This window comes from Pelagicoccus mobilis, assembly GCF_016595505.1.
In the GTDB taxonomy this organism is placed as follows: domain Bacteria; phylum Verrucomicrobiota; class Verrucomicrobiia; order Opitutales; family Opitutaceae; genus Pelagicoccus; species Pelagicoccus mobilis.
The window spans coordinates 1-53,569 of record NZ_JAENIL010000051.1 but is presented as its reverse complement, the minus strand read 5'-3'; the positions used below and the strand labels follow the sequence as shown (position 1 = coordinate 53,569).

Genomic DNA, 53,569 nt, shown 5'->3' with positions numbered 1-53,569 from the left:
CCCTAACGGCCACCCCTCTGTTCAAATGGCCGTTGGGACAACGGCCGCTATCTCACCTACCCCTGGTACGAATCGCTCAGCATCTTGTAGTTCTGTGCCGAATACCCTTTGCCAGTCGGTCCGCCATCGGGAAGCAGCACAGGCACGATCATTCCTGGGAGCACTGAGGAGACATCATCCCAAGCGTCCGGGCCGCCCATATCGGTGCGGATCCAACCGGGATCAACATAATTGACCGTGATACCGTCGTCCTTCAAGGCGACTGAGAGATCGCGAGTGAACTTGTCTACCGCCGCTTTAGAAACACTGTAAGCCGCCAAGTCCGGCTGGTCCGCAATCCCGGAACTCACGTTGACGATACGCCCCCACTTCTTCTTTTGCATGCCTGGAGCAAAGGCCTGACAGAGGCGGATCAAGGCATGTACGTTCACCTGAAACACCTTATCCCAAAGCTCACGGGATTGTTCGAGAACGGGCTGGGCCTCTTGAGAAATCGCGGCGTTGTTGAAAAGGATATCGATGTCCCCGACCTTCTCTCGGATCTGCTGAATCACCGACTCAACTCCTTCTACCGAACTGAGCTCACCAGCCACCACCTCTACACTGACCGACAATTCGCTGAGCACGGCACAAGTCTCCGCAGCAGCTTCAGCACTCCGACCATGCACAATTACATTCGCCCCTTGGCGAGCTAAGCCAATCGCCACTTGGCGACCAATTCCGCGAGTCGAGCCAGTGACGAGCGCCCATTTACCTGAAATAGATGTCTTCATTTCCCCAAGACAAAACAAAGGGCGAGCTCCTGTCCAACGACAATGAGCTCGCCCAAATGTATAAAAGATACCGCAGTATCTAGCGGTGCGCTGCCATGCGACGCTCCCGAGCAGTTCGGTTCATCGCGGATTTGATCCGCGCCAAACGCTCCTTCTGAGCTTCGGTCAATTTCGGCTTGGTCGCTTGAGGCTCTTCTGTTTCCAAAACGGCAGCCTTCGATTCCGGATACGACTTTGCGAACTGTGTATTCATGGGTGGAGACTTTTAACGGAGGTTACTCGTAGTCGTCGCCGACGGTTGAACGGTACCAGCCTTCGGGGCAGTAAGGCCAATGTACGAAGCGCGCCGACGAGAAGTATGTTTAACGAAAACGCCTTCTGAAGGCGGCAGGGCCAACCCCACACTAGGGATTGGGTCAGATCGCTGCCGATGCAGATGCCCAGATGCAACTAGATGCCAAAACGAGCAAGTCCAAAGGCCCGGCGATCGAGCCTATAGACTATTCAATGTCACAGAAAGGTAAAGTCGACGCACCAATTTCGTAGTGAAAATGATCCGTTCTAGCGCTTCAACTTAAGCGCTGGTTCTTAGAAAAACAGCGTTTCCATCTCCTAGGAGGGCAATGCTCCGTCATTGCCGCAGCGGTTTGAATGAGCTCCAAGGCAACGACAGAGCCCTCCAACTGCTAGAGCACTTTCAACTCGAGGAAAAGCGCATCCCGGTCGTCAGTCTCGTTGGATACCTCGATTTCGTATTCACCCGGTTCCAGCCAACCACGGATGCTCCCGTCACTAAGCCCCTCGATCACCTGTCCAGCCTCCGCAAAAGCCATCTCCCCCGACTGTCCCACCAAACTCAAACCGTAGCCCGTCGTGCCAGAGCTTGGCGTAAACGAAGAGCCTAGTGCGTTGATTTGAATCTGGATTGGACCGCCTCCCTCAATGCGGTAACTAGCGACAACTCCATTGGATTCATCAAACTCGTAATCGAAAATCCTCACTTCGCTAGGCGTCCCCGTCAGATCCTCGTAGCCTTGTAGAGAAGCCTGTAGCGCGGGTCCTCCCCGAAAGCTCGACCAGCCTAGAGAAGCTAGCTTGTCGCCACCTTCCAATGCGTAGAGCGTCCCATTGTTGTTTCCAACAAGCAAGGTACCATCAGGAGCGAGGACGGGCGACGAATCAATGAAACCGCTAAACTCAGTCTCTCCAATTAGCGCCCCATTTGAAGACAGCACTTTCAACACACCTTCGGAGCCACTGTTCAACGCTCCCGCATAGATTCGTCCCATCCCATCTACGCAGGGCGTCGAATAGTAGTTTGCTCCAATAAAAGTCCGCCAATTCAAATCGCCGTCCCACGAAAACGAATACAGGTATCCATCTCGACCAGAAATCAAGCAGCTCCGTCCCATTCCCTCTACAAATGATCCTTCGATGATTCCGCCTGTCTCATGTTTCCACTCGAGAGAACCGTCAGTCGCATCCAAAGCGTACACGAAATAGTTTTGGCAACCTACAAATACCAACCCCGTCGAAGTGATCATCGGACTGCTGCTGATCCCATCATCGCGCGATCCCGCTCCAATCTCGGCGGGCACCTCCCATGTCCAAAGTTCCTGCCCATTCGAATCGATAGCAGTAACCGCACCTGCAACTGATCCCACATAGACGTTCCCCGCGGAGTCAACAGCAGGAGAGGAATCGAGCTCGCCCCCCACTTCAAAGTCCCATTTTAGAGATCCATCCGGATTGATGGCATAGAAAAACCCATCGCTCCCTCCGACATAGATCGTGCCATCTTCCGCAACCGCTGGCGACGCATAGACAAGACTCGGCATGGCGAACTCCCAAACAAGCGTCCCATTACTCGTATTCAGAGCTAAGATACGATCATCCCAGGTTCCAATGTAGAGCACGCTGTCGTCATTGCTCAAGGTCGGACTCGACTCGATCCAGTCTGTGGTCTGAAAGCGCCATCTCTGTTGGCCGTTGGCATCCAGCGAATAGACGTATTTATCAGTCGAACCAAAATAGACATTCCCTACGGAATCGATCGTAGGCGAGCTAACGACTGGCTCACCCGTTGCAAACTCCCAGACAACCTCGCCCAGTTCCGCGGATCGAAGGCTCGCTCCGACCGCTAGACTGACACACACACCAATAACAAATTTGAACATACTATTTCCTTAAACAATTACTAGACGCGACACGATTCTCACTCCTAACGCCAGCGTATACCCAATAATACAGTTCGCGTCTCAAAACTCGCGAATGACTCATTCGAGCTTTCCTCTTCCGTGCTCAGATTCAAAAACGCGCTCCACGATTCGCTCAGCTTTCGCTCCATCTCCAGTTCCCAGTACCAGGAGTCGCTCGCCTTCAGATCCCCACCGTCCCCAAACTGATGATCGTATTGATACTCCGTATACGTTCCCGATAGATCAAAATCAATTCCCCACGCGGAGGTCCTCCATTCGATATCAGCACTCAAACGCGAGCGGTCATAGTAACCCGTCACTAAATCCTCTCGTTCCCGGTAGGCAGCGGTTAGCTCCAGAATGTTAACCGTATCAAAAATAATCGGAGTAAACCTGAGGCCCGTCTCAGCACCGACCATCTCCGTTTCAAGCAAGGTATCCGCCAATGGGATACCTGAAAGCGAACGAGCGGATTTCTCGTCGTATTGACGACGCCATCCCTCAAGCTCGCTCTTCCAAGTTAAGGCATCAAGCAAAGGACGCTCAAACTCTACCTCCACACTGAAGCTATCGTAATCGTTCGACATATCCTTAAACGCCATGTGTCCCGCACTCAGTTCGATGTCATATTCGAATTCGCCGAGCATCGATTCGTACCCGACATAGAACTCCGGTTCGCTGCCTTCGACAATGAAATCGACGCGTTCCAACTCGTCGAAGGTCGCGTCAAAAACTTGGGTTAGATCTAGGTAGCGAGCTCCAACTCTCCCTTTAGAAATTAGCCCCACATAGGATTCCAATTCCGTTTGCAAAAGGTAGATCGCGTGCACAGGCACCCCATCCAACTTGTCATAGGTCCTGACATCGGCGTACGCGAGCGAACTCCAAGTAAATTGGTCTCCCCAGAAACTCTTGTTGGCGACACCTTCCAACCCGAAATACGCAAATGCAGAGTCTAGTTGTACCACCTCTCCTAACAATACGTTCTCCGTATAGCCCACTCCTGCGGCTACTGAGGTTTGGGTGGAGAATTCCGAGAACTCGGAATACAAATCATCGCCCGTGTATCCCCAAACGGTAAGGGAAGCGGCAATGATTCCAGCTGAAAAGACTCGTGACATAGGCGTTTGTTTAAAAGCCGCGCCAGAACCCTTTCTGACGCGACCCAGTTAAACTAGATTAGTACCAACAGATACGTATCGTTTAGCCCTCTGGAGTAGACTCTTCTACTTCCTCTTCAACCGCTTCACGGTTGGCACGGCGTTCTTCGCGTAGCGTACGGCGATCTTCCTTCAGAGCCTGGAATTGGTCCTTGTAAGTCAAACGAACTTCCTTGGCCGCTTCCTTGATGTCTTCCTTGGTAGCGTCTTCACCGAGCCCTTCGACTACTTCCTTAACTTCAGCGCGTACAGCTTGCTGGAGTTCGAGTACCGCGAGGCGGTGTTGCAAAGCAGCAGCCTTACCTTCGGCGAGATCGTCACCCTTTTCTTCGATAACGGCGTTGATGCGGTCGATCTGCTTTTGCAGGTCACGACCCTTTCTCTCAGGAGCAGCAGTGAGGATTGAAGCAGTAGCCGCGAAGGCGATGATGAATGTGACTAGTTTCTTCATAAGTATTCCTTTTATTGATTTGGCGACGTCAGCCGTGTGCTGCGTCGGGAAACACTATTGCACACACCGTGCCAGCCTACCCAATCCAACGTTTCACACTCACCAACAGCAACTTACAAAACGAGCAACAAAATCACTTCTTTCGTTCAATTCTCGCTTCGGGGAATATTCCCAACAAACACAGCCCTCCCCCAAGCCCACATTGGGAAATGCCCCCAAATGACCTGACCTTCATACCTTGAAGTTCAGACAACAGGAGCTAAGTAACACCAAAAACCAATCCCTAGATCGCAAAACAAGGAATCGCTTGAACGGGGCGAACAGCACCACAGCCCCGAACAAGCGACCCTAGTTTTTCCCATAGTTATTGCGTCACATACAATTAATTCAGTGAGGATGTAAGTTCCGTAACGACTCGATTCGTCGGCTTCACTTCCGAGAGCAGGGGCACGCGTCTCTGAGATGTCGTACCCGCCGCCGAATCCTTCAACTTAGGCGTATCCAAAATTCCAGCAAAACTCTGCAACTCCTGCACTTGCGTTTCCAACTGCTTCGCAAGGCGGGTCATTTCGAGCGCCGCAGAAGCCGATTCCTCGGCGCCCGACGCATTGGCCTGCACCGTCTGGTCCATCAGCATGAGCGAGTGATTGATTTGGTCGATCCCCTCAGCCTGGTCTCCAGAACAATTAACGACCTCCTCCACAAGAGCCCTCACCTCCGTGCTGGTCCGCAGCACTTTTTCAAAACTCTCCGAGCAAACCTGTACGCACTCGTTACTCTCGCTAATCCGGACCACAGAATCATCGATCATCTGCCCCGTCTCCTTAGCTGATGCAGCCGCTCTCATAGCCAGGGCCCTTACCTCTTCTGCGACTACGGCAAACCCAGAACCAGCCTCGCCTGCTCTCGCCGCTTCCACAGATGCGTTAAGGGCCAGCAAATTCGTCTGAAACGCGATTTCATCGATTGTCTGTACAACATTCTGAATACGCTTACTGCTATCAAACAAGTCGCTGATCTTGCCTGTCAGTTCCGAGAGACTTTGATTGGTAGCTTCAATCGCCTCGATCGTCTCAGCAGTGAATTTTCCCGTCTGTTCAGTTTTTTCCGTATTCGTCACTGTCTGAGCGGAAATCTCTTCCATCGCGGCCGCGGTCTCCTCCAAGGTCGACGCCTGTTCAGACGAAGCATCCGCCACGGATTCACTACCTTTTTGTACCTGTATCGCTGCAGAGGATACAGCCGAAGAAGCTCGAGCAATCGAACGAGAAGAATTCACGACCATACGCTTGGTTCTCAAAATAACGAACCCCGCCGCCGCCACGCTAGCAACAATACCAACCGCGACACAGATGATGATCAGCAAACGCTGGGAGCTTGCTTCCGACAAGAGCTTCTCATCCGTAACAGCATGGTGCGAAATCTCCTCTCGCAAACGCCCGAGCAATCCTCTCAATTCCTCAAGGGCTGGAATTGACTGCGAAGAATAGATTGCCGCCGCAAGATTCGAGGCTTCGAGACCTTCTCCTTCGCGATTGATTTCAGAGCGAAGCGTCGTGTGCAATTTCTTGGAGTATTCACGGTAAGGGTCCTCAAGCTTCTTTTCAGCGACCTCGATCCGTCCTCGGTTTAGTTCCGAAAGCACGGACTCTACCGCATACCTCCAGCGCGTCAAAGTGCTCTCGATCTCCTTTTGAGTCGCATCTCCCTCCCCCGCACCGGAACCAGCCTGTGTATTAGTTTTTTCAGCACACTCTTCTATCTTTCCCCAGAGGGCTTTATCCAGTCCCTCTACCCTTTGCCCGCCATGAGCGGCGATAAGCTGCTGATCGACGAAAGCGCTCACATCCAACACCCGAAGCTCAAGATCAATCAACGCCCCCAAGCGCTTGGGGTTTCCTTCAGTATAAATAGAATCAATCTCCTGAGCCGAACGATGCAAAGCCTCATGCCATGGAATGATTTCCTCCAGAATCTCCGTCGCTTGTGGATAAGTCTGCTCCAGCATTACCCGATCCTCGGAGGACAACCATCGCCCCATGTGACACTGTGTCGGATCAGTCTCCACCGTAACGTTCTTAACCGACGCATTAGTGAACAAGTAGCTAAGCTCCTGAGCCCACTTCAAGTGGTCCGCTTCCAGGCGAGCGATCGACAAGTCATCCCTATTCGCTTCAACGAGATCTTCCGTCGTCGAGAGCAGTTGGTTGATTCCACTCAAGCTCGTAAAAGACAAAACCAAGACAATCAGCAGAATCGCTCCAAAACTGATTCCGAGCATTTTACCGATGCTCAAACGTGTCTTGCCAGATTTGGCATAAGGTCGGGGTAGGCGTTTCATATGCACAAGCGAGTTGGTAGTTGTACCATTGATCGGCCAGGGGACTTCGCATTTAACGGTATTCTACCAAAATGAAACAACTCAGCCGAAACTAAGGACTCCACATTCCCCACTGGGGGCTATTCAAGGATGACCAATAAGGCAAACTCCCCAGAGAACTACCTATAAACGCAAAAAGCTCCCCTACGGGTTGTACCGCAAGGGAGCTCTAAACAAACAAGCTGAATTGACCTTATTCGGAAATATCTAGTTTAGGGAGGCCAGAGTTGGACTCGCCGCTCGCCCTCTCACGGGGTAATCATCGAACGCTACAGGAGCGGCCGCAGACAATTCGACCTTCGGCGTTCTTGCTTGGGCTGATTCCCCTGCGAAACGCTGCAAACGATGAACCTGCATCTCCAACTCTCCGGCCAATCGCGCCATCTCCACTGCGGCAGAAGCGGATTCTTCAGCCCCAGAGGCGTTTGATTGGACCACCTTGTCCATTTGCACCAGAGAAACGTTAATCTGGCCAATCCCCTGGGACTGCTCCTCGGAAGCGACAACCACTTGGTCCACCAAAGAGCGTACCGAAGTACTCGTCTGCAGGACATGATCAAAGCTCTCCGAGCAGCGCTGCACAAACTCGTTACTCTCACCGATCTTCACAACCGACTCGTCGATCATCTCCCCTGTCTCCTTAGCCGATGACGCAGCTCGCTGCGCCAAAGCACGTACTTCATCCGCAACTACAGAAAATCCAGCTCCAGCCTCCCCGGCGCGAGCCGCCTCTACAGAGGCGTTCAAAGCAAGCAAGTTCGTCTGAAACGCGATCTCATCGATCGTTTGCACAACCTTCTGGATCTCCTTGCTGCTATCAAAAAGCCCGGTGATCTTCTCTTTCAATTCAGCTAGGCTCTGGTTCGTTTCATCGATCGCGCCAATAGTGTCCGTCGTATAAGCCCCCGTTTTCTGAGCCTTCTCTAAGTTAGACGAAGTCTGTGAAGATACTTCCTCCATGGCGGCAGCGGTCTCTTCCAAGGTCGACGCTTGCTCCGAAGAGGACTCCGCCACGGAACGACTCCCCTTCTCTACCTGCTGCGCCGCCGAGGCAACTGCTTCCGACGCTTGAGCAATAGAACGCGATGTAGAAACCAGCATCTTCTTCACTTTCGACGTAACCAAGAATGCGATACAAACACTTGCCACAACGCACACCGACACAAACACCACAATGAGAGCCCTCTGCTCTCCCGCTTCAGCAACAAGCTTCTCATCTGTCACGGAGTGTTTAGCCACATCCTCTCGGATGTCCTGCAACAAGCCCTGCAGATTCCTGAGAGCCGGAATGCTCTTCTTTGAAAAGATCGCTTTGGCTTCTTCAGAGTTTGCCTCCCCAGCCTTGCAATGGTGATCAATCTCCACCGCTGATTGGTGCAAACGTTCGTGCCAAGGCACCATCCTTGCAATCATACCTGAGGTGTTGGGATGCCCCGCTTCCAAGCGTTCACGCTCTTCCGAGACGAGCCACTTGCCCAAGTTACAAAGCGTGGGATCTTTCTGCACCGTCACCTCATTCACCGCCGAATCCGTAAAAACAAAACTCAGATTCTGGGCCCACAAGAGATGGTCGACCTCAAGCTGCGCCATTGCGGCATCCGTCTCATTCGCCACGATCAACTCCTCGGACGTCGAAAGCAAAGTTGAGACACCATTAAAGCTCGATAGCGATAGAACGGCTACGATGAGAAGGACAGACGCGAAGCTAAATCCGAGCATCTTTCCGACACTCCAACCTCGGCCACTAGCGGGAACAGCATGTTTGGTCATAATTATAAGCGGTTTGGATTACTCACTATTCGACTTCCTTAGAGACCTCTTAGACAAAATCCCCTAGTTCTCGTTAGATATAAGAAAAGCAGCCCACCTGCATTAGAATCTACAACACAAGAGGGCTTCCCAAATTCCCAATCTTCCCCATGCTTTGCTCCGAATGACGATCCAGGACGCCATCGAGTTTATCAACGCCTCCCTGGCCCCCGCCGTACTCCTCACCGGAGTCGGTCTGCTGCTAGCTGGCCTGCAATCAAAATACAGCACCATCGCCGCGGTGATTCGCCAGCTTAACGCTGAAAAGCGAGAATCCTCCGTGCCAGAGACGACTCAGCGACTGAGCGACCAAATCGCTTCGCTCATGGTAAGAGCAAAACTGATACGCAACGCCATCTTCTGCTTCTACCTTTCCGTCTTCTTCGTAGTCAGCTCCTCCATCGCACTCGGTTTCAGCGCCCTCGCAATATTCACCGCATCCACTCCCATCTTCGCCCTTTTCGGAGTCGCCCTCTTCCTGCTCTTTCTCGGTTTATGGTACGCAAGCCGCGAAGCTCTGCTCTCCTACCGTATCGTTCAATTGGAGACATGCGATGACTGATCTCTTCGACAGCAACCTAAGCAACTACCAGGCCGTCATCGCCCCCTTTGTGATGATGACCTCCTGCGCCACCCTCGTCTGGGCCTTGCAAACACGCTTTAGCCGCGTCGTACAAGCCATCCGCAGCCTCACCTCCGAGGGCAAACGCGACAACATCGACTACTCCCACTCCCTCGAAATCCAAATCACCTGGCTCAAAAACCGAGGCCGCCTACTGCGCAACAGCATCGCTGGCTTCTACCTCGCCATGGTCTGCTTCCTTCTGTCCGCCATGGTCCTAGCCGCGTCGCTCGTCAGCCAGACGGACCTAGCGGAAGCAGTGGTCGCCCTCTTCCTGAGCGGACTCGCCCTCATGTGCTTCGCGCTCGTATCCATTCTCACGGAGACAAGTCGCAGCTACGGCTCGCTCGCAGAAGAAACCCGAAACCGCTAGAGCACTTTTCTTTCGAACAGTCGCAGTTCCCTTCAAGCATCTTAAAGTGGGAAGCGGCCTTGTGCCGCGATTCTCAGCGCCTAAACAAAAGAAAAAACCGCTAGTTCCGCAGCTTCTCGACCGCTTTGATCATCGACAGCGCCTCCGCAGGCTTGTCGAAAAAACCGTCCGCCCCAACGCGTTCCGCCGCATTGCGCAACCCAGGGTCCACACACCCCGTCAGCATAAAGACCGGAGCATCGGATCGAGCCTTCAACTCCCGAATCACTTCCACACCTTCGGTTCCGTCCATTCGCTGGTCGACCACCGCAAACTCGTATTCGATCGGCCGCAAGGTCTCGATCACCACATCCCCATTGTCCACAGCCAGCACATCCCAGCCGTAGTGGTTAAAAAGCAACTCCAGCGACTCCAACACCATGGGGTCATCATCCACAATCAGCACGCGCTTCCTTTGGCCCGTATCCGGTAAATCGGCTAACATCTTCTACTACTCTCCCAACAACTTCTTCTCCCAAGCCCGTTCCGCTTCCATCACTCGCTGTAAGAAAGCTTCCTCGCCCAAGCTCGCCGGAATCGCCGACGGATCAAGCGGCAGCCAAATATCGAAACGCACGCCCCCCATCTCGGAACGGTCCGCCTCGATGGAACCCGAGTGGTGATGAATCAAGAAAAAGGCCGCCAAGAGGTTGATCCCATATTGGTCCGGTTTTCCCGAGCGGGTAAAAAACGGATCGAAGAGGCACTGCAAGTTGTCCTTGTTCAGCCCAGGACCATCGTCCTCGATCAAAACCCGCACCCCCTCAATGCCGGCCTCGGAAGCAGCGGTTGAGAGAGAGATTTTCATCTTCCCATTCTCCTTCGCATTCTCCGACTCGTCTCTCAAAAGCAAGTCGAACAAACGATCCACCATCACGCGGCTAGCGGAGATCTTCGGCAGCTCCACCGGCGTAAAGTCCACTTCGATCGATCGGCGGGCCAACGCGCCCTGCTCCCTCTCCAACGCATCTGAGACTACCGCGCTCAAATCGATATCGTCCCCATCCGGCACGCACGGAGGCTCCGGGATTTCCTGCACCTCCTTCAAAAGATCCAGAACTTTGGTGATCGACTCCTGAGCGGTAGAATAAAAGTGGTTCCAGTAGTTCGGATTGCGCAAATGCTCCAAGTCCACGTTTTCGCTCTGCAACTTGATCGGAGTCAGATCCAGGAAAGTCTTCACCGCGGTCAGTCCGTTGCGCATATGGTGGTTCAAGCCAGCCGCGAAAATCCCCAAGCTGATCAAGCGATCCGTCATCATCAGCCGCTGCAGAGCCGACAGCTTCTCGCGCATCAGCAAATCGCGCTCACGCTGGATGAGAAAGAACTCCATGGCTCGCATGATGTGCATCTCCAGCTCCGGCGTCTCTACCGGCTTGGTGATGTACTTGTAGATCGCCCCTACATTTACAGCCGCGATCGCCGCATCGATGTCCGCATAAGCCGTGCAAAGCACTCTGATCGTGCGCGGCCGCAGATTGCGAATCTTCTCCAGCAAGTCCGTCCCCTGATCGCCCGGCATTCGTTGGTCCGTTACGATAACGGCAAAAGAGTCAGGATCTGCCTCGAATTTCTCCCAAGCGGACTCCGCGTCGTAAGCGGTGACAACGTCGAACGTATCCAAAAGATACTCACCTACCAGATCTGTGGTCTGCTCTTCATCATCCACGAAAAGAACGCGGAATTGCTTGTAATCGTATTGGCCTGTCATTTCTAGACGGATACAGGAGATTTCTCTCTCGAATAGCTCGGGAAGCTCATGGAAAAGCGACACCAGGAATCGACTTCACTCTCCACAGACACCACCCCTTTGTGCTGCTGAATTATTCTGTGACAAATACTTAGGCCGAGTCCTACTCCTTGTCCAACCTTCTTCGTCGTAAAAAAAGCGTCGAAAATTCGCTCCAACTCATCCTCCGGAATCCCCTTCCCGTTATCCTCAAAAACCAGCCGTACCTGATCGCCCACCACCGAGCAGTCGATCCGGATCTCCAGCCCGTCCCCGCCCTTTTCCCGCAGGCTGTCGACCGAGTTCTGTAACAGATTGATGAAAAGATGCACCAGCTGGTTCTGATTCCCGCGAACCGCCGCCCCTTCTTCCACTGATAGCGTAAGCGTAATCTCCGCCGCCGGGATTTGCACGAAACGCACCGCGGTTGAGAGAGTCTCATCGAGCTCGACTCGCTCGAACATCGTCGTATCCGGATGCGTAAACTCTCGCAGACTCGACACGATCGAAGACACACGGCGGATTCCATCATGCAGATCCGTCAACGGCTTCTCCAACAACTCCGGCTCCGGATGCGGAGAACGCGTCAGACGCTTCTTGATAAGATGAATCGAGGTCGTCGCGAAATTGAGCGGATTGTTCACCTCATGCAGCAAGCCCGCGCTCAACTGCCCAAGCGAAGCCATCTTCGCCTGCTGCACCATCTGAGTCTCCGTCTGCTTGATCTGGTCCAAAGCCTCTTCCAAACGCACCGTCTTCTCCTCGATCTGCTGCTGCATCTCGAACACCGAAGCCAAGTTCCGACAACGGGCCAGCAGCTCGGTCGAGGAAAACGGCTTCGTCAAAAAGTCAGTCGCCCCCGCATCCAACGCTTGGAACTTGGACTCCTCATCCGCCCGGGCCGTCAGGATCACGATCGGAACTCCCTTATGCGAATCCAACTCCCTCAGTCTACGCGTCGCTTCGATCCCATCGACCTTCGGCATCATGTAGTCGAGCAACACCAGATGATGGCGACGCTTCTTCGCATAGCGCAAGGCCTGCTCCCCATCGTGAGCCTCGTCGATCCGATAGCGGGCTTTCAGTTGCGACTTAAGAAAACGCATCATCTCCGGCTCGTCATCAGCGATGAGGATCGCCGGACGCCGATCTTCGCTCGCCTCCTCATCAGCCGCATCTCCGCTCGCCTTCTGCTCATGCACATGCGACGGGAAAAACTCGGCTCGGCGATACAACTGCTCCAGCCACTTCGTATCCACCGCCTTCTTGTCCTCCACCACCTCCAGCTTGATCGGCTCCACCGGCAAAGTGACATCCAGCTCAACGCTCATCGTCGTCCCTACGTCTAGCTCGCTGGTGGCGGATACGCTGCCGCCATGCAGTTTCGCCAGATCACGTACCAACGATAGACCAATCCCCACCCCTTGGAAGCGGCGATTCGAAGAGGACTCAGACTGCCAGAAACGATCGAATACACTTTCGAGCTCCTCCGGCGATATCCCCTGCCCCGTATCTGCGATGTCAATACCGAGCACGTGCCCCCTACGTTTCGCAGTTAAAGTGATACTCCCGCCAGGCGGCGTGAACTTGATAGCATTGAACAACAAGTTGAGCAGCACCTTCTCCACCTTTTCCCGGTCGAGATGCACCTTCGAATCCCCCCCCTCGTCAATCTGCCAAGAAAACTCCAAATCGCGCTCCTGAGCCATCGGGTGAAAAGAGCGGCAAACCCCTTCCAAATACGGCCTCAACTCGATCTCACTCGGACGCAACTTCAAGGACCCCGCATCCAGTCGCACCAGATTGAGCAGGTCGTTGATCAACCGCATCAGACGCATCGCGTTCTGCTGCATGATATCGATTAGCTCGTCATGCTCCTCCGTCCCTATCCGCCCCTCCGGCCGCCGCAAGCGATCGAGCGGTCCAATCAAAAGCGTCAACGGCGTGCGCAGCTCATGGCTGATGTTGGCGAAGAAATTCGTCTTCGCCTTGTCCATTTCCACCAGCTTGAGATTAGAAGCCTCCAGCTCCTTCCGGTTCGCTTCCAATTGCTGCCCGACCGCGTACTCGCGAAAACGCAGCTTGTTCAAAAAATAGCTCCCCGTCACCACGATCATCCCCGTCACCAGAATGAAATAGTAGTTGTTCACCAACATACGCGTCGACTCGATCCCATCCGCATGGAAGTAGCAGGCCGCCCCATACATCAGCATAGTCATAAGCAGATACAGCAGACTATCCACCGCATCGACCCGTACCGCCCAAGACAAACCGATCAAGATCAGATTCAGCCCAGCGTAGTAGCCCGAATGAATCCCCTCCGTGTAGTAAATCATCAGGCAGATGAAAAACGACGGCAGGAAAAAAAGCAGAGTCTCGAAGGTCCGATGAAAACGCTTCCAAAATTCGAGAGCCAGCAAACCATAGAGCCCGAAAGCGATCGCCGAACACAAGAGTCGCAAAAAGAGGAAAAACGTCAGCTGCTCAGGATAGACCATATAGTCCAACGAGAAGCCGAATGGCATCAGCAACGCGACGAGCATGCTCCCGGTTCGCGTACCGGACACCCGATGGGACTTGTTGTACTCCCGATACCTAAGCCGAAGCGCTTCCTCGGCCTGCAGATCCATATCCGACATCTCAGCCCGGTTTACGAATCTCGAGAAAGATATTCACTCCTGTCTCGTCCTTGAGGACACGTACTCCATCCCTCGGCGCGTCCTTCGGAGCCAACTCCAAAAATCCCTCTTCGTCCCGGTAAATCAAATGCCACTCCATCACAAACTCCATCACCTTCTTGCAGGGGTTGCTAGAGTCAACATTTGTCGCGATCACCACTCCACCAGGAGCGACCATATTATAGAACGTTTCCAGCAGACGCGCGCAGACCCGGTCGGACAAATAGTCGAACAGCCCAGCGCAGTAGACCACGTCGTAAAGCACCTCGTTCTCCCCGTCATTTCCGATTTTCGCCCCCTCGCGTAAGATCTGGTTCACCGAACGCTGAATCATCCGCACCGGCGTCGAGCGCCTCAGCTTCGCCTTCAGCTCGCTCAACTCGCTCCCCGTCTGATCGATCGTCTCCTTGTTGAAATCCAGCAACGCGAAATTGGCCCGCTCGCAAAGGTCGTCATTGGTCAAAAACTCCCTCACCTCCATCGCCGGCCCGCAGCCGAGATTGAAGATGCGAGTCCCATGCCCCGCCTTCGCGCAGCGACGCGTCTCTGCAGACAAGGCCTTGGTGAGATACTTGATCCGATTACGGTGCGCTTCCGCCGGAGCAGTCGCCAAAAAAGCGCTGTTCACCACCTTCGCGAAAATCGACGCCCCCTCCACCGGGTTGCGCAAAATCATGTTCACCATCTCGAAGTCGCCCGCGTACCCAAGCGGCTTGTCGTAGGTACGATGGACAAAGGGCGAGCAAAGCACCAGCGGGTGAAGCTGACGCCGGCAATACGCTCGGTGAATCGAATTGGCCTCTTCCGAAACCGTGGATCCGAGAATCTCGAACTTCTTGAAAAGCTCGTCCACGATCGGCTCCACCAAGCCGTTGATCCGGCTAATGATCTCCAGCTCGCTCTGAACACGCGTCGGAGGAGGTGACGAACGAACCGCAATCTCAAGCTGCTCGGTCCAACGACGCAGATCCGTCAACAGGTTCTCCATGTCCGCGATGATCACCTTCATCTGCGGCGAGATCAGATCGAACTTCTGCCAATCCTTGATCAAACGATCGAACTCGTCAGCCAAGCCGCTGACCTGGTTCGAAGGCGAAAGCATTTCCACATCCAGCCAGCTCTCCTCGTCGAGCGAAGCCTCGCAAACAAGGACCAGCCCCGTGTTCACCATGTTGCTCACCACCGCCCTGCCGCTGTAGACCTTTCGAGAATTAATCAAAATCTCGAACTCCCCGAGGACCTCGGACAGCTGCAGAATGCTGTAAGGATTATAAACTTCAAACGTGACCAAATAACGCGTCATACGCATCAAAGTGGCCCGTATCCGAGTCCCCTGGCTATTGGTGCAAACGACGAGACTCTCGTTTTCTAGATCTTGGCTGGTGCTCATTTATCAGCTAACAGGTAGACGGACAGTAAACGCGCTGCCCCGCCCAGGACGGGAACAAACCGCGATCGCACCCTTCGCCGCCTCAACAATATGGCGAGCGATGAAAAGCCCCAATCCGCTACCCTTTTTCTTAGTGGTGTATCGTGCTTCGAAAATATGTTCCGTGATCTCGGACGGAATCCCCGCCCCGTTGTCTCGCACCACAAACTCGGCCATATCGCCGCGCACACGAGCTCTGAACTCCACACGGCCTTCCCCCCGAGCAACCGCCTCGATCGCGTTCTGCAGCAAGTTCACCAGTATCCGAGCTGTCGCATGCCGATTCAGCTTCGGCAGCAGATCGCTCTCCTCCGCCTCCAAGTCCACCTGCACAGCCTTGCTCTCCGCCCGCAACGCGACGAAACCAACCGCATCCTCAGCAATCTCAGCGAGAGTCGCAAAATCAGGTTTCAAAGTCTCCGGCTCCGAAAACGCCCGCCACTGGTCAACCAACGCGCCCAGATAGGCAACGTTCTGCCCGATCATCTTACCCAGTTTCTTGCAGGTGTCCGCATCATCGTTGTTCTCTCGAAGCAAAAGAGCCAGAGCCTGGAGACTGGTCAACGGATTCCCCACATCATGCAAAAAGGCAGACGAGACCAGCCCCACCTCCGCCTTCTCTACGTGGCCGCTCGCAGAAACCTCCGTTTCCCCATCCTCAGGAACCTCGTCATTCGCCAACTCCCGCAAGCGAGTCCGCAGCGAGCTCGCGTCAAACGGCTTGTGCAAGCAATCGCTCGCCCCCAAGCGCATCGACTCCTCAACCACTTCCAAAGTCGCAAAACCAGTCAAAATAACAACCCGAGCCGAACGATTAATCTTACGTATCGACCGGAGCGCATCAAGCCCATGCTGGTCCGGTAAATGCAGATCCAAGATCACCAAGTTCGGGCGCAAAGCATCAAACAAACGAACACCGTCACTCACCGTTCCCGCAGCATGCGTCTCGTACTCATCCTTAAGCAACATGAGCAAAGCAGCGCTCACAGAAGGATCATCGTCGATCAACAAAATCTTCTTTTTCGAGTGGGTCAAAACAGCGTTCTCCAAAAGCTACCAACCACTACTAGGTAGTGAGCCAAAACATACAAGCGCCAATCCAACTCAAACGACGAAAGATTTCAACCCCAGCCAAAATTAAAGTACTACGCTTTAACCAGTTAGGGAATAAATCTAGCGTATTATACCCATACCCACTCACCAATTCAGCCACACCAAACGAGGGACCCTGAGAAACACGATAGGGGTAGTAACGGACGTATCAAGACACTGAATATAGTGGTATCTACCCACCACAAACTCTCAGTACCGTATTCAATAACCGAAGACACTCAAATCCCGTATCCAAACCAACCTCAAAGAGCCCCCGCCCCTCTACAACATAGCCCTCCTCGCCAAACCGCAAAAACACAACAAACACCACTCAAACAAGCACACAACCAATCCAGCATCCAAAAACAGGATACAAAACAACAGCCCATTCGCGAGCGAGCTAGCCCCCATCGCCAACTCGCGTCACCAACAACATCAAGCAACCACGCACCACCCCACCCTCGAATAAAACAAAAGCCGCCTCTCAACAAAAACACCTCAAATGTAAAAACGCCCCCCCCAAAAAAATAACCTCCCCAAGCCATCCCACCTCCCCAAAGTCCCAAAGCCGCCTTGCGCAAAATCATGTCGAACGTTCGACATCATTCTGCGCAAACGCTCTTCCTCCCGCGGAAATGTCACTTTTCCTAAACAAGGTCTTGATCCCCGCCGGAGCTTCTACACCGTCATCGACTTTCCTTTCCACGCACAAATGCCAGGTCCCTCCAAGCTACCCAAAAAATCCATCAGACGAGTCAAAGACGGCGTACGCCGCTTCCTCGAGAATGTGGCGGGCGAACGTAGCGAGGAGGAGGACGAGGAACTTGAAGACAGCCAACCGCTTCCAGCGCCCGACACGAAAAACCTCCCCGACGATCTCGTACGCATCGCCGAGCTCGAGCACTCCATCATCGACGCCGAGCAGCGGCAAACAGAGAAATGGCGCTCCGAAATGGCCTCCATCCTCACGGACCGCGAAGAGCGCCAAACCTACTTTTCCGACCTCGCTACCGAACGCGAAGCTCGCTTTGAGAAAATGCTCGCGAGCGCCAAGGCCCAGCTAGCCGGCCTCCCCCCCATCGAGGAACCCGAGCCAGAAGAGGAACAAGAGCCCGAGGAAGAAGAGCCAATCGCCGAGATTATCCCTTCCGGCCCCTACGCCTTCCCGACACTCGAGCTTCTCGAAACCTCCGACATCGAAGAAGCCACCCTTGTCTCCCCCGATAAACTGGAGGAGCAAGAGCTCAAACTCCAAGGCACCCTCGATAGCTTCGCCGTCGACGCCATGGTCTACGACGCCGTGGTCGGCCCCCGCGTCACCCAATTCCGCGTCCGCCCCGGCATCGGCGTCCGTGTCGAAAAGATCAGCGGCCTGCAAAAGAACATCTCCCTCAATCTCGCCCAAACCAACGTACGCATCCAAGCCCCCATCCCGGGCGAGCCCTTCGTTGGCATCGAAATCGGCAACGGCAACACCCTCCCCATCCGCCTCCGCTCCGTCTTCGAGTCCCGAGCCTGGCAACGCGGTTCCGAAACCATCCCGCTCGCCATCGGCATGGACATCCAGGGCAAAATCGTCGTGGCCGACCTCGCCAAAGCGCCGCACCTCCTCATCGCCGGCGCCACCGGTAGCGGCAAGTCAGTCTGCATGAGCAACCTCATCGTCAGCCTGCTCTACAAATTCTCCCCAGAAGAACTTGAGCTCGTCCTCGTCGACCCCAAGCGCGTCGAATTCGGCCTCTTTCGCGAAATCCCCCACCTCATCCACCCAGTCGTCGGCGAAGCAGACAAAGCCGTCAAAGTCCTCAAGTGGGTGGTCCAGGAAATGGAGACCCGCTACGAGATTCTCGCCGAAAAGCAGGTCCGCAACATCGCCGGCTACAACGCCAAGGCCGAAGCCCAAGGTTTCGACAAGATGCCGTTCATGGTCGTCATCATCGACGAGCTCGCCGACCTCATGATGACCTCCAAAGGCGAAGCCGAAGCCTCCCTCGCCCGCATCGCCCAACTCTCCCGCGCCGTCGGCATCCACACCATCATCGCCACCCAGCGTCCATCGGTCAACGTCATCACAGGCGTCATCAAAGCCAACTATCCGACCCGCATCGCCTTCCAAGTCTCCTCGGTCGTCGACTCCCGTACCATCCTCGACAGCAAGGGAGCAGAGTCCCTCCTCGGCGCCGGCGACATGCTTTTCAACCCGCCTGGCTTCGCTCGCCTCGTCCGTATCCAAAGTCCAATGATCCAGGACGAGGAGATCTCTCAAGTCGTCACCCACGTAAAAGCCGACCAAAACGAACGCCACCGCGTCGACCTCTCCGCCTTCGAGCAAACCGCCGAAGGCACCGCTGAATCTCTGGCCGACGGCGTCGACGACCTCTACATGCAGGCCCTCGCCATCGTGGCCGAGACCCAAAAAGCCAGCACCAGCTACCTCCAACGCCGACTCCGCATCGGCTACAACCGAGCCGCCACCCTCATCGAGGAAATGGAAGACCGCTTCCACATCGGCCCACAAAACGGATCCACCCCTCGCGAGGTATTCGTCACAACGGAGGACCTCAACCAATGAGGTCAGCAACCAACAGGTGGGACAGCCGCTCCGCGGGTGTCCAAACAACCAAGGTAGGGCGGTCTGGCCCAGACCGCCGCATTGCAGGCTCCCCCTTACCCCACAACCCCCAACCGAGCACCCGCTAAATGGACATCCTATCCATCAACGATCTGCTCGACGCCCTTGAGGAGCACGGTGGCGAGAAAGTCATCAAGCTCACCCGCAAGCGCCCCATTTCCAGCTTCGCCCTCCGCAGCCTGTATTCAGACTACGCAGACAATCCCCACTACCTCCTCTTCCTCGCCCAATACCCACTCCTCCCTTCAGAGCTGGCCCAGTCCATTTCCTCCAATCTCAAACCAAAGCAGGTTGAAGTCGCCACCGCTCTCGCCAGCAATCCACGCTCCCCACAACAAACCCTCGCCCAACTTTCCCACAACAAGAACGTCAACGTTCGCATAGCAGTCGCCCAAAACCCGAACGCGAGCCCCAAGGAATGCCAAACGCTCGCCGAGGACGAAGCCCCCTTTGTACGCGCAGCCATTGCTGCCAATCCAGGCCTTCCCACTTTTCTCCAGTTCATCCTCGCAGGGGACGACGCGCCCGCAGTCAAGATCGCCCTCGCCGAACGCGAGAACCTCGACCACGACGTCGCCCACCACCTCAGCAAAGACAAGAGTAGCCTGGTCAAAACCGCCCTTCTCCAAAACAAGACACTCGACCCCGAAATTTTCCAGATGTGGGCCGACGGCGACGACGAGACACTCCAGAACCTCCTACTCCGCGAAGGCGACCGCTTCCCCGCATCCGTCCGCAATTCCCTCCGCTACTCGACGCACTCCAGCGTCCGCTTCGGAGCCCTCGACACCACTCCCCTTTCCCTTCCGGAAATGCTCTGGCTCGCCGAGTCAGATATGATCGAGGATCGCGCCTACCTCGCCCAGAAGCCCGACCTCCCTGCCGCAGTCCAACGTATCCTCGCCCAGGATACATCGCCAAAGGTCCGTCGCTACCTTGCTTCCAGCGGCAATCTCCAACAGGACATCGCCGAACGCATCGCAACCTCCCACGACCTCGAAGCCTGCATCACGCTCGCAAAAAATCCAAACGCGAGTCCCGAGCTCCTCAACGAACTCTGCCTTCACCCTGATCCACAAGTAGCCACCCTCGTCGCCTACCGCGATGATCTCACCGACGCACACTGGGACCTCCTTGTCAACAAACGCGAAGACGACACCGTAGCCGAACACATAGCCTTCCAGGCCGTCGACTACGTCAACATAGAAGCCGCCGTAGCCGAACGCTTCGCTACCAGCCTCAACCCTTCCCTTCGCGCCTTCGCCGCTGCCGCCTTCGAACTCCCGGCAACCAACCTCGCAACGCTCGCCCAAGACCACTGCGACAAAGTCCGCGAAGCCGTTGCCAGCAACCCAAACCTCCCCGAAGCCCAACTGCGTTCCCTCACCTACGATTCCAACAAGGACATCGCCAACATCGCAGAAAAAACGATTTCCCTCAGGATCCAAAACGTGAATACACCAGAAGAGCCAACGCCACGCCACGCTTTCAGCAGCCAAGTTGAAACCGGCTCCCGACGTAAAATTCTCAAAAACATACTAAGCTTCTTCAAAGAATAACCGCAAAAGGTAGCGGCCGCTGTCCCAGCGGCCACAAGCCCTAGCAGAAATCAAAATCATGGCAAAGAAACCAGCAAAACTCGTCCCCCTCACCTTCGCGGAAATCGTGCTCCGTGGTGATAGCGAAACAATCCGCCAAGCCCTCGAGGCTCGCACCAAGATCGACGATCTCCTCGAGGAACGCGAAGCCGCTTACAAGCGCATCGCCGAACTCGAAGGCCAAGTAGAGTCGATCGTAGGTGAAGAAGGCGTCTTCCCATTCCCAGAACCACCCGCGCCCGTAGCGGCATTCCCAACCGCTCCTGCGAAGAAGGCAGCCAAGAAGGCAGCTCCAAAGCCAGAGGCAACCGAGGAAGAAGCACCTTCCGAAGAAGAGCCAGCTCCCGAAGCAGCCGAGGAAGAAACACCAGAAGAAGAGAAGGAGTAACCCTCCCACTCAAGATCACTTAGCGTGATCTCATAGCACCTTAGTGTCACTTCGTGCCCTTCGTGGGCAACAATTCACACATGCCAGATAACATGTCCATAGACGAGCTCGTCGCGGTCAACTCTCTGCTCATCGAGCGAGAGACCTGCCTCGCTGACCTCAGTCATATCGAGCATACGATCTCGGACATACTTGGAGAAGCCTACCCCTTTGAAGATCCCAAGGTAGAGCTCCCCTCCCGCAAAAAGGGCAAACGCGCCAAAGCACCGAAGAAGCAAAAAGCCAAAGCGCCGCCCAAGATCCGCCGCCTCAAGCCCGGCGAATCAGGCTATCGAGTCACCCTGCTGGAAAACGGCGAAGTCCAAACGCACGACCTATTGGACTTCGCTCCCTTCCAGTCGCTCCTCGCCACCCCACTCCCCCATCATCGTATCCAAAAAGTGGAAATCCTCGACGACTCCTTCGAATCCGCCGACATCCTGTTCGAGTCACCCTAGGAGGGCTACGCTCCGTCGTAGCCACCACAACGGACATCCCATAAGCTTCCTCCCGCTTAACGTTGCCTTAGCGGTCTTTTTCCTTACCAAGAAGAACGTCCCCACACGTTCTCATGAAAAATACCCCTTCCCGAAGATCATTCCTACAAGCCGGAGCCCTAGGCGTCGCCGCAGCGGCAACCGGCTGCTCAGCTCAGCACACAACCCCAATGCCTTCCTTCAAATTCTGCCTCAACATGAGCACCATCCGGGAGGCCAAACTCGATATCGAACAACAGATCGATATCGCAGCTCAAGCAGGCTACTCCGCGATCGAGCCATGGATGGCTCCACTTCATGAATACAAAGAAAAAGGCGGAAACCTCTCGGATCTAAAAAAGAAGCTCGAAGACAAAGGCCTCACCGTGGAGAGCGCCATCGGGTTCGCCCAGTGGATCATCGACGATCCCAAAGAACGCGCGAACCAGCTTGAAGCATTAAAACGAGACATGGACGTGCTTCAGCAGATAGGCGGCACGCGGATCGCAGCCCCACCCTCCGGAGCTCAAAAAAGCGAAAGCATTCCATTGGACGATGTCGCCGAACGCTACCACGCCGCTCTCGAAGTAGGCCGCCAAAGCGGAGTCCTCCCGCTCCTCGAAGTCTGGGGGTTCTCAACGAATCTATACAAAGCCTCACAAGTGATGTACGTCGCCGCCGCCGCGAACCATCCAGACGCCTGCTTGCTCCTTGATATCTACCATCTTTGGAAAGGCGGATCCGGCTTCGAATCACTATCCCTTCTCAATGCTGACGCACTCCCAGTCATGCACGTCAACGACTACCCATCGAACATCCCCTTGGCGGAGCTTAGCGACAAGGATCGCGTGATGCCCGGAGACGGCGACGCGCCGCTTGCCAAGATCGTCCCCATGCTTCGCAAGATAAATCCGTCCATGACTCTATCGCTCGAGCTCTTCAATCCCGATGTCTGGAAGATGCCGCCTCTCGAAGCCGCAAAACTTGGCTTGAGAAAACTAAAGGCCATGGCCCAGCTTTGATCTAAAAAAGAGAGCCGCTACCCTCGAGCCCTTCCAGCGAGATTGCGCTGGATAGCCGCCTCTAGATCCGCCTTTTTCAACGGCTTGGTAAGATAGTCATCCATCCCAACCTCTATTGAACGAGATCGGTCCCCCTCCAGCACATTAGCCGTAAGGGCTACGATCGGGACGCGTGTCCGTTCCCCCTCTATCTCACGGATTTTTTCGGTGGCTGCATAACCATCCATCACCGGCATCTGACAATCCATCAACACCAGGGAACAGCCCTCGTTCTGATAGATAGCAACCGCCTCCTCTCCATTCTCCGCAACCAGGGTCTCAAAGCCCATCTTGTGCAGAAACCGAGTCGTGATCTTGAGGTTAATCTTGTTGTCATCCACCACGAGGACTCGCCCTTTCGGTGGAGCTGGCGAGTCCGCGCAAAGATCCCCATCCTCCGGCGGCCTAGGAGCAACACTCTGTGCTGGTCTTTCAACTACAGCATTCAAAGCACCTAAGAGCTGGGACTGACGAATCGGGTATCGCAAAATTCCATCAAGCCGCACCGAAACCGCCTCCTCCAGCTTTTTCCCAAAACCTATGGTCCCAAAAAGAGCGATCTCACGCGATGGAAAACGAGCCCCACACACGCGGCGTATCAATCCTACTTTTTCAATGTCCAGCTCTCCATCCCACACGACAATGTCGAACGGAGTTGTCACAAAGCTCAGTTGCTTTTCGAGATCTTCACTAGGGTCGAGCTTCAACAACTCGACATCGAAACACCCCCAGCTCCTCAAATGGTTTCGCAAAGTCTCCGAAACCGATCCCTCCTGGTCTTTCGCAATCAGAAACCGCTTCTTACGCAGATCCGCACACAGAGAAACACTCATGGCCACCCCCTTCGGCTGCTTGCGGAATGGAAGATCAAAGTAGAAGACCGAACCTTCTCCGACTTCACTTTCCAATTGAATCTCGCCTCCCATAAGTTCCACGAGGTGCTTCGAAATAGCGAGCCCAAGGCCAGTTCCGCCATAGACTCGTGTATGAGAACTGTCGACCTGCTCAAACGAACGGAAAAGTCCGTCCTGCTTTTCTCTAGGAATGCCGATACCAGTATCTCGTACCGAAACCCTCAATACAACAACCTCGTCCTCTTGCTTCATCAGCACCGCCCGGATCGAGACGGAACCCTCAAGCGTAAACTTGATAGCGTTCCCTGCCAGATTGATCAAAACCTGACGCAACCGATTGCTATCCCCGATCAAGAGGCTCGGCACATCCGGCTGGATCTCCGAGATAAACTCGACTCCCTTTTCAATCGCTCGTCCAGACAGCAAGCCAACCAGATCATCAAAAACCGAGATCAGGTCAAAACGGTGCTCGTCTAGCTCCATCTTCCCAGCCTCCATTTTGGAGAAATCCAAAACGTCATTGATAATCCCCAGCAGAGCTTCAGCCGACTTATAGCTAGAGGTAGCAAACTCACGTTGCTCACCATCGAGCTTTGTATCCAATAAAAGCTGCATCATCCCCAGAACGCCATTCATCGGAGTCCGGATCTCGTGACTCATATTCGCCAAGAACCGGCTCTTCGCTTCATTCGCCTGCTCAGCCTGGGTTCGAGCTTCCAACGAATCCTCCAGAATATTCATCATAGCCTCCCCCATCTGGCTATTTTCCTTTGCCCGGCGATCCATGTCATCGATCGTGAGATCCCTCAACGACAAGTCTGCCTGCAGGTCCAGAACCTGATCGGTAAGCTTGCCAACCTTCCGCTCAGCTTCGCCCAAGCCAGCCTCTAGAACCTCTGTCTTTTGCTCTAGCAATCGCGCATAGCGCCCGGTCTCGATGTGAAGCTTCTGACGCTTGAAAAGAGCCGCCCCTAACGAAAGGGCTGAAACCGAGAGCAGCCCGATCAGCAGCCACAAGAAGTCTGATTCAACTACCATGCTCAGTTGTTGGCCCCAGCCTTGTAAGGAGGTTCACGGTCCAATTCCGAGGAGAGACGGTTTATCTCCTTTTTCAGAGCCACCATCTTAAGTTCACGATCGATAGCGATCCTATTAAAAGACTCCACTTCGCTCACCTTCTCCTCGAGTTGATCACGAGTCCGCTCCGCTTCAGACTTCGACTTTCGCAGCATGTCCTTGTACTTTTCGCTCTGAGAACGATCACGTATCTTCACGTTGAATACATCCACTCGACCGATAGTACCTGCAGACGTTTCAACCTGCACTGGGAAACGCTCGTCCGAACCACGGATCCCACAGAACGGGATCGCATTCAGGTCCGCTCCATTAAAATCCACGATGCGACTCATTTGCTCAAACGACTCCAGCCGCTCTCCGTCCGATCGCTTGATAAGATCCCAAATAGATGCCTCAGACAGCCCACCAACCTCACGCCCAAACATAGAGCAAGCCCCAGGATTCGCCTGCATCACCCTGCCATCCTTGGAGCAGGTGAGAATGCCATCCATCGTATCACGAATAATCAGCTCATTGCGGGCAACCGTCTGTTCCAGCGAGCCCAATAGCTCATTGTACTTTCTGGCAATCTGCCCCACCTCAGTGAACGGCTCTACGCTAACCCGACGAGAGAGGTCCAGCTGTCTCGACTGACGCTCCATCTCCCTCAACAAATCCAAATGCTCCGTCGACACACGATGCTCGGATTCATTCAGGCCCTTAAGCTCCTCCATCTCCCCGACTCGCAAGGGAATCCAATTGGAGATCAGCTTCAAAAAGAAGTACGCTGGAAAAAAGCCAAACACGACACAGCACACAACTCCCAGCCCTTGCACCCCCAATTGCTGAATACGACTCGCTCCTTCCGCGAAATAGGAGCTCTGCCCAAACAAAGCCACAGCCAAAGTTCCCCAAGCGCCCGCAAACGCGTGCACCGATACTGATCCCACTACGTCGTCGAGGCCCCATCGTTCGACCAAACGGTCTGAAAACACCATGACCACAGCTCCAATCGAACCGATCACGATTGCAGCGACAGATGATACCATATGGCAGCAAGCCGTGATCGCCACCAAACCCGCCAGCATACCATTCATCGCGAACTTCAAATCTGGATACTTTAACAAGTAATATCCAACGCACAGCGCGGTCAGCAACCCGGAGCTCGCCGCCAATATCGTGTTCGCAACGATCCCTGGCACCTCACCACCCCAAGCCAAGGTGCTACCTCCGTTAAACCCGATCCACCCAAAACAAAGCAACAAGGTACCCAACAATGCCAAAGGCAGACTCTGTCCGTGAATAGCTTGCGGCTTCCCGCTCTCGTCGAAGCGCCCGATACGCGGGCCAATGACCACGATACACGCCAGAGCGACCCATCCTCCAATCCCATGAACAACCGAGGAACCCGCAAAGTCGATGAAGCCTAGCTCGCTCAGCCAGCCAGAGTCTCCTCCCCAAACGCCCCCCCAAGCCCAGTGCCCAAAGAGCGGATAAATGATTACGGAAACTAAGGCCGAAACCCAAAGGTATGCCTTGAAACTCATTCGCTCCGAAACCGCACCCGATACGATCGTCACGGAAGTGCCACAGAACATCACCTGAAACACGAAAAATGCGACCTCGCCCGCACTACGCCCATCGAGCTCGAAAAAGAATTGGGAGCCACCGAACAAGCCGAAATTCGATAGACCAAACATCAGGCCAAATCCGCATATCCAAAATCCCAACACAGAGATGGCAAAGTCAGTCAGATTCTTTACCGCAACATTGATGCTGTTCTTGGTCCGAGTGCATCCACTTTCCAAACACAAGAAGCCCCCTTGCATGATAAATACCAGAGCCGCGCAAACAATCAGCCAAAGGTGATCGAGAGAAGAAGATTCCATAGTAACCCCGCGCGTAGCAACTAGGAGACCAGCAAACATCAAAAACTAGTAAAGCAGCCGCCTGCCCTACACGACTCTGAAGAAAAACACCGAAATCAGACCTGCAAACTCTCTGCTGATCAAAACAGCTCTCAAAAATAGCTCCATTTTGAACAGTACCCCTCGCAAAAACGATTGAGCGGACAGGTTACACCACCCGAGTCAGCAAACTCTCACCCCAACAAAAAGAGCGGGTCATCAGACCCGCCCTCAAATTATCTTCGTGAATCTTCGTGCCCTTCGTGGGCAAAAAACGCTTACAGACTCTCCAGCAACCTCGCGATTTCGTCGCGCTTAGCCTGCGTTTCAGCCAATTGCTTGCGAGCGCCTTCGACGACGTTGGCCGGAGCCTTGTCGACGAACTTCGGGTTCTTGAGTTTCCCTTCGCCAGCAGCGACTTGCTTGTTGAGCTTCTCGAGTTCCTTGCTGAGACGCTCCTTTTCGGCTTCCACGTCGATCGCGCTTGAGAGATCGAGGTAAACCGTACCGAGAGCACCTACTGAACCAGGGCATCCGTCAACGCTATCCTTGAGTTCGATCGTCGCCGCACCCGCGAGCTTCTTGATCGTATCCAAGTTCTCGGACACGACAGTCGCACTTGCGTCATCTGCAGCCGTTACGAAGAGCGTAACGTCACGCTTCGAAGCGACATTGTACTCGGCCTTAACTGCACGGGCCTTGGAAATGAGTTCCTTAACTTGCTCGACGTTCGCCGCAGCGGCTGCGTCGACCTTGATGCCAGCTTCAGCGAGCTTAGCTGAAAGCTCGTCTGCTGTAGCCAGCTGAGTGTCTTGGATGTAAGCGCCTTCTTCGCAGTATCCCATTGCATGCCACAGCTCTTCGGTGATGTGCGGCATGATTGGGTTAAGGAGCTGAAGGGCTTGGCGTATGACGAGGTCGGATACGGCGAGGGCCATATCGTGACGCGGGTCGTCCTTCTTCTGCAGAAGCGCCTTGGACGCTTCAACATACCAGTCACAGAAGTCACCCCAAACGAAGTTGTAGAGCGAGTGCGTGAGTTGGTGCAGCTCGAACTTGGCAAACTGGCCTTCGATCTCCCGCATGGTTTCGATCATGCGGTTGAGGATCCAGTTACTGTATCCATCGAGCGGCGACGCCTTGAGGCGGTCGATTATGGAATCGAGCGATGCGTTGGAATCAACCGCACCGTTCATCTGGCGGAAGCGGCAAGCGTTCCAGAGCTTGTTGCAGAAGTTACGTCCGATCTCGATACGCTCTTCGGAGAAGAGAATGTCAGAACCGCTTGGAGCGATGTTGATGATACCGAAACGCAGACCATCTGCGCCGAACTTCTCGATCAAGTCGAGCGGATCGGGCGAGTTGCCAAGTGTCTTTGACATCTTGCGGCCCTTGCTGTCGCGGATGAGACCGTGGATGAAGATATCCTTGAACGGGATGCGAGCTGCGATCTCGTCGTCGGTGAGCGCCTCCTTCTTGTCTTCTCCGTAGAGTTCGAGGCCAGCCATGATCATGCGGGCCACCCAGAAGAAGATGATGTCGAAGCCTGTAACCAACGTGCTGGTTGGGTAGAAGTGAGCGAGCTCCTTGAGTGTCTTCTCGTCGGTGTTCGGCCAACCGAAGGTCGCGAACGGCCAGAGGTAGGAAGAGGCCCAAGTGTCGAGAGCGTCGTCGTCCTGCTCCCAATTTTCAGGATCGGATGGACCGTCGACGGATACGTGCCAGTTGGCCGGATCGGTGCGGTCTCCGCCCTTCTTGTACCAAACCGGGATACGTTGGCCCCACCAGAGCTGGCGGCTGATGCACCAGTCTTGGATGTTGTTGAGCCAATGCAGGTAAACCTTTTCCCAACGCTTCGGGTGGAACTTGATGATGCCCTTTTCGACCGCGGCCTTGGCTTCCTCGACCTTCGGGTACTTAAGGTACCATTGCTCGGAGAGGCGCGGTTCGATGGGTACGTCTGCACGCTCTGAGAAGCCGACGTTGTTTTCGTAATCCTCGACATCGACGAGGGCACCGATCTCTTCGAGCTTCTTGGCAGCGGCCTTACGAGCGGCGAAACGCTCCATGCCTGCGAACTCCTCACCGGCGGCTTCGCTGAGCGTGCCGTCGGGATTCATGACGTCGATGAGCGGCAGGTCGTGACGCTTACCGATGTCGAAGTCGACTTGGTCGTGGGCCGGCGTGACCTTGAGGGCACCGGTTCCGAAATCCTTTTCAACCGCATGGTCCGCAACGATCGGAATCTCTTCGCGTGGGAAGGGACGCCAAACATGCTTGCCGACAAGATCTTTGTAACGCTCGTCGTCCGGGTGAACTGCAACCGCGGTGTCACCCATGATGGTTTCTGGGCGCGTGGTGGAGATTTCGAGGTAGCGGCCTGGCTCCTCGACGATCTCGTAGCGCATCTTCCAGAACTTGCCCTTCTGGGGCTTCATGATGACTTCCTCGTTGGAAAGCGCGGTCTGGGAGCTTGGGCACCAGTTAACCAGTCGCTTGCCGCGGTAGATGTAGCCGCGCTCGTAGAGTTTTACGAAGGCCGCGCGAACGCTGCGCTCGTAGCTCTCGTCCATGGTGAAAGTCGTACGACGCCAGTCGCAGGACGCACCGAGCTTACGAAGCTGGTTGAGAATCTTGCCCCCATGGTCGTCGGACCACTGCCAGGCGCGCTCGAGGAATTTCTCGCGGCCGATCTCACGGCGGGAAGTGCCTTCATTGCGGAGGGCTTGCTCTACCTTGGTCTGGGTGGCGATGGACGCGTGGTCAGTGCCGGGAAACCAGAGGGTACTCTTACCTTCGAGGCGAGCGCGGCGGATGAAGATGTCCTGCAGGGTGTTGTCCAACACGTGGCCCATGTGGAGGATGCCAGTGACGTTGGGCGGAGGGATCATGATGGAGTAGGACTCCTTGCCTTCCTGCACCTCGCCTTCGAAGCAGCCGTTTTCCTCCCAAGCGGCGTACCACTTGGGCTCAACTTCCTTCGGGTCGTAACCTTGATTGATTTCCTGTGCCATGAGCTTTTCGCGTGTTTTCGAAAAAAAGGGCCTAGCGATAAGCGTCCCCCAGAGGGAGAGCAAGCCCCTTCGACCGCTTTTATGCGACTACGCGGCTGCTTGGAAAATGCAGAAACGCGCGAAACGACCGCGTGGCTAAACCACAGCTTTAGAAGCGGCCTCCATCGTATCCTGGATCGAGTTATCCAACTGGCCCAGAAGAGCCTCGGCCGCAGTGGCATCTCCTCCGATACAGGCTTCCTCGATTCGCTTGGCAATCAGCTCCAATTGCCTCGCTCCATAGTTCGAAGCAGCTCCCTTAATCGAATGGGAATGCAAACGTAGATTCTTGAGGTCGATCTCAGGAGAGACCACCGCCTTGATGCGCTCGCGCTCTTCGGTCAGCGATTCGATAAAAACCGCTATCAAAGGCTCGAGCTGCACCTGGCTATCTCCAATGATCGACTTGAGGCGCGTGAGATCGAACAGCTTCTCGTTTTCGTCCTCGATCGCCTCCATGGAGTTCATGCTCAAAGTAACATCGGGCGAAACCCCTCCGACCCATTTCTGGAGAATCTGCATGAGCTCCGCGGGACGAATCGGCTTGGCGATGTAATCATTCATCCCAGCACGAATGCACTTATCCCGGTCCCCTTCCATAGCGTTCGCAGTCAGCGCGATGATTGGCGTCTGCTGATTCCGATTTCCCGGAGCACTTTCGCGAATCAAACGGGTCGCTTCGTAACCATCCATCTCAGGCATCATGCAGTCCATGAAGATGAGATCGTAAACATCAGCCTTCGCCGCCTCCACTGCGGCAATCCCATCTTCCTGCATTTTCGCATTCACCCCTAACTTGCCGAGAAGCTTGGAAGTCACGATCCGATTGGTCATGTTGTCATCGACCACCAAAACCTTCGCATGCGAGAAATCGAACTTGCTCACGCTCTCCTTTGGCAGGGCAGGAGTCTTGGGAACATCCGATCTGAACACATTTAGAATCGCTTCCGGGGACGCAGGTAAAGCGGTGTATTGAATTCCTAGCGACTCGCAATTTGCCCCGATATCCGGACTGTCGCAATGCGTGTGCAGCATCGACAAATGGCTCTTCGGAAAACGCAAACGCAGGGTATCCAATTTTTCAGGATCGATATGCTCCGCTTCGAAGAAAACGACATCAGCAACAGAGTCACCGCCCGAGTCATCCAAGACTTTTTCCGCCGCGACCTGAGAGAACTCAGCTCCGAAAAATTCGACGACACGTCCGATCTCTTCCACAGCCTTGCTCGGAGCAGCGTAGACCCGAACCTTCAAGCCCGACAAATCTTGATCGTCCCGACCAAGCCGCACTTCCAGGGGCGATTCCGATCTCGGCAAATCCAACTCGAACGAAAAGCGAGTCCCTACGCCGAGCTTGGAAGAAACGTTTAGCTTGCCACCCATCAAATGAATCAGTCGTTCCGAAATGGCGAGCCCAAGACCAGTGCCGCCAAAACGTCGCGTCGTCGAAGCGTCGGCTTGGGAAAAGGACTGAAAGAGCGTTGGAACCACCTCCGGCGCAATTCCGATACCACTGTCCTCGACCACCACGGACAACCTCTGACTTCCGTCCTCCAAGGGCTCAGCAGTCACGCGAACAGAAACCAAACCGCGTTCCGTGAACTTGATAGCATTGGAAAGCAGATTGGAGATCACCTGCCTCAAGCGGTGCGGATCCGACACCAGACAATCACGCAAGCCAATCGGATACGACACATGGAACTCCAACCCCTTGCCTTGCGCATTACCTGCGAACAGCGACGTCACCTGCTGCAACAAGTCCACCGGGTTAAAAGGAATCTCTTCAATCGCCAGCTTCCCCGCCTCTATCTTGGACAAATCAAGAATGTCGTTAATCAAAACAAGCAGCGATTCGGAGCTCTTAACCAACGTATCCAAATACTCACGCTGCGTTCCATCGAGATTCGTATCTGCCAACAAGTGCGTCATCCCAACAACGCCATTCATTGGCGTCCGGATCTCGTGACTCATGTTTGCCAGAAACTCACTCTTCAAGCGCTCAGCACGGATCGCCTTCTCCGCCATCTCATTAGCGCGTGAAGTCTGCAAACGCAGGTTCTCATTCAATCCTTCCGCCTTTTCACGGGCTTGCTGAGCCTCGGCCACCCCGGCCCGCACTTGCTGCTTGAGAGTGCGGTTGTAGTTAGTGATCGAATCATGGGCCACCCTCAAGTTCTTGCTCAACAAATAGCCCAACACCAACGCCGCAACCGCAGACGCAGCAACCAAAAACACAACCCACGAGCGTTGGCTCACGTAGGAGTTCTTCTCAGCCAAAGCCTCAGCTTTGAAATGCGTAGAAAAGGTAAGCGAGACTTCACGCAGGACTTCACTCAAAGGCAACAGCGACTGCTCAACCTCCAAAGTGCGCCCACCCCCCTCTAACTCGTCTCGCCTGTTCAGTATTCCCAAGAACGAAAGGCGACGGGCATCGGCCAACTCCTTGTTAAAGCTCTGCTCGATCGACTCGAAATGGGTGTGGGCATCCAAGAGAAGATCGGGGATACGATCCAGTGCAGCCTCGTCATAGAGCAACCCTCGCAATTGAGAAACGATAGCAAGATAATTTCCCGTGTTGGCGATTTGGATACTCGCTGCTTCGAATAATTCGGTCGTAGGTTCCTCCTCAATCGTACGCAACGCTTGATTCATGGATGAAGCGAGTCGATCAATGGCGCTCTGCACGTAGGACAGGTCCTGCGAGTAAACAGTCGGAACCCCTTCCTGCTTGGCCAGCAAAACGCGAAACTCCACCAGACGCCCCAACTCATCCGAAGACGGAAGAGCCCAGGTATGTCGCAGCGCTTTCGAAGCTTCCGTCCACTTCTGTAATCCGAACGTCGAAACTTCGTTTTCACGGAAAAAGCGGTCACCCACCGCCGCAGCTTCGCGAGCCTTCGGCAATTCGATTTCAGCCGTAAATCGCTCCGTCCCGGCAAATTCGAATATCGCTTCGTCTATCGCTTCGATCAAATCTAGCGTCTCGATCTTCCGCAAAGTCTCCGTCACTCGCTTGTCCATCTGATTGACCTGCATGTAGGCCAACAAAAAGAGAGGGATCAGCAAAATGGTCGCCGTAGTCGCTAGCTTCCTTCCAATCGAGGAGCCATCGGTCAGTAGCTGATGCCTCTTCTCCACGTCCTCGTGAGATTCCGCATCTGTGTGTGAACTGTTCTCGCGCTTTCGTTCCACCTTCTATTCTCCAGTCAATTGGGCGACTTGCAATATTTCAGGCTCCCAACGCAGCCCTTCCCGCCTCGAAGCGGATCGATTCAACAAAATTCCTGGCATGCCTTCATCATCGTAAATGACGAGCGAAACCCCTAAACGCCCAAAATCCGGATTGGTCGAAGCGCTGATCGCTCCCCTTTTCTCGGAGTAGGCTAAAACCCGCGGCAAATTCGCCCGGTTCGATACGACCACCACATCAACTCGCCCCTCGGGCAATCTGTCCCCAACGCTCACGCCACCCAAAACCCGTGCCCCTACCGAATGCCCGACATGAGTTTCCAACTCCTTCGCAAGAGCTTCATTCCCCAAAACATGGATACGTATATCCTCAGCACCAGCCCGACTCGAATCCAACGCCACGAGCCGCACCAGAATCGCAGCCGAAAGCGAAGGTGGCAAACTGCCCTCACTCCCGCTCAGACGAGCCACCCCTTCTGCCCAGCAGAAAAGCCAAAGAAGCAAGCTAGCTGCGACCCCGCGTTTCATACTATAGATCCAAAGCCACCCTCACCGTGTAGCGCTGCGTGTTAAGCTGGGGTATAAGCGAATTTTGAAATCCATCCGCATCGATCGAAAAATCGTCTCCAGAAGTCGCGCTTTCAACTCCTGGCACGAGATAATCCTCAGCGAAGAGATTCTCTACCTTGAACGACACACTGTATTTATCCTGGCGATACAGTACATTCAAACCAACGACAGCGTGTGCTTCAGCCTTCCGATTCGTAAGTCGCGCGGAGTTTGAGTCCGCACGCAAAGGGTTCTCTGAAAACAAGTCCCTCTCGCTCAACCATCGGGCCGACAGATTCGCGTTCCATCGCTCCCGAATCGGTACGTTCAAATTGAAATTGACCTTGTGCGGAGCGACATCCCCTTGCTTCCCATGCTGCAACACCCACGCCCCAAGCTGCGTGTCAAACTGCTGATCCCCCATCGAGCGCGTATAGGTATAAAACAGCTCACCCGTTAGGTTCGAAGAACCAGGTATCGGATTTGGGAGCCGAAAGGAGTTCTTGTATTCAAAACCTCTGACTTCACGATCTCCAACATTCTGGCCAGTGGCGATCGCATCCGAAAACTCCGATTGGTAAATCGAGAAATCGTGCTGAAACCGCTCTCCTTGGCGTACAAAGATAATCTCAGTCGTCTGCACCTTCTCAGGCAAAAGCGAATCGTTGCTAATCCTTCCAGTGTACGCTCCATACAGATCCTTAGGAGACGGTTCCTGAAACGCTTCCCCATAGACAAGTTTCACCGAAGTCGCCGCGTCGAGGTGATAGATCAAAGCGCCCCGAGGATTAAATTCATCCCCGTATTCAGAATTGTCATCCCAGCGGATCGAACCATTGAATCGAAAATTGCCGAAATCATAGATCGCCTGAGCAAAGAGCCCCACATCCTCGGTATCCGAATTGTTGGAATCCAAATTGAAACTGTCTCCCAATTTCTCCGATAACAGCAGCGGTGACTCGGACGAAATATCCCCCGCTTCCTGCACGCTCGATTCACCCACGGACACTCCCAACCCATCCCAATAATTCGAAAGTATGTAAGCTCGATTCAGTCGCTTCTCCTCATATTTCCAACCACCACTCAGCTGTAGATCTTCACTTTTCTGGTAAGTGTAGCGTTGCTCTAGACGCCAAGCCTTATTGAAGGAGTTCCAACTTGAGATACTAACGAAATCCCCAAAAGACTCCGCCCAATCCTCTCCACCAGCTCGACTCTCCCGATACACAAGTTCCGAGTCGACGCTCAATTTTTCGTCGAAAAACGCGTCCTCTCTTTCCAAATACATCTGAAGAGAAGAGTGCGACCAGATGCTATTGGGCTGACCATCCGCAAACGAGTAGTACGGCCCATATCCCTCATCCGTCTCCCACGCGAACAGTCCCAAAGAAGTACGCCCCAATCTCACTTCCGCCGTAACGCCCCAGTTGTCCGTACGATCCGAATACTCGCCCAACGGATTCCCCTGCACAAGTTCATCGGACTCCACCACTCCATCGAGATCCAGATCACCCGCTGGGCTCAAACGTCCCGTCACCGGATCGACCCCCAAACCGATTCCCGCTCCCCAGCGCTCCGGGTCGGCTAGCAAATCAGGGTTCGTATAGCCCCACTCGGAGTAGTCCTCGATCCCCGGCTCATCCGAGTCGTAAACAGTGAATCCCACGTCCAATGAAAATTCGCCCCAACGCCCGCCAAACGCAGCATCCACACTCTTGGTGTCAAAATTCCCCAACGCTCCGCTCGCTTCCAAATAGTGTTCTCCCGACTCCAATTTCGAAGCGTCCCGCGTAATCACGTTGATCACTCCCAAAAACGCGTTCGGCCCATACACCGCGCCCGCCGGACCGTGCAAAACCTCGACCCGCTCGATCGCCGTGATCGGGTACTGCCGAGATATCTGCGCCGTGTGATTCCAGAGATTGTTGTCCGGCTTACCATTTACCAACAACAAGGTACGTTGCGTCCAAGGAGTCCGATACCCCCGCTGATAAGCCACCGTCTCCACCGTGCCCGCGGTTCGGATAACATCGAAGCCGGGCAAGCCAAAGAGCATATCGTCCAAGCTGTCATAGCCGCGTCGCTTAAAATCCTCCCTCGTCAACACCACCATAGAGGCCGGACTATCCCTCAACGCCTCCTTTACTCCAGATGCTGTATCAGAATTTTGGTGAAGCTCCGAACGCTGCTTGAGCAACTCCTCAAGCGTCATGTCTGTCAGTTCAGCTGCCCAAGAAATTGGATACAAAAATAGGATTGCGCACCAAAAGGGCGCACAACGCGTGAGCGGCGTGCGTAACAAACCACGCGCAACTCGAAAAGATCTGTCTGTCTTGGGCATTTAAGCGTTGGGCCTAGGCAACTTATACAATCGGATTCCAACGCCGCAAAGTGAATGAATCGTCACCTAACGGAGCAATAGCCTAGCGCACATTTACAAAAGATTCATACAAGCCCCCCCCCTCCCGCCACATAAAAGCACGACTTCCCACCACAAATTAGCATTGGCGCTGAGCAGACAAAACATACCTTTCCAATACTAACCTTGTTCTAACACCTCATCCCTTAAATGAATACCCCGATATCCCGCCGATCCGCCTTGAAAAAAGCCGCCACAGGAGCCGCCACCATCGCCACTACCGGAGCCATCGCCGCTCACCACAAAGACTCCGAGCCCTACTCCTTCAAACGCAACATCCACCACTCCGCCTGCCGCTGGTGCTACCGCAAGGTGGAGCTCGACGATCTTTGCCGCCAAGGGAAGAAAGTCGGCCTCGAAGCCCTCGACCTCGTGAGCTTCGACGATCTGCCAACCCTCAAGAAACACGGCCTCGAGGGCTCTCTGCTTTCCGGCGTTCCCGGCGGAATCGCCAGGGGCTTAAACCGATTCGAGAACCACGACAAGATCGTCGACTTCTTCCAGGAAGCCGCCCCTCGAGCTGCCAAAGAAGGCGTGAAACGTATCATCGTCTTCTCCGGAAACCGAGACGGCATGGACGATGAAACAGGCTTGGACAACTGCAAGGTCGGCCTCGAACGCATTGTGCCGATCGCCGAAAAGCACGGCATCCAAATCATAATGGAGCTGCTCAACTCCAAGCGAAACCACCCCGACTATATGTGCGACCACACCAGCTGGGGCGTCGAGCTCGTCAAAGCTGTCGGATCAGAAAGCTTCAAACTGCTCTACGACATCTACCACATGCAGATCATGGATGGAGACGTCATCGACACCATCAAAGAATTCCATCCCTATTTTGGGCACTACCACACAGGAGGCGTTCCCGGCCGTCACGAAATCGACGAAACACAAGAGCTCTACTACCCCGCCATCATGAAGGCAATCGTGGATACAGGATTCGACGGCTACGTCGCCCAAGAATTCATCCCAGCCTGGGACGATCCCATCAAAGCCCTCGCCCACGGCATCCGCACCTGCGACGTATAGATACTTCACCCGTAGCGCGGTGCTTCAGCCCGCGCCTCAGGAGAGTAAGAATATAACGCGGGCCGAAGCGCCGCGCTACAGTTCCCTACGCCCGCCCGCCAAGCTTCTGCAGGAGCTTCTTGGTCATCAGGATCCCGGTCGGCTCGTCCAGAGACTTGCCCTCCCACTCGATCCCGATGTATCCGCGGTACCCTGACCGTTTGACGATATCCATCAAACGCAGATAATCCATATCGCGCTCAAACCCTTCAGGATTGAACGCATGCGTCTTGGCGCTCACCCCTTTCGCGAACGGCATGATCTGCTCAGTCCCAAGGTAACGATCATACTCCTCGCCCGTCTCGCGATTGATCTTAAAATTGCCAAAATCCGGCAGCGTTCCGCAGCGAGGGTGGTCCACCAGACGCATCACCGCAGCCAGCCAAGCTCCATTGCTCGAAAGTCCACCGTGGTTCTCCACGATCACGTTCAGCCCATACGTATCCGCAATCTCTGACAAGCGACGCAAGCCATCCGCCGCCAACTTCAGCTGCACGTCAAACTGCCCCTCCGAAGCCGCATTCACGCGGATCGCGCCACAGCCGAGCGCGGCCGCCATCTCGAGCCAACGGAGATGGTTCTCGATCGCCTGAGTCCGCTTCGCGTCATCCGGATCTCCCAAACGACCTTCCCGGTCGCACATGATCAGCACGTTGTCCACTCCCTCACCACTGGAAACACGGGCCAGCTCGTCGATCATCTTCGCCGAGTAGTCCTTCATGTAGAACTGGTTAACGTACTCGATCGCATTGATGCCAAATTCGTTATTCGCGATCTCCGCGAAGCGCATCTTGTCCTTCTCCCCGCTCCAAAAAGCCTTGTTGATCGACCACTGAGCCAGCGAGATATCAAACCACTTCCCATCCAGATCAGACTTCTTCTGCTTCTTCTCATCAGAAAAACCAGAGCGAGTAAGGAAGGATGCGGCGGCGAGCCCGAGGGCTCCTTTCATAAAATTACGACGAGATTCCATCATTTTTGGGGTCTATGCGTTTGGGTTAGTAACTTGGGGATCGACTCGGCAGCCAATAGATAGCTTGGATCCTTGGCAACCAACAACAGGGTTGCCAATACATAAGAGCCTGGTCACCCCAAAAACGCTTCATCACCCCAGTATATTTCCCGACGAACATGAAAATCGCAGTCGCAAGCCTGTGCCTAACGGCCTCCCTCGCTTCCCTCTCTCACGCAGCCAAAATGCGTCTGGACCCAAATGTCGACCGACTCCCCGAACCGGTCCTCTCCGAAGCGACTTCAGAAACGCAACTAGCCGTCCAGCAACTCAAGCTTCCCGCCGGCATCGAAGCCACGCTCTGGGCCGCCGAGCCCATGCTCGCAAATCCCGTCGCCTTCGCTTTCGACGAGCAAGGTCGCGCCTACGTCTCCGAAACCCATCGCTACGGATCCAGCGTGCTCGATATCCGTGGCTACATGGCCATGATGGAAGAGGACATGTCATGGCGAACCATCGAGGACCGAGCCCAAGGCATTAAAGAACTCTTCGGCGAACAAGCCGCCGACTTCGAAATCGAGGGAGAAGTCGTGCGCCTCCTCGAAGACCGAAACAACGACGGCACCGCCGACTTCACCGCAGTCTACGCAGATGGCTTCAACTCCGCCCTCGACGGCGTCGCCTCAGGCGTCCTCGCCCGCAAGGGAGAAGTCTGGTTCACCAACATTCCCAGCCTCTGGAAATTCGAAGGGGTCGACCAGCAAGGCGCCGCCAAATCGCGCAACGAACTCCTCCGCGGATTCGGCGTCCACTTCGGCTACACCGGTCACGACTTCCATGGCCTCGCCATCGGCCCCGACGGCAAACTCTACTTCAGCATCGGCGACCGCGGAGCGAGTGTCCCCACCCAAGAAGGCGAACGCATCGATTACCCCGACACCGGAGCCGTATTCCGTTCAAACCTCGACGGAAGCGAACTTGAAGTCGTCCACACCGGTCTCCGCAATCCACAGGAGCTCGCCTTCGACGAGCTCGGAAACCTCTTCACCGGCGACAACGATTGCGACAACGGCGACTTCGAACGCCTCGTCCAGATCGCCGAAGGCGGCGACTCCGGCTGGCGCATCGGGCACCAGCAAGCCCCGCTCGGCAACGCCGGCGTCTGGATGTCCGAAGGCTGGTGGAAAACCGAGTTCGAAGGCCGCGCCAAATTCGCCCTGCCTCCCATCTCCTACATCGACGACGGCCCCAGCGGCATCGCCTACTACCCTGGCACCGGACTCAGTCCTGAATACCAAGGCCACCTTTTCATCACCCACTTCAAAGGCAGCATCGCTTCCAGCGGCATCACCACCTACACCCTCAAGCAAAAAGGGGCCGGCTTCGAACTCGGCGAGAAAAAGGACTTCCTTGGCGGCATTCTCCCCACAGACGTCGCCTTCGCCCCCGACGGAAAATTCTACGTTCTCGACTGGGTAAACGGTTGGCCAAAGTCCAACAAAGGCCGCATCTACGCCCTCTCTCACGAGGAGACCCAACAAAGTCAGCTGGTTAAAGAAACCCAGTCGTTGATCGCCCAAGGCATGGAAAATCGGTCCGATAGCGAACTCGGCAACCTGCTCGGCCACCCGAACTGGAACGTCCGACTCGAAGCCCAGCTCGAGCTCGCTGCACGCGGAGCCAGCAGTATCGAAACCTTCACTACAATCGCTCAGGACCAAACTGCAGAGCTCTACCCACGCCTCCACGCAACCTGGGGCTTGGGTATTATAGCCGGGGGCGACTCTGCAAAAGCCTCGCAGGCCATCCTCAAACTCCTCCAATCCTCCAACAGCGAAGTGAGAGCCCAAGCCACAAAAATCGCTGGCGACCACAAACTCTCCGGCAGCTACGAGCCCGTCCTTGCAAACCTCACTCACTCCAACGCCCGCGTCCGCTACTTCGCCGCCCAAAGCCTCGGCAAACTAGCCAATCCTGCCGCAGCCACCGCTCTCCTCGAAGCAGCTCGCGAAAACGATAGCCAAGACGCCTACCTCGAGCACGCCATCGTCATGGGACTCGCCGGATCCCAAAACACCGCAGTTCTAGAAAAAGCCATCACCGACGATTCCAAAGCGGTTCGATTCGCCACTCTCCTCGCGTATCGAAAACTTGGCGACGCAACCATCGCTCGCTTCCTCAAAGATTCCGACAAGGAAATCGTGTTCGAAGCTGCACGAGCGATCAACGACGCGCCCATCGAAGCCGCCTACCCAGCCCTCGCTGAAGCAATCGACAGCCCATTCGCAGACGATCCCATCCTCGCCTTCCGCGCTATCAACGCACACTTCCGCCTCGGAGAAAAAGCAAACGCCGAAGCCCTCGCCAAGTTCGCCACCACAGAAAACGCCCCCGAAGCCAACCGCCTCGAAGCCCTCAAGCAAATCGCCACCTGGGCAAATCCGCTGCAACGCGATCGCCTCATCGGCACTTACCGCCCCCTCCCGAACCGCGACGCTCAAGTCGCCGGAGACGCCCTCGTAAGCGTATCCAAAAAAGCGCTCGCCACAAAGAATGGTAACGTACTCGCGGAATACCTCTCCGCTCTCAATTCGCTTTCCGTCTCCGATCTTGCCGACGAACTCTACGCCCTCGCCACCGACGAATCCCAACACGGCCCTGCCCGAGTCGCCGCGTTCGAGTCACTCGTTCGAAACCACGACCACCGCATCGACAAACTCCTGCTCGTCGCCAGCAAGTCCAGCTCCTCCGAGCTCCGCCTCGCAACCCTTCCCGTCGTCACAGAACGCAATCCAGACCAAGCCCTGGTCACCCTCGACCTCATGACCAAAGGCTCGGTCGAAGAGCAACGCGTCGCCTACACCACCCTGGCCAATTCGAAACAAACCTTCGCCAGCCGACTCCTCGTCGATAGCCTTAACCGCCTCATCGCAGGCAAGGTTCCCTACGCAGCCCAACTCGAGCTGCTGGAAGCCACCGAAAACCACCCCGACGACGCCATCCAAAGAGCATTCCAATCCTATCAAGCCGCCATCGCTGCCGATCCGGATCCCATCGCCGCCCATCGCTACGCGCTCGAGGGAGGCTCCAGCGATCCGGGAGGTCGACGCGCCTTCTTCGACAACAAGGCCATGGCATGCGTCCGCTGCCACATCGTCTACGGGCCAGGAGATGCCGCAGGCCCCAATCTCGCAGATCTCGCCTTCCGCCTCGATCGACGCGAGATGCTCGAGTCGATCGTCGCTCCCAACGCTGCCATCGCCGAAGGATTCAACAACGTCATCCTCACCCTCAAGGACAACACCAGCCTAGCGGGCATCGTTGCGTCGGAGACCGATACAGACCTCACCCTCAAACTCGTCACCGGCGAAACGAAATCCGTATCCAAATCCCAGATAGCCAATCAGACCGCCATGCCATCGAGCATGCCAAACATCTTTGGCACCCTTCTCTCCCGCCACGAAATCCGCGATCTCGTAGAATTCCTGTCCCGCCAAACCTGGCAGCCAACCGACCGAGCCAAGCACGAATAACCAGCCCAGCCAACCAATACCCCGCATGAGCAAGTTCGCCCGCAACGTCCTCCCCTTCCTCTCAATCGCGTGCTCGCTCCTCAGCTCGTGCCAAGAGCCCGCCAGCCCTAAGCACTCCGTCATCTTCGATACAGACGCGAACAACGAGCTCGACGACCAAAACGCCCTCGCCTACCTGCTCCTCAACGGAAACGACTTCGTCGTTCGCGGCATCACCTCCAACGCCACCTACAACGGAGGCGACGCCAGCGAGCACCTAGCAGAGGCAGAACGCGTGCTCCGTCTCTGCGATCTCTATGGCGAAGTCCGGCTCATCGAAGGAGCAACAGCCAAGTTCGAAGAGATCGCACCCAAGCTAGACACCCCCGACTACGACGGACACCAAGCGGTCGACTTCATTATCGAACAAGCCCACCAGCACGACCAAGAACCGCTCATCCTACTCGCAGTCGGCAAGCTCACCAACGTCGCTCTCGCAGTCAAAAAAGACCCAAGCATCATCGAGAAGGTCAAACTCGTCTGGCTCGGCTCCAACTATCCCGATCCCGGCGAATACAACCTCATCAATGACATTCCTTCCATGAACTACCTTCTCGATACCGACATCCATTTCGAGATGGTCACCGTCCGCTACGGCAAGCCAAGCGGCACCGACGCAGTTAAAATCACCAAAGAGCAAGCCCCCAAACTCCTCGCCGGACTAGGGCCACAGGTCCAAGAGCCAGTAACCGGCCGCCACGGCGGAACCTTCAAAAACTTCGGCGACTACTCCGTCGATCTGTTTGAACACATCGAATACTACGGCACCCCGCCTTCCCGAGCCCTCTTTGATATGGCCGCAGTCGCCATCGTCAAAGACCCGACTTGGGCCGAAGCAACCCCTATTCCCAGCCCCAAGATGGTCGACGAAAAGTGGGTCGACCAGCCCGACAACCCACGCCAGATCACCCTCTGGGAAAACTTCGACAAGCAAGCCATCATCGCCGACTTCCTCTCCACCCTCACCGACTACAAGCAAGTCAGCTCGAACTAACCCCCTCCCCCTGCGCAGAACGCAACGTAACGTTACGTAGCACTCTGCGCAGCCAACAAACGTAAAGAAAAGTTAAGCCCTCCATTCGCCCAACTTCTGTCTTCGCCAGAAACGCCGTCCTCCGTTGACCCCCAAGCCGCTGAGGTCCACCTCCCTGCGTTCTCAGAACCACACACGGAGATGTCCACAGGATCGAATACACAAGGAAACCCAGCCGTCGTAGGGCTCGCTGGATTCGGAATCACCACACTGCTCCTGCAGTTCCACAACGTCGGCTGGTGCCACATGGGCCCCATCCTCGCGACCGCCATCATCTTCGGCGGCATCGCCCAGCTCATCGCCGGCTTCCAGGAATTCAAGTGCGGCAACAACTTCGGCTACTCCGCCTTCGTCGCCTACGGCTCATTCTGGATCGCCTTCGCAGTCATCCTGCTCTGCAACCACTACGAGCTCTATGCCTCCAGCGGCACCGACGTCGGTTGGTTCCTCGTCGCTTTCGGCGTGTACACAGTGATCATGCTCATCCCAGCCATGCGAGTACATGGCATGATGGCCCTTACCTTCCTGCTGCTCACAATCGGCTTTCTCTTGCTCATCCTCGCCCACTTCGGCTTCCCATTCCTCACCAAGATCGCCGGCTTCGAACTCATGGCCTGCGCCCTCTGCGCGCTCTACATGATGGCCGCCTCCATCTACGAGCAAGTCTTCGGTCGCCCCATCCTACCGCTCGGCAAAGCCTGGCTCGCGTAATCATCCACAACCCTCAGTCCCACTCACCCAAGCGTCTCGAACTCCGAGACGCCTTTTTTATCGTTCGGTAACCTAATCGCCGCGACGCTGTCCAAAATACGAAATCCCAATCCAACGCTACCCCGTAAAAGCTGTGAGCCAGCTATGAATACAATTCTTCGCCTCCCCCTTACCCTCCTATCCTTGCTAGCCCTTTGCCTCTCGATCTCTGCCCAGACTCGAGACGAGCTCTGGCAAAAGGTCGCCGACGCCGAATCGCAAAACCTCCCGCGCACCGCCATCACCCACCTCGACGCAATCATCGAAAGCGCCCTTGCCGAAGAAGCTCCAGCCGAAGCGATCAAAGCGATTAGCAAAAAGATCGGCTTCGAAAACCAGATCGCAGGCTCGGACCAAGGCGAAGGCATCAACCGCCTCAGACAAACCCTAACCTCCGCCAGCCCCGAACTAAAACCCTTCCTCCACGCCATGCTAGCCCACTCCTACTGGGACTACTTTAAAAAACACCGCTGGCAGTTCTTCGACCGCAACCAAATCGCAGGCGATCAAGGAGACGACTTCCGTACCTGGGACCTGAAGCGACTCCTCATCGAAATCGACGAGCAATTCACCGCCGCCCTCTCGTACGAAAAACAACTCAAAGCCACCCCAATCCAAAACTACAACACCTTTCTCGGTCCCACCTCCGCGCCCGACGCCTACCGCCCCACCCTCTACGAGTTCATCGCCCACCAAGCCCTCCAATTCTACGAAGCCGGAGAACAAGGCATGATCGAAGCCGAGTTTTCCCTTATCATCGATGCGGACGGTCCAGCTCTCGGCGATGTCGACGAGTTCCTTAGCTGGAATCCCCAAAAACCGGATACCTACTCCCCCGAGTTCAAATCAGTCAAAGTCTACCAGGATCTGCTCCGCTCCAACACGCTGGCACAAAGTCCAGCAGCCCACTACGACGCCAACCTATCTCGCCTCCGCTACGTCTCCAACATCGCCTTCGGCGAAGACGTTCTCTCGCGCTATATCTCAGAGCTCGAGCGCCTCGCTCGTGAAGCGAGCAACCACGAAATCAGCTCCCTCATCCTAAACCGACTCGCTGAAGCCCACCTCAAAAACAACGCACCCCTTGAAGCTCACAAAATCGCAAAACAGGGCTGGAACCGATACCCCGACAGCATCGGAGGAAAACTCTGCTACAACACTATCCAACACATCGAGAAAAAGGACTCCTTCCTACAAACCGAATACGTCTGGAACGCTCCATGGCCTACCCTGGATCTTGAATACAAGAACCTGACCGAGGTCCACTTCCGTGCCTATCAAGTGAAATTCCCCGCAGATGTAAGGGTCTCCACTAGAAGTGGATCAAAAGATTGGATACAAGAAAAACTAAGTGAGCAACCAAGCTCAGCGTGGTCAGAGCAACTCCCTCCCACCAACGATTTCAAAAGCCGCATTGAGAAAATCGCCGCTCCCACAACCCTCGCTCCCGGATACTACGTCATCCTCGCCAGCCACACGCCAGACTTCACAGAAGAAGACAATCAAGTTTCATCCAGCTATATCTGCGTCAGCGATCTCGCCCTCGTTTTGGATAGAAACCAGCCTGGCACTCCGCTCAAAGGCCTCGTACTCGACGCATTAAAAGGAACACCGATAGAGGGAGCAGAAGTCGAGATCTGGACCCATCGACAAAACAGCGGTCTAAAAAAGAGACTCACCGTCCACTCCGACAAATCCGGAGCCTTCTCCGTCCCCAGCACCTTCGACAACGAAAGCACCTTCATACGAGCCATCCACGACGGGCACGAATTAACGAATAAGAATCCGATCTGGATCAATAGCCATCGAAGCCGCCAAACCGCAGACAGAAGACTAAGCTTCTTCACCGACCGCGCTCTTTATCGTCCAGGCCAAACCGTCCACTACAAGGCGATCGCTCACTCGTCGCACCGAGCAAAAGGCGAATACACCACTCTCCCCAATCGAAATATTAAGATATCCTTCCGCGATGCCAATCATCAGGAAGTCGCCGCCAGGCGTCACGAAACAAACGACTTCGGTTCCTTCAGCGGCAGCTTCACGATTCCCGCAAACGGCCTTACAGGCTCCTTCTCAATAGTCAGCGACGGCCCGATCCACGGCTCGACCTACTTCAACGTCGAAGAGTACAAACGCCCCAAATTCCAAGTAGAACTCACGCCTCCCAACCAAGCCCCTAAACTCGACGCCACCGTATCCTTAACCGGAAAAGCGACAGCCTACACAGGGACTCCTATCGACGGAGCAAAGGTCAACTGGCGCGTGGAACGCAACACCCAGCTTCCTCGCTGGTGCTGGTGGTGGTTCCCCAGCTCAAGCAAAGCCATCGCCCACGGCAACGCCATCAGCGAAGCCGATGGAACCTTCAGTATCCAATTTAACGCTACGCCAGACAAATCCGTCCCGCAGTCAAACGAACCAATATTTAACTACACGATCTACGCCGACGTTACCGATTCCGCCGGCGAGACGCGTTCGACCCAGCACACTCTACGCATCGGGTACACAGCCCTTCAGGCGCAGCTGCAGATCGCTGATTTGCAGACAAGCAACGCTCCCGTTCACATAAAAGTCCAAACAAGCTCCCTCGACCAGCAACCGCAAAAGTCTTCAGGCACCCTAACCATCTACCAACTCAAACAACCCAAGGAAGCGAGAAGAGCCCCCTTGCAGCTAAGGCATCGATTGCGCCCAAACATCGCCAAAGACCTCCAAGCGTTTTCACCCACCGAACCTCGTACTTGGGAAAACGCAAAGCAGGTTTCCAAAAACAAGATAAAGACCGACCAGACTGGCTCAGCAACCGTAGAGAAACGGCTCAAGCCAGGCCCCTACCGAGCAGAGTTTAAGGGGAAGGATCGCTTCGGAAACGCATTCACCGCCCAATACACGTTCAACGTCATCGATCCGCAAAACGATACGTTCGCCACGAAAATCCCCAATTTTCTCAGCACATCCGACCAAGAGCACGCCCCCGGCGATACCGCGGAATTCATTTGGGGCACCGGCTATTCGAGCGGCCAAGCCTTCGTCGAAATCAAACGCGACGGTGAGACAATCGACAGTTTCTGGACAGAACCTGAGTCCACGCAGACACGCATCCAAATTCCAATTACCGAAAAGGACAGAGGCGGACTTTCTCTCCTCGTCACTTATGTACGCGAAAACCGGGCCTACCTCGAACGTCGCCTCATCCAAGTCCCCTGGACCAACAAACAACTCAGCGTCAAATGGGAACGCTTCCGTTCAAAATTAGATCCCGGAAAACCGGAAACCTGGACCGCCATCGTATCTGGTCCCGACTCAGAAACAGCGGCGGCCGAAATGGTCGCCACCCTCTACGACGCCTCCCTAGACCAATACAAGCAACACCTGTGGTTTCAGACGATTGGAGCGTTCCGTTTCGAGAGCTTCTATCGAAGCAGTGAGTTCATCAACACCGCTCAATCGTTCCAACATCAATTCGGCCGCTGGGAACGAAAGAACCTGCCGATCGATTTGTGGTATCGAGATTTCCCTACAAGCCTATCCCGATTCATAAACTACGGAAGCGACGAAGAGGTCTTCGAGCTCTCGCCCTTCAGTGCGAGCGATGGATACGCTCCTGTTCAAACATTGGCAGGCAGCAGATTAAGGTCCGCACCCCCTCCCCCAGCTGAACCGACACTCTCCGTTAGCAAAGATTCTTTGGCTGATGCAGGCTCCGCAGAGTCAGGTGTCGCCCTAGCCTTCACACCTGGGAACTCAAACAAACCAGACCTCTCCCAAGTCGCCGCCAGAAAAAACCTCGCCGAAACCGCTTTCTTCTATCCACACCTCATAAGCGACGAAAACGGTATTGTGAAAATCCAATTCACGATGCCAGAAGCCCTCACCAAATGGTGTTTCCTAGGATTCGCTCATGACCAAAACCTTCGATCAGGCCTGCTTGCTGATACCGCGATCACCGCCAAGGACTTGATGGTAGAACCCAACCCGCCCCGATTCCTTAGAGAAGGCGATGAGGTCGAATTCACCGTCAAAGTATCCAACCAGTCTGACAGCAAGCAAACAGGTCGACTGCGTCTCAGCTTTTCGGATGCAGCGACGCTCGATTCCGCCGATGAGAAACTTCAGAATCTCTCCAACGAAAAAAGCTTCACAGTTCCTGCCAAACAATCACGCAGCTACTCATGGCGAATCAAAGTGCCCGATGGAGCAGGCGTACTCACCTACAAAGCCATTGGAGGGACCGATACGCTCAGCGACGGAGAAGAAGGATTTCTCCCCGTACTCAGTAGACGGATACTCGTAACCGAGTCCCTTCCACTACCAATTCGCGACGCGGGAAAAACGGAGTTCGAACTCAAAAAGCTCATCGAGTCCGACCAGTCTGACACGTTGCAAAACCAAAGCCTCACCGTACAGATGGTTTCCCAGCCCGCTTGGTACGCGGTCATGGCCCTGCCCTACTTGATGGAGTACCCGCACGAGTGTAGCGAACAGCTTTTCAACCGCTACTACGCCAACACGCTCGCAGCCCACATAGCCAACTCCGACCCCAAAATCCGACGCGTCTTCGAGCTCTGGAAAAACACGCCCGCACTAGACAGCCCTCTCGAGAAGAACCAAGAGCTCAAGTCCGTCCTTATCGAAGAGACACCTTGGCTTCGCCAAGCCGATGACGAAAGCGAAGCTCGACGCCAAGTCGGCATCCTCTTCGACGAAAACCGTCTGGCCAACGAGTCACGTCGAGCCTTGCAAAAGCTGGCCCAGCGACAAACAGGAGACGGACGCTGGTCCTGGTTCCCCGGCGGACCTTCCAGTGACTACATCACACTCTATCTGGTCACCGGTTTCGGACGACTCCGCCACCTCGGAGCAGACATAGATGCTTCGCCAGCTCTAATGGCACTCCCCAGTCTCGACAACTGGATACAAAAACGCTTCGCTACCATTCAAGAGGAATACGATTCTCCATCCAAGTATTCACCATCTCATTACGAGATACTCTACCTCTACGGACGAAGTTTCTTCCTAGAAGACAATCCCATTTCCGCCGAGAGCCGCCAAGCCTTCGACTTTTTCCTCCAGCAAGGAGCACGGCATTGGAACGGAGCCTCCAGCCTACAAACCGAAGCGCAACTCGCGATCGCTCTCAACCGGTTTGGCGATACCGACACCGCAACCGCGATAATCAAGTCGCTCAAGGAGCGAAGCCAGTCTTCCGAAGAGCTCGGCATGTATTGGGCCGACAACAAGCCGAGCTGGTGGTGGTACCGCGCTCCCATCGAAACTCAGGCCATGATGATCGAAGCCTTCGCCGAAATCACCCAAGACCGCCCAACCGTCGAAAAACTAAAGGTCTGGCTGCTCAAACAGAAACAAACCCAAAACTGGAAAACGACCAAAGCGACTGCCGACGCCGTTTACTCCCTTCTCCTGCAAGGCGACGACCTCTTAGCTAGCGACGCGCTCGTGAAAGTCTCGCTCGGCGAACGTCTCATCGAACCGAAACATGTGGAAGCCGGCACCGGTTACTACGCCGAGACCTTGAGCCGCGACGAGATCACCCCCGACATGGGCCGAGTCACCACCACCAAGACAGACGCGGGCGTGAGCTGGGGCAGCGTGCATTGGCAGTACCTCGAAGACATGAGCAAAGTCACCCCCTACGAAGGCACCCCTCTTACCCTCAAAAAGACACTCTTCGTAAGACAAAACACAGCCAACGGCCCCGCTCTAAAGCCAGTCACCGGTCCCCTCTCCGTAGGCGACGAGCTCGTCGTCCGCCTCGAGCTTCGAAGCGACCGCGACATGGAGTACCTCCACCTCAAGGACCAGCGCGGCAGCGGAACCGAACCAGTAAACGTCCTCAGCGGCTACCGCTACCAAGACGGACTCGGCTACTACGAGAGCACCCGCGACGCCGCCAGCCACTTTTTCATTTCCCACCTCCCCAAAGGCACCTACGTCTTCGAATACGCCACACGCATCCAGCTCCGCGGCCGCTACCAATCCGGAATCGCCCAAGTCCAGTGCATGTACGCCCCCGAGTTCAACAGCCACTCCCAAAGCACTGTCATCGAAGTCAAATAGCCCCGAATCCCAGTCAGGCAGCTGGGATTCACCTGAGCTTTTTACGCGGAAGACACCTCACGCGTAGCTTGCTGTTGACCCCAAAAGCCTAATCCCCCTTGCTGCAAATCCGAGCGGAGCCGCACAAACGCTCCCCAATCGATCCCTGCAATGATTCAAGCTTTTGCCAAACGACTGAAGAACGAAGTCGCCAGCCACCTGGCCTTCAACGCCGAGACCAAGCCCGCCGAAAAACTGGCCGCCCTCAAGAGCTTCCTCCAGTCCGGGACCGAAGCCATCAAAGCAGAACACCGCAAAGCAGCCCCTGGACTCGAAATAGCCAAGGCCCGCTCCATAATGATCGACGCCCTTATCGCCCAACTCGCCGATCCCGCGATCAAAGGCGTGCAGGAGTTCATCAGCCATTCGGACATCGCCATCAGCGTGGTCGCGCTCGGCGGCTATGGCCGCGAGGAGCTTTGCCCCCTCAGCGACATCGACATCATGTTCCTGTATCCATCCGATACAGACGCAAGCCTCCTGGAAAAAGCCCAAGAATACCTCGTCCAGGAAGTTCTCTACCCACTGTGGGACGCCGGGCTGAAGGTCGGACACTCCAGTCGCTCCGTGGATGAAGCCTTCAAGGAGGCCAGAGCCGACATCCAGACCAAAACCGCCCTCCTCGAAGCCCGCCTCATTTGCGGATCCGAGCCCCTTTTCGAAGGTTTCCAAACCTCCTACCAGCTCTTCTACCGCAAGGAGAACCCCAAAGGCTACATCGCCCAGCGCCTCGAAGACCAGCGCAGCCGCCGAGCCAAGTTTGGAGGCAGCATCTATATGCAAGAGCCGGACATTAAGGGAGGCGTGGGTGGTCTACGCGACTACCACAATACGCTTTGGATGGCCCAGGTTCGCCTCAACCTGAAGCACATGGCAGGCCTCGTACCGCTCAATTACCTCAGCAAGAAGGAGCACTCCGAAATCCTCGCCGCCTACGAGTTCCTGATCCGCGTCCGCAACGAGCTCCACTTCCGCCTCAAGCGCCCCTCCGACCTGCTCTCCCTCGAGCTACAGCCCAAGGTCGCCTACCGGCTCGGCTACAAGCAACGCGATATCCTCGAGCGCGTCGAGGGCTTCATGCGCGACTACTACAAGCACGCCCAGGTCATCTACCGCGTTTCCAAAAACATCGAGAAACGCCTCGCTCTGACATCCAAGGAAACCTCCAAAAGCGCTTTCCAATCCGTAAAAAGCTTCCTGCTCGCCCGACGCAAGGAACGCGTCAAGCGCGTCGACGGCTTCCTCATCCGCGGCCAGGAAATCACCTTCGACGAAAAGAACGTCTTCGAAGAAGAGCCCAACCGGCTCATCCGCATCTTCCGCCACAGCCAGCAAAACAACGTCGAGATAGATTTTGAGCTCAATGCACTAATTCGATCATCGCTCCATCTCATCGACGACGCCGTTCGCGAATCCCCCGAGGCAAACCTCAGTTTCCGCACCATCATGCAGGAAACCGGAAACGTGTACCCAACTCTCAACGAGATGCACGAGCTCGGCGTCCTCGGCGCCTTCATTCCCGAGTGGGGAAAACTCACCTGCCTCGTCCAGCACGAGTACTACCACCGTTATACAGCGGACGTGCATACCCTTCATACTATAAGGGAGCTTGATGAAATTTTTTCAAACCCCGACGGGATCTACCGTCCCTACCGTGAAGCGTTGCACGAACTGAGATTACCAAATCTAATCTATCTCATCCTCCTTCTGCACGACATCGGCAAAGCCAAAGGCATCCGAAACCACGCCGACTCCGGCGTCGAAATCGCCGACCCCATCCTCGATCGCCTGCAGATCGATGAAAAAAATCAGGCTTCCGTCCGATTTATTATCAAAAACCATCTGCAAATGGCGCGGTTTTGGCAGAGGTTCGACATAGATGATCCAGACACCGCCAAAGCATTCGCAGAACAGGTCGAGTCTCCCGAGTACCTCCGCCTGCTCTACGTTCACACTTTCTGTGACGCGAAAGGCACCGCGGCAGGCCTCTGGAACCAGTACAAGGACACCCTCCACCGCACTCTCTACCGCCGCGCGCTCGACGTTTTCAAAGCAGAAGGCAAGCTGGAGCAACACTACGAGGAGCACAAAGCGATGACCCAACGCGAACTGCTCTCCATCGAAATCGAAGGCGTCGGCAACGAAGAGATCGACGCCCATTTCAAGCTCCTCCCAGACCGCTACTTCATCAACACCGGCAAAAACGAGATCATCCAACACATCCGGATGATCAACCAGCTCATCAAAGAAATCTCCGGAGCAAACTCGCTCGGCGCCCTCAAGCCCGTCATCGACTGGCAACACGACGTCAACCGCTCCCTCACCGTCGTCAACATCGTCACCTGGGACCGAGCCGGCCTTTTCCACAAGCTCGCCGGAGCCCTCAACATCGCCGGCTACTCAATCCTCAGCGCCAAGGCCATCTCGCGCGACGACCATATCGCCATCGACACCTTCTACGTGACCGAAAGCGGCCGCGGCTCTTCCGATCCCGAAAAAGCCAAGGAAGCCTTCGCCGCCGCCGTGCAAGACGCCCTCGTATCCAACGCCGACCTCTACCCACGCATCCTCGAGATCATGCGCAAAGAGGCTTCCGACATCTTCTCAAAAAGTGACGACAATCCACTTGCCGAATCCTTCGAGCCGCAGGTCGACGTCTACCACGAGCTGTCGCTGCAACGAACGATCCTCGAAGTCCAAGCGCCCGACCACCTCGGACTGCTCTACCAGATCTCTCACCAGATTTCGCTACACGGCTTCGATATCACTTTCGCCCGAATCAACACCGAACGCGGCATCGCGATCGACACGCTCTATCTCAGCGAAGTCGATCCCGAAGAAGAGACCAACGGCCAAAAGCTGATGGAACTCCGAGAAGGCCTCAGCAAAGCCCTGCTCGAAGACGCGAAAGCCAACCAATAGCTAACAGATAGCGGCCGTTGTCCCCAACGGCCACCCAAAGCAAGCAGCTAGCTCTCCTCTACCTCGGCTCCCAAATCCCTCAACCGAGCCAGCATATCCTCCGGCGATTGAGCCTTCTCGAAGGCCTCCCGCGGCGTGATAAGCCCCTGATTGTAAAGACTGAGCAAGTGCGTATCCATCGGGATCATACCAAGAGCAGCACCCGTCTGGATATCCGAGTTGATGCGATAAGTCTTGTTGTCGCGAATCAAAGCGGCGATCGAAGTAGTCGTAACCATAATCTCGAGACCCGCCACGCGACCTCCGCCCTTCTTCTTACAAAGCACCTGTGAGATGACACCCACAATCGACGACGCGAGCTGCGTACGGATCATCTCCTTCATGTTCGCCGGGAAAGCGTCCACAATACGGTCAATCGTCTTAGCCGCGCTATTCGTGTGCAGCGTGCCAAAAACAAGGTGCCCCGTCTCCGCCGCGCTGATCGCGGCTTCGATGGTCTCCAAGTCACGCATTTCCCCCACCAGAATCACATCCGGATCCTGACGAAGCGCCGAGCGGATCGCTCCCGAGAAAGTATCGACGTCTACCCCAACCTCACGCTGCGTCACGATGCACTTCTTGTGGTCGTGATAGTATTCGATCGGGTCCTCAATCGTGATGATGTGGCCGCTGCGGCGCTCATTGATGTAGTTCACCATCGATGCCAAAGTCGTACTCTTACCAGACCCCGTTGGTCCGGTCACCAGAATCAGGCCACGCGGGCGGTACAGCAGATCTCGGATCTTATCTGGAATACCAATCTTATCGAGCGGAATAAAGTCAGCAGGAATGAGACGAAGCACCATCCCGTACACACCCTTGGCCCGAAGAACGCTCACGCGAAAGCGAGCCTTGTCCAAGTAAGCGAAACCAAAATCCGCCCCCCCTGTAGTCTTAACCTGTTGGATGTAGGTGTCCGGGGTGATCGACTGCACGAGCTTCTCCGTATCCGACGCCGTCAAGTCCGGACCGTCCACGGAAACCATCTCTCCGTGCAAACGAATCGTCGGCGGGCGGCCTACTTGGATATGCAGGTCAGAGGCCCCCTCGTCGAAGACCAGCTCCAGCAGTTCATTCATCTCGTAATCCATATAGCTGCAATATCGTCAAAAACGCCGCCGACCTGAGCTCCGCAATTCAACGATTCTCCCCTACAAAATAT

General features: G+C 55.2%; 33 protein-coding genes. 13 read left to right on the top strand and 20 right to left on the bottom strand.

Annotation, left to right across the window (positions count from 1 at the left end; genetic code table 11):
- Positions 1-56: 56 nt before the first annotated feature.
- From JIN87_RS22125 to JIN87_RS22095, 7 genes are all read right to left on the bottom strand, one after another.
- Positions 57-773 (bottom strand): SDR family NAD(P)-dependent oxidoreductase, encoded by a 717-nt coding sequence (locus JIN87_RS22125; protein ID WP_200357810.1) that lies wholly within the window; start codon positions 771-773, stop codon positions 57-59.
- A 79-nt stretch (positions 774-852) separates the two neighbouring features.
- On the bottom strand, positions 853-1,026 hold the full coding sequence (locus JIN87_RS22120) for a hypothetical protein (protein WP_200357809.1): 174 nt from the start codon (positions 1,024-1,026) through the stop codon (positions 853-855).
- A gap of 433 nt (positions 1,027-1,459) precedes the next feature.
- On the bottom strand, positions 1,460-2,950 hold the full coding sequence (locus JIN87_RS22115) for a beta-alanine-activating enzyme beta-propeller domain-containing protein (RefSeq protein WP_200357808.1): 1,491 nt from the start codon (positions 2,948-2,950) through the stop codon (positions 1,460-1,462).
- A gap of 44 nt (positions 2,951-2,994) precedes the next feature.
- Positions 2,995-4,092 (bottom strand): hypothetical protein, encoded by a 1,098-nt coding sequence (locus JIN87_RS22110; RefSeq protein ID WP_200357807.1) that lies wholly within the window; start codon positions 4,090-4,092, stop codon positions 2,995-2,997.
- Positions 4,093-4,174: 82 nt separating this feature from the next.
- Positions 4,175-4,582, bottom strand: coding sequence for a hypothetical protein (locus JIN87_RS22105; RefSeq protein ID WP_200357806.1), 408 nt, complete (start codon positions 4,580-4,582; stop codon positions 4,175-4,177).
- Between the two features lie 382 nt (positions 4,583-4,964).
- Positions 4,965-6,923, bottom strand: a complete 1,959-nt coding sequence (locus tag JIN87_RS22100) for a methyl-accepting chemotaxis protein (protein ID WP_200357805.1) — start codon at positions 6,921-6,923, stop codon at positions 4,965-4,967.
- A 246-nt stretch (positions 6,924-7,169) separates the two neighbouring features.
- Positions 7,170-8,732, bottom strand: a complete 1,563-nt coding sequence (locus JIN87_RS22095) for a methyl-accepting chemotaxis protein (RefSeq protein WP_200357804.1) — start codon at positions 8,730-8,732, stop codon at positions 7,170-7,172.
- A 163-nt stretch (positions 8,733-8,895) separates the two neighbouring features.
- On the opposite strand from JIN87_RS22095, the gene JIN87_RS22090 reads away from it, so the two are divergent.
- Positions 8,896-9,333 carry a DUF2721 domain-containing protein gene (locus JIN87_RS22090; protein WP_200357803.1) on the top strand — a complete coding sequence of 146 codons (438 nt, stop codon included), beginning with the start codon at positions 8,896-8,898 and terminating at the stop codon, positions 9,331-9,333.
- Positions 9,326-9,766 carry a DUF2721 domain-containing protein gene (locus JIN87_RS22085; protein ID WP_200357802.1) on the top strand — a complete coding sequence of 147 codons (441 nt, stop codon included), beginning with the start codon at positions 9,326-9,328 and terminating at the stop codon, positions 9,764-9,766. The genes JIN87_RS22090 and JIN87_RS22085 overlap by 8 nt, the downstream gene beginning before the upstream one ends.
- Positions 9,767-9,866: 100 nt before the next feature.
- Here JIN87_RS22085 and JIN87_RS22080 read toward each other — a convergent pair whose 3' ends face one another.
- The 5 genes from JIN87_RS22080 to JIN87_RS22060 are packed head-to-tail and all read right to left on the bottom strand — an operon-like array spanning position 9,867 to position 16,676.
- Positions 9,867-10,250, bottom strand: coding sequence for a response regulator (locus tag JIN87_RS22080; RefSeq protein ID WP_200357801.1), 384 nt, complete (start codon positions 10,248-10,250; stop codon positions 9,867-9,869).
- A 6-nt stretch (positions 10,251-10,256) separates the two neighbouring features.
- Positions 10,257-11,516 (bottom strand): hybrid sensor histidine kinase/response regulator, encoded by a 1,260-nt coding sequence (locus JIN87_RS22075; protein ID WP_200357800.1) that lies wholly within the window; start codon positions 11,514-11,516, stop codon positions 10,257-10,259.
- 2 nt (positions 11,517-11,518) lie between these two features.
- Entirely contained in the window at positions 11,519-14,164 is a 2,646-nt protein-coding gene (locus tag JIN87_RS22070; protein ID WP_200357799.1) for an ATP-binding response regulator, read from the bottom strand.
- Positions 14,165-14,174: 10 nt separating this feature from the next.
- Positions 14,175-15,602 (bottom strand): class I SAM-dependent methyltransferase, encoded by a 1,428-nt coding sequence (locus JIN87_RS22065; RefSeq protein ID WP_200357798.1) that lies wholly within the window; start codon positions 15,600-15,602, stop codon positions 14,175-14,177.
- Between the two features lie 3 nt (positions 15,603-15,605).
- Complete coding sequence (locus JIN87_RS22060; RefSeq protein WP_200357797.1) at positions 15,606-16,676, bottom strand: hybrid sensor histidine kinase/response regulator; 1,071 nt, start codon at positions 16,674-16,676, stop codon at positions 15,606-15,608.
- A gap of 769 nt (positions 16,677-17,445) precedes the next feature.
- Here JIN87_RS22060 and JIN87_RS22055 point away from each other — a divergent pair.
- The 5 genes from JIN87_RS22055 (at position 17,446) to JIN87_RS22035 (ending at position 22,888) form a co-directional block, all read left to right on the top strand.
- On the top strand, positions 17,446-19,305 hold the full coding sequence (locus tag JIN87_RS22055) for a DNA translocase FtsK (RefSeq protein WP_200357796.1): 1,860 nt from the start codon (positions 17,446-17,448) through the stop codon (positions 19,303-19,305).
- A gap of 128 nt (positions 19,306-19,433) precedes the next feature.
- On the top strand, positions 19,434-20,924 hold the full coding sequence (locus JIN87_RS22050) for a hypothetical protein (protein ID WP_200357795.1): 1,491 nt from the start codon (positions 19,434-19,436) through the stop codon (positions 20,922-20,924).
- A gap of 58 nt (positions 20,925-20,982) precedes the next feature.
- Positions 20,983-21,351 carry a hypothetical protein gene (locus JIN87_RS22045; RefSeq protein ID WP_200357794.1) on the top strand — a complete coding sequence of 123 codons (369 nt, stop codon included), beginning with the start codon at positions 20,983-20,985 and terminating at the stop codon, positions 21,349-21,351.
- An 80-nt stretch (positions 21,352-21,431) separates the two neighbouring features.
- A complete protein-coding gene (locus JIN87_RS22040; RefSeq protein WP_200357793.1) occupies positions 21,432-21,848 on the top strand; it encodes a hypothetical protein in 417 nt (138 codons plus the stop codon).
- A 113-nt stretch (positions 21,849-21,961) separates the two neighbouring features.
- Positions 21,962-22,888: a sugar phosphate isomerase/epimerase family protein gene (locus JIN87_RS22035; protein WP_200357811.1), complete on the top strand. Its 927-nt coding sequence runs from the start codon at positions 21,962-21,964 to the stop codon at positions 22,886-22,888.
- A gap of 17 nt (positions 22,889-22,905) precedes the next feature.
- Here the strand turns inward: JIN87_RS22035 and JIN87_RS22030 are convergent, their stop codons facing one another.
- The 6 genes from JIN87_RS22030 to JIN87_RS22005 all read right to left on the bottom strand — a co-directional run bounded on the left by JIN87_RS22030 (position 22,906) and on the right by JIN87_RS22005 (position 35,783).
- Entirely contained in the window at positions 22,906-24,819 is a 1,914-nt protein-coding gene (locus JIN87_RS22030; protein ID WP_200357792.1) for an ATP-binding protein, read from the bottom strand.
- Positions 24,820-24,821: 2 nt separating this feature from the next.
- Entirely contained in the window at positions 24,822-26,726 is a 1,905-nt protein-coding gene (amt, locus tag JIN87_RS22025; RefSeq protein ID WP_200357791.1) for an ammonium transporter, read from the bottom strand.
- Positions 26,727-27,022: 296 nt separating this feature from the next.
- Entirely contained in the window at positions 27,023-29,758 is a 2,736-nt protein-coding gene (locus JIN87_RS22020) for a valine--tRNA ligase (RefSeq protein WP_200357790.1), read from the bottom strand.
- A 135-nt stretch (positions 29,759-29,893) separates the two neighbouring features.
- Positions 29,894-32,989 carry an ATP-binding protein gene (locus JIN87_RS28855; RefSeq protein ID WP_200357789.1) on the bottom strand — a complete coding sequence of 1,032 codons (3,096 nt, stop codon included), beginning with the start codon at positions 32,987-32,989 and terminating at the stop codon, positions 29,894-29,896.
- Between the two features lie 3 nt (positions 32,990-32,992).
- Positions 32,993-33,514: a YfiR family protein gene (locus tag JIN87_RS22010; protein WP_200357788.1), complete on the bottom strand. Its 522-nt coding sequence runs from the start codon at positions 33,512-33,514 to the stop codon at positions 32,993-32,995.
- A 1-nt stretch (position 33,515) separates the two neighbouring features.
- On the bottom strand, positions 33,516-35,783 hold the full coding sequence (locus JIN87_RS22005) for a TonB-dependent receptor plug domain-containing protein (RefSeq protein WP_200357787.1): 2,268 nt from the start codon (positions 35,781-35,783) through the stop codon (positions 33,516-33,518).
- Between the two features lie 321 nt (positions 35,784-36,104).
- Between JIN87_RS22005 and JIN87_RS22000 the strand changes: the two genes are divergently transcribed.
- A complete protein-coding gene (locus JIN87_RS22000) occupies positions 36,105-36,983 on the top strand; it encodes a hydroxypyruvate isomerase family protein (RefSeq protein WP_200357786.1) in 879 nt (292 codons plus the stop codon).
- Positions 36,984-37,068: 85 nt separating this feature from the next.
- Here the strand turns inward: JIN87_RS22000 and JIN87_RS21995 are convergent, their stop codons facing one another.
- Positions 37,069-37,998, bottom strand: a complete 930-nt coding sequence (locus JIN87_RS21995) for a sugar phosphate isomerase/epimerase family protein (RefSeq protein WP_200357785.1) — start codon at positions 37,996-37,998, stop codon at positions 37,069-37,071.
- A 155-nt stretch (positions 37,999-38,153) separates the two neighbouring features.
- Here JIN87_RS21995 and JIN87_RS21990 point away from each other — a divergent pair, with 155 nt between their 5' ends.
- The 5 genes from JIN87_RS21990 (at position 38,154) to glnD (ending at position 52,368) form a co-directional block, all read left to right on the top strand.
- Positions 38,154-41,507, top strand: a complete 3,354-nt coding sequence (locus JIN87_RS21990; RefSeq protein WP_200357784.1) for a PVC-type heme-binding CxxCH protein — start codon at positions 38,154-38,156, stop codon at positions 41,505-41,507.
- 25 nt (positions 41,508-41,532) lie between these two features.
- Positions 41,533-42,540 (top strand): nucleoside hydrolase, encoded by a 1,008-nt coding sequence (locus tag JIN87_RS21985; RefSeq protein ID WP_200357783.1) that lies wholly within the window; start codon positions 41,533-41,535, stop codon positions 42,538-42,540.
- A 180-nt stretch (positions 42,541-42,720) separates the two neighbouring features.
- On the top strand, positions 42,721-43,290 hold the full coding sequence (locus JIN87_RS21980) for an acetate uptake transporter (RefSeq protein ID WP_200357782.1): 570 nt from the start codon (positions 42,721-42,723) through the stop codon (positions 43,288-43,290).
- Between the two features lie 144 nt (positions 43,291-43,434).
- The gene (locus JIN87_RS21975; protein ID WP_200357781.1) at positions 43,435-49,407 is read left to right on the top strand and encodes an alpha-2-macroglobulin family protein; all 5,973 of its coding nucleotides are present in this window, start codon (positions 43,435-43,437) and stop codon (positions 49,405-49,407) included.
- Between the two features lie 150 nt (positions 49,408-49,557).
- Positions 49,558-52,368: a [protein-PII] uridylyltransferase gene (glnD, locus tag JIN87_RS21970; RefSeq protein WP_200357780.1), complete on the top strand. Its 2,811-nt coding sequence runs from the start codon at positions 49,558-49,560 to the stop codon at positions 52,366-52,368.
- A 47-nt stretch (positions 52,369-52,415) separates the two neighbouring features.
- On the opposite strand, the gene JIN87_RS21965 is transcribed toward glnD, so the two are convergent.
- Entirely contained in the window at positions 52,416-53,498 is a 1,083-nt protein-coding gene (locus JIN87_RS21965; RefSeq protein ID WP_200357779.1) for a PilT/PilU family type 4a pilus ATPase, read from the bottom strand.
- Positions 53,499-53,569: the final 71 nt, after the last annotated feature.

Coding starts and splice junctions, on each gene's coding strand:
- JIN87_RS22125 (WP_200357810.1), bottom strand. CDS start 773: ATGAAGACATCTATTTCAGGTAAATGGGCGCTCGTCACTGGCTCGACT.
- JIN87_RS22120 (WP_200357809.1), bottom strand. CDS start 1,026: ATGAATACACAGTTCGCAAAGTCGTATCCGGAATCGAAGGCTGCCGTT.
- JIN87_RS22115 (WP_200357808.1), bottom strand. CDS start 2,950: ATGTTCAAATTTGTTATTGGTGTGTGTGTCAGTCTAGCGGTCGGAGCG.
- JIN87_RS22110 (WP_200357807.1), bottom strand. CDS start 4,092: ATGTCACGAGTCTTTTCAGCTGGAATCATTGCCGCTTCCCTTACCGTT.
- JIN87_RS22105 (WP_200357806.1), bottom strand. CDS start 4,582: ATGAAGAAACTAGTCACATTCATCATCGCCTTCGCGGCTACTGCTTCA.
- JIN87_RS22100 (WP_200357805.1), bottom strand. CDS start 6,923: ATGAAACGCCTACCCCGACCTTATGCCAAATCTGGCAAGACACGTTTG.
- JIN87_RS22095 (WP_200357804.1), bottom strand. CDS start 8,732: ATGACCAAACATGCTGTTCCCGCTAGTGGCCGAGGTTGGAGTGTCGGA.
- JIN87_RS22090 (WP_200357803.1), top strand. CDS start 8,896: ATGACGATCCAGGACGCCATCGAGTTTATCAACGCCTCCCTGGCCCCC.
- JIN87_RS22085 (WP_200357802.1), top strand. CDS start 9,326: ATGACTGATCTCTTCGACAGCAACCTAAGCAACTACCAGGCCGTCATC.
- JIN87_RS22080 (WP_200357801.1), bottom strand. CDS start 10,250: ATGTTAGCCGATTTACCGGATACGGGCCAAAGGAAGCGCGTGCTGATT.
- JIN87_RS22075 (WP_200357800.1), bottom strand. CDS start 11,516: ATGACAGGCCAATACGATTACAAGCAATTCCGCGTTCTTTTCGTGGAT.
- JIN87_RS22070 (WP_200357799.1), bottom strand. CDS start 14,164: ATGGATCTGCAGGCCGAGGAAGCGCTTCGGCTTAGGTATCGGGAGTAC.
- JIN87_RS22065 (WP_200357798.1), bottom strand. CDS start 15,602: ATGAGCACCAGCCAAGATCTAGAAAACGAGAGTCTCGTCGTTTGCACC.
- JIN87_RS22055 (WP_200357796.1), top strand. CDS start 17,446: ATGCCAGGTCCCTCCAAGCTACCCAAAAAATCCATCAGACGAGTCAAA.
- JIN87_RS22050 (WP_200357795.1), top strand. CDS start 19,434: ATGGACATCCTATCCATCAACGATCTGCTCGACGCCCTTGAGGAGCAC.
- JIN87_RS22045 (WP_200357794.1), top strand. CDS start 20,983: ATGGCAAAGAAACCAGCAAAACTCGTCCCCCTCACCTTCGCGGAAATC.
- JIN87_RS22040 (WP_200357793.1), top strand. CDS start 21,432: ATGCCAGATAACATGTCCATAGACGAGCTCGTCGCGGTCAACTCTCTG.
- JIN87_RS22035 (WP_200357811.1), top strand. CDS start 21,962: ATGAAAAATACCCCTTCCCGAAGATCATTCCTACAAGCCGGAGCCCTA.
- JIN87_RS22030 (WP_200357792.1), bottom strand. CDS start 24,819: ATGGTAGTTGAATCAGACTTCTTGTGGCTGCTGATCGGGCTGCTCTCG.
- amt (WP_200357791.1), bottom strand. CDS start 26,726: ATGGAATCTTCTTCTCTCGATCACCTTTGGCTGATTGTTTGCGCGGCT.
- JIN87_RS22020 (WP_200357790.1), bottom strand. CDS start 29,758: ATGGCACAGGAAATCAATCAAGGTTACGACCCGAAGGAAGTTGAGCCC.
- JIN87_RS22010 (WP_200357788.1), bottom strand. CDS start 33,514: ATGAAACGCGGGGTCGCAGCTAGCTTGCTTCTTTGGCTTTTCTGCTGG.
- JIN87_RS22000 (WP_200357786.1), top strand. CDS start 36,105: ATGAATACCCCGATATCCCGCCGATCCGCCTTGAAAAAAGCCGCCACA.
- JIN87_RS21995 (WP_200357785.1), bottom strand. CDS start 37,998: ATGATGGAATCTCGTCGTAATTTTATGAAAGGAGCCCTCGGGCTCGCC.
- JIN87_RS21990 (WP_200357784.1), top strand. CDS start 38,154: ATGAAAATCGCAGTCGCAAGCCTGTGCCTAACGGCCTCCCTCGCTTCC.
- JIN87_RS21985 (WP_200357783.1), top strand. CDS start 41,533: ATGAGCAAGTTCGCCCGCAACGTCCTCCCCTTCCTCTCAATCGCGTGC.
- JIN87_RS21980 (WP_200357782.1), top strand. CDS start 42,721: ATGTCCACAGGATCGAATACACAAGGAAACCCAGCCGTCGTAGGGCTC.
- JIN87_RS21975 (WP_200357781.1), top strand. CDS start 43,435: ATGAATACAATTCTTCGCCTCCCCCTTACCCTCCTATCCTTGCTAGCC.
- glnD (WP_200357780.1), top strand. CDS start 49,558: ATGATTCAAGCTTTTGCCAAACGACTGAAGAACGAAGTCGCCAGCCAC.
- JIN87_RS21965 (WP_200357779.1), bottom strand. CDS start 53,498: ATGGATTACGAGATGAATGAACTGCTGGAGCTGGTCTTCGACGAGGGG.